General features: G+C 68.8%; 46 protein-coding genes (1 of these 46 cut by a window edge). 22 read left to right on the forward strand and 24 right to left on the reverse strand.

All coding sequences use genetic code 11. The features are described 5' to 3' along the window. Positions 1 to 1297 carry the 3' portion of a molecular chaperone HtpG gene (gene htpG, locus ABZV44_RS37715; RefSeq protein WP_354847507.1) on the forward strand. Its footprint begins 659 nt before the window's first position, so the window shows 1297 of its 1956 coding nt (coding positions 660-1956); its start codon lies beyond the left edge, outside the window; the stop codon is at positions 1295 to 1297. A gap of 314 nt (positions 1298 to 1611) precedes the next feature. Continuing rightward, positions 1612 to 1812 (forward strand): cold shock domain-containing protein, encoded by a 201-nt coding sequence (locus tag ABZV44_RS37720; protein WP_033085228.1) that lies wholly within the window; start codon positions 1612 to 1614, stop codon positions 1810 to 1812. Between the two features lie 197 nt (positions 1813 to 2009). On the opposite strand, the gene ABZV44_RS37725 is transcribed toward ABZV44_RS37720, so the two are convergent. After that, complete coding sequence (locus ABZV44_RS37725; protein WP_354847511.1) at positions 2010 to 2777, reverse strand: SDR family NAD(P)-dependent oxidoreductase; 768 nt, start codon at positions 2775 to 2777, stop codon at positions 2010 to 2012. 143 nt (positions 2778 to 2920) lie between these two features. On the opposite strand from ABZV44_RS37725, the gene ABZV44_RS37730 reads away from it, so the two are divergent. Together ABZV44_RS37730 and ABZV44_RS37735 are read left to right on the forward strand one after the other, a co-directional pair. After that, positions 2921 to 3829 carry an SDR family NAD(P)-dependent oxidoreductase gene (locus tag ABZV44_RS37730; RefSeq protein ID WP_354847514.1) on the forward strand — a complete coding sequence of 303 codons (909 nt, stop codon included), beginning with the start codon at positions 2921 to 2923 and terminating at the stop codon, positions 3827 to 3829. 28 nt (positions 3830 to 3857) lie between these two features. After that, positions 3858 to 4502 carry a TetR/AcrR family transcriptional regulator gene (locus ABZV44_RS37735; RefSeq protein ID WP_354847517.1) on the forward strand — a complete coding sequence of 215 codons (645 nt, stop codon included), beginning with the start codon at positions 3858 to 3860 and terminating at the stop codon, positions 4500 to 4502. Here the strand turns inward: ABZV44_RS37735 and ABZV44_RS37740 are convergent. From ABZV44_RS37740 to ABZV44_RS37750, 3 genes are all read right to left on the reverse strand, one after another. After that, positions 4443 to 5189, reverse strand: a complete 747-nt coding sequence (locus ABZV44_RS37740; RefSeq protein WP_354847520.1) for a TMEM165/GDT1 family protein — start codon at positions 5187 to 5189, stop codon at positions 4443 to 4445. The genes ABZV44_RS37735 and ABZV44_RS37740 overlap by 60 nt on opposite strands. A gap of 295 nt (positions 5190 to 5484) precedes the next feature. After that, positions 5485 to 6006, reverse strand: a complete 522-nt coding sequence (locus ABZV44_RS37745) for a peptidase (RefSeq protein ID WP_354847523.1) — start codon at positions 6004 to 6006, stop codon at positions 5485 to 5487. 192 nt (positions 6007 to 6198) lie between these two features. Next, entirely contained in the window at positions 6199 to 6822 is a 624-nt protein-coding gene (locus tag ABZV44_RS37750) for a superoxide dismutase (protein WP_354847526.1), read from the reverse strand. A gap of 246 nt (positions 6823 to 7068) precedes the next feature. Here ABZV44_RS37750 and msrA point away from each other — a divergent pair, with 246 nt between their 5' ends. Next, complete coding sequence (gene msrA, locus ABZV44_RS37755; RefSeq protein ID WP_354847624.1) at positions 7069 to 7698, forward strand: peptide-methionine (S)-S-oxide reductase MsrA; 630 nt, start codon at positions 7069 to 7071, stop codon at positions 7696 to 7698. Between the two features lie 97 nt (positions 7699 to 7795). On the opposite strand, the gene ABZV44_RS37760 is transcribed toward msrA, so the two are convergent. Beyond that, entirely contained in the window at positions 7796 to 8407 is a 612-nt protein-coding gene (locus ABZV44_RS37760; protein WP_354847529.1) for a hypothetical protein, read from the reverse strand. 311 nt (positions 8408 to 8718) lie between these two features. Here ABZV44_RS37760 and ABZV44_RS37765 point away from each other — a divergent pair, with 311 nt between their 5' ends. The 4 genes from ABZV44_RS37765 (at position 8719) to ABZV44_RS37780 (ending at position 12117) form a co-directional block, all read left to right on the forward strand. Then, positions 8719 to 9096 carry a rhodanese-like domain-containing protein gene (locus ABZV44_RS37765; RefSeq protein ID WP_354847532.1) on the forward strand — a complete coding sequence of 126 codons (378 nt, stop codon included), beginning with the start codon at positions 8719 to 8721 and terminating at the stop codon, positions 9094 to 9096. An 18-nt stretch (positions 9097 to 9114) separates the two neighbouring features. Continuing rightward, on the forward strand, positions 9115 to 10212 hold the full coding sequence (locus ABZV44_RS37770; protein ID WP_354847535.1) for a DUF4328 domain-containing protein: 1098 nt from the start codon (positions 9115 to 9117) through the stop codon (positions 10210 to 10212). Then, complete coding sequence (locus tag ABZV44_RS37775) at positions 10209 to 10976, forward strand: glycerophosphodiester phosphodiesterase (protein WP_354847538.1); 768 nt, start codon at positions 10209 to 10211, stop codon at positions 10974 to 10976. The genes ABZV44_RS37770 and ABZV44_RS37775 overlap by 4 nt, the downstream gene beginning before the upstream one ends. Before the next feature lie 223 nt (positions 10977 to 11199). Then, positions 11200 to 12117: a DUF5926 family protein gene (locus tag ABZV44_RS37780; protein ID WP_354847541.1), complete on the forward strand. Its 918-nt coding sequence runs from the start codon at positions 11200 to 11202 to the stop codon at positions 12115 to 12117. A gap of 419 nt (positions 12118 to 12536) precedes the next feature. Here the strand turns inward: ABZV44_RS37780 and ABZV44_RS37785 are convergent, their stop codons facing one another. The 4 genes from ABZV44_RS37785 to ABZV44_RS37800 form a co-directional block, all read right to left on the reverse strand. Then, positions 12537 to 13085, reverse strand: coding sequence for a ferritin (locus tag ABZV44_RS37785; protein ID WP_354847543.1), 549 nt, complete (start codon positions 13083 to 13085; stop codon positions 12537 to 12539). Positions 13086 to 13178: 93 nt separating this feature from the next. After that, the gene (locus tag ABZV44_RS37790; RefSeq protein ID WP_354847545.1) at positions 13179 to 14642 is read right to left on the reverse strand and encodes an LCP family protein; all 1464 of its coding nucleotides are present in this window, start codon (positions 14640 to 14642) and stop codon (positions 13179 to 13181) included. A 50-nt stretch (positions 14643 to 14692) separates the two neighbouring features. Beyond that, positions 14693 to 15487: a CPBP family intramembrane glutamic endopeptidase gene (locus ABZV44_RS37795; protein WP_354847548.1), complete on the reverse strand. Its 795-nt coding sequence runs from the start codon at positions 15485 to 15487 to the stop codon at positions 14693 to 14695. 34 nt (positions 15488 to 15521) lie between these two features. After that, positions 15522 to 16292, reverse strand: coding sequence for a DUF2470 domain-containing protein (locus tag ABZV44_RS37800; protein WP_354847550.1), 771 nt, complete (start codon positions 16290 to 16292; stop codon positions 15522 to 15524). 115 nt (positions 16293 to 16407) lie between these two features. Between ABZV44_RS37800 and ABZV44_RS37805 the strand changes: the two genes are divergently transcribed. From ABZV44_RS37805 to ABZV44_RS37815, 3 genes are all read left to right on the forward strand, one after another. After that, positions 16408 to 16827: a hypothetical protein gene (locus tag ABZV44_RS37805; RefSeq protein WP_354847552.1), complete on the forward strand. Its 420-nt coding sequence runs from the start codon at positions 16408 to 16410 to the stop codon at positions 16825 to 16827. An 83-nt stretch (positions 16828 to 16910) separates the two neighbouring features. Then, positions 16911 to 17828, forward strand: coding sequence for a prephenate dehydratase (gene pheA / locus ABZV44_RS37810; RefSeq protein WP_354847554.1), 918 nt, complete (start codon positions 16911 to 16913; stop codon positions 17826 to 17828). Then, complete coding sequence (locus ABZV44_RS37815) at positions 17825 to 18487, forward strand: histidine phosphatase family protein (RefSeq protein WP_354847555.1); 663 nt, start codon at positions 17825 to 17827, stop codon at positions 18485 to 18487. Before pheA ends, ABZV44_RS37815 begins: the two co-directional genes overlap by 4 nt. Here the strand turns inward: ABZV44_RS37815 and ABZV44_RS37820 are convergent. The 6 genes from ABZV44_RS37820 to ABZV44_RS37845 form a co-directional block, all read right to left on the reverse strand. Further along, positions 18484 to 19299: an ESX secretion-associated protein EspG gene (locus ABZV44_RS37820; protein WP_354847558.1), complete on the reverse strand. Its 816-nt coding sequence runs from the start codon at positions 19297 to 19299 to the stop codon at positions 18484 to 18486. The genes ABZV44_RS37815 and ABZV44_RS37820 overlap by 4 nt on opposite strands. Next, complete coding sequence (locus ABZV44_RS37825) at positions 19296 to 20480, reverse strand: PPE domain-containing protein (RefSeq protein ID WP_354847560.1); 1185 nt, start codon at positions 20478 to 20480, stop codon at positions 19296 to 19298. The genes ABZV44_RS37820 and ABZV44_RS37825 overlap by 4 nt, the downstream gene beginning before the upstream one ends. A gap of 14 nt (positions 20481 to 20494) precedes the next feature. Further along, positions 20495 to 20806, reverse strand: a complete 312-nt coding sequence (locus tag ABZV44_RS37830) for a PE family protein (protein ID WP_354847563.1) — start codon at positions 20804 to 20806, stop codon at positions 20495 to 20497. 80 nt (positions 20807 to 20886) lie between these two features. Next, positions 20887 to 21240, reverse strand: coding sequence for a metallopeptidase family protein (locus tag ABZV44_RS37835; RefSeq protein WP_354847565.1), 354 nt, complete (start codon positions 21238 to 21240; stop codon positions 20887 to 20889). Between the two features lie 19 nt (positions 21241 to 21259). After that, positions 21260 to 22306, reverse strand: a complete 1047-nt coding sequence (locus tag ABZV44_RS37840) for a septum formation family protein (RefSeq protein WP_354847568.1) — start codon at positions 22304 to 22306, stop codon at positions 21260 to 21262. Between the two features lie 318 nt (positions 22307 to 22624). Further along, positions 22625 to 24214 carry an FAD-dependent oxidoreductase gene (locus ABZV44_RS37845; RefSeq protein ID WP_354847571.1) on the reverse strand — a complete coding sequence of 530 codons (1590 nt, stop codon included), beginning with the start codon at positions 24212 to 24214 and terminating at the stop codon, positions 22625 to 22627. A 289-nt stretch (positions 24215 to 24503) separates the two neighbouring features. Between ABZV44_RS37845 and serS the strand changes: the two genes are divergently transcribed. From serS to ABZV44_RS37870, 5 genes are all read left to right on the forward strand, one after another. Beyond that, positions 24504 to 25763 (forward strand): serine--tRNA ligase, encoded by a 1260-nt coding sequence (serS, locus tag ABZV44_RS37850; RefSeq protein WP_354847573.1) that lies wholly within the window; start codon positions 24504 to 24506, stop codon positions 25761 to 25763. Positions 25764 to 25838: 75 nt separating this feature from the next. After that, on the forward strand, positions 25839 to 27707 hold the full coding sequence (locus ABZV44_RS37855) for a bifunctional diguanylate cyclase/phosphodiesterase (RefSeq protein WP_354847576.1): 1869 nt from the start codon (positions 25839 to 25841) through the stop codon (positions 27705 to 27707). A 148-nt stretch (positions 27708 to 27855) separates the two neighbouring features. Next, positions 27856 to 29226 carry an MFS transporter gene (locus ABZV44_RS37860; RefSeq protein WP_354847579.1) on the forward strand — a complete coding sequence of 457 codons (1371 nt, stop codon included), beginning with the start codon at positions 27856 to 27858 and terminating at the stop codon, positions 29224 to 29226. Positions 29227 to 29410: 184 nt separating this feature from the next. Further along, the gene (locus ABZV44_RS37865) at positions 29411 to 30343 is read left to right on the forward strand and encodes a DMT family transporter (protein WP_354847627.1); all 933 of its coding nucleotides are present in this window, start codon (positions 29411 to 29413) and stop codon (positions 30341 to 30343) included. Between the two features lie 56 nt (positions 30344 to 30399). Beyond that, complete coding sequence (locus ABZV44_RS37870) at positions 30400 to 31053, forward strand: MauE/DoxX family redox-associated membrane protein (protein ID WP_354847581.1); 654 nt, start codon at positions 30400 to 30402, stop codon at positions 31051 to 31053. A 46-nt stretch (positions 31054 to 31099) separates the two neighbouring features. On the opposite strand, the gene ABZV44_RS37875 is transcribed toward ABZV44_RS37870, so the two are convergent. Further along, a complete protein-coding gene (locus tag ABZV44_RS37875) occupies positions 31100 to 32644 on the reverse strand; it encodes a Rieske 2Fe-2S domain-containing protein (RefSeq protein ID WP_354847630.1) in 1545 nt (514 codons plus the stop codon). A 45-nt stretch (positions 32645 to 32689) separates the two neighbouring features. Then, on the reverse strand, positions 32690 to 33532 hold the full coding sequence (locus ABZV44_RS37880; protein WP_354847584.1) for a hypothetical protein: 843 nt from the start codon (positions 33530 to 33532) through the stop codon (positions 32690 to 32692). A gap of 99 nt (positions 33533 to 33631) precedes the next feature. Between ABZV44_RS37880 and ABZV44_RS37885 the strand changes: the two genes are divergently transcribed. After that, complete coding sequence (locus ABZV44_RS37885) at positions 33632 to 34384, forward strand: lysophospholipid acyltransferase family protein (protein ID WP_354847587.1); 753 nt, start codon at positions 33632 to 33634, stop codon at positions 34382 to 34384. A 92-nt stretch (positions 34385 to 34476) separates the two neighbouring features. Here the strand turns inward: ABZV44_RS37885 and ABZV44_RS37890 are convergent, their stop codons facing one another. Genes ABZV44_RS37890 through ABZV44_RS37910 form a run of 5 tightly spaced genes read right to left on the reverse strand, consistent with a single transcriptional unit; the run spans position 34477 to position 40643 of the window. Beyond that, on the reverse strand, positions 34477 to 35133 hold the full coding sequence (locus ABZV44_RS37890; protein WP_354847589.1) for a hypothetical protein: 657 nt from the start codon (positions 35131 to 35133) through the stop codon (positions 34477 to 34479). Next, positions 35130 to 36812 (reverse strand): ABC transporter family substrate-binding protein, encoded by a 1683-nt coding sequence (locus ABZV44_RS37895; RefSeq protein WP_354847592.1) that lies wholly within the window; start codon positions 36810 to 36812, stop codon positions 35130 to 35132. Before ABZV44_RS37895 ends, ABZV44_RS37890 begins: the two co-directional genes overlap by 4 nt. Positions 36813 to 36856: 44 nt before the next feature. Beyond that, the gene (locus tag ABZV44_RS37900; protein WP_354847595.1) at positions 36857 to 38716 is read right to left on the reverse strand and encodes an ABC transporter ATP-binding protein; all 1860 of its coding nucleotides are present in this window, start codon (positions 38714 to 38716) and stop codon (positions 36857 to 36859) included. Then, complete coding sequence (locus ABZV44_RS37905; protein WP_354847597.1) at positions 38713 to 39666, reverse strand: ABC transporter permease; 954 nt, start codon at positions 39664 to 39666, stop codon at positions 38713 to 38715. Before ABZV44_RS37905 ends, ABZV44_RS37900 begins: the two co-directional genes overlap by 4 nt. After that, positions 39666 to 40643: an ABC transporter permease gene (locus ABZV44_RS37910; RefSeq protein WP_354847600.1), complete on the reverse strand. Its 978-nt coding sequence runs from the start codon at positions 40641 to 40643 to the stop codon at positions 39666 to 39668. Before ABZV44_RS37910 ends, ABZV44_RS37905 begins: the two co-directional genes overlap by 1 nt. Before the next feature lie 259 nt (positions 40644 to 40902). Between ABZV44_RS37910 and ABZV44_RS37915 the strand changes: the two genes are divergently transcribed. Continuing rightward, positions 40903 to 41703 carry an HAD family hydrolase gene (locus tag ABZV44_RS37915; RefSeq protein ID WP_354847632.1) on the forward strand — a complete coding sequence of 267 codons (801 nt, stop codon included), beginning with the start codon at positions 40903 to 40905 and terminating at the stop codon, positions 41701 to 41703. A gap of 4 nt (positions 41704 to 41707) precedes the next feature. On the opposite strand, the gene ABZV44_RS37920 is transcribed toward ABZV44_RS37915, so the two are convergent. Beyond that, entirely contained in the window at positions 41708 to 43858 is a 2151-nt protein-coding gene (locus tag ABZV44_RS37920) for an N-acetylmuramoyl-L-alanine amidase (protein ID WP_354847602.1), read from the reverse strand. Between the two features lie 319 nt (positions 43859 to 44177). Between ABZV44_RS37920 and ABZV44_RS37925 the strand changes: the two genes are divergently transcribed. After that, a complete protein-coding gene (locus tag ABZV44_RS37925) occupies positions 44178 to 45602 on the forward strand; it encodes a SpoIID/LytB domain-containing protein (protein ID WP_354847604.1) in 1425 nt (474 codons plus the stop codon). A 17-nt stretch (positions 45603 to 45619) separates the two neighbouring features. Here ABZV44_RS37925 and ABZV44_RS37930 read toward each other — a convergent pair whose 3' ends face one another. Next, positions 45620 to 46120 (reverse strand): MarR family transcriptional regulator, encoded by a 501-nt coding sequence (locus ABZV44_RS37930; RefSeq protein ID WP_354847606.1) that lies wholly within the window; start codon positions 46118 to 46120, stop codon positions 45620 to 45622. Positions 46121 to 46227: 107 nt separating this feature from the next. Between ABZV44_RS37930 and ABZV44_RS37935 the strand changes: the two genes are divergently transcribed. After that, entirely contained in the window at positions 46228 to 47166 is a 939-nt protein-coding gene (locus ABZV44_RS37935) for an EamA family transporter (protein ID WP_354847609.1), read from the forward strand. A gap of 29 nt (positions 47167 to 47195) precedes the next feature. Next, on the forward strand, positions 47196 to 47834 hold the full coding sequence (locus ABZV44_RS37940) for an NAD(P)H-binding protein (RefSeq protein ID WP_354847612.1): 639 nt from the start codon (positions 47196 to 47198) through the stop codon (positions 47832 to 47834). Positions 47835 to 47997: the final 163 nt, after the last annotated feature.

Genomic DNA, 47997 nt, shown 5'->3' on the forward strand with positions numbered 1-47997 from the left:
CGAGCGCACCGTGCTCGACGGCGAGGGCGAGGACAAGACCGAGAAGACCCTGGTCGAGACCCAGACCCTGAACTCCCAGAAGGCGCTGTGGACCCGCCCGCGCAGCGAGGTCTCCGACGAGGAGTACACGGAGTTCTACAAGCACGTCGCGCACGCCTGGGACGATCCGCTCGAGATCATCCCCATGCGGGCCGAGGGCACCTTCGAATACCAAGCGCTGCTGTTCATTCCCTCGCACGCGCCGTTCGATCTGTTCACCCGCGAGCACAAACGCGGCGTGCAGCTCTATGTGCGCCGGGTGTTCATCATGGACAACTGCGAAGAGCTGATGCCGGAGTATCTGCGCTTCGTCAAGGGCGTGGTGGACGCGCAGGACCTGTCGCTCAATGTGTCCCGCGAGATCCTGCAGCAGGACCGGCAGATCCAGATGATCCGCAAGCGCCTGGTGAAGAAGGTGCTGTCCACGGTCAAGGATCTGAAGAACGCCGAGGACCAGGCCAAATACCAGGACTTCTGGCGCGAGTTCGGCCGGGTGCTCAAGGAGGGCCTGCTCTCCGACCACGACAATCGCGAAACCATCCTGGGCGTCTCGTCTTTCGCGTCCACGCATTCGGACAGCGAGCTGACCTCGCTGGCGCAGTACGTCGAGCGCATGCCGGAGACCCAGTCGGCCATCTACTACATGACCGGCGAGACCCGCCAGCAGATCGAGAACTCCCCGCACATGGAGGCCTTCCGGGCCAAGGGCCTCGAGGTGCTGGTGCTGACCGATCCGGTCGACGAGATGTGGGTCGGCTCGGTCACCGAGTTCGAGGGCAAGCCCATCGTCTCCATCGCCAAGGGCGAGGTCGATCTGGAGACCGAGGACGAGAAGAAGGCCTCCGAGCAGCTGCGCGAGCAGCAGGAGAAGGACTTCGCCGGCATTCTCGGCTGGCTGCAGCAGACGCTGGACGCGGACGTGAAGGAGGTGCGCCTGACCAACCGGCTCACCACCTCCCCGGCCTGCATCGTGGGTGATGTGTTCGATTTCACCCCGATGCTGGAGCGCATGTACCGCGCCTCCGGGCAGGAGCTGCCGCACAGCAAGCGCATCCTCGAGCTGAATCCGGCGCATCCACTGGTCACGGGTCTGCGCGAGGCGTACGCGGCGGTGTCCGGCGCGGACGAGAAGCCGGTGGAGCTCACCGAGACCGCCGAATTGCTCTACGGCACCGCGGTTCTCGCCGAGGGCGGCGAGCTGAAGGATCCGGCGCACTTCGCCCGCATCCTCGCCGACCGCCTCACCCGCACCCTCTGAGGGTCGTTCACGGATCGGGCTCCTGCGGTGTTTCCGCAGGAGCCCGACCCATAGCAAGCGGGAATTGGTCATGCCCGGTTTGTGGCAAGTGTGACGATCCGCATCTCCCGGTGATTTCGGGAACCAGCCGCGAACGCGTACGTTGTACGTCTTGGTCGTAAGTTTTCGTGTTCGTGTTCAACATGCTCGCGCGGAACAGTGTGCGGGCGTCGCTTCACCTTGCCAGGCAAGTTGTAAGCCGCCTTCTGATCGACCCCGGGTACCGCGGCCGCGGTACCCACGCACTAAAAGAAACACCTCGTCAGGAGAAGGTAATGGTTCAGGGCACCGTCAAGTGGTTCAACGCGGAGAAGGGCTACGGCTTCATCGCCCGCGAAGACGGCCCCGACGTTTTCGTCCACTACTCGGAGATCGAGGGCAACGGCTACCGCCAGCTCGAGGAGGGCCAGGCGGTCTCCTTCGAGATCACCGAGGGCAAGAAGGGCCCCCAGGCCGCGGCCGTCCGCCCGCACTGATCCGCCTCCCCGCGACTTCAGCGCACGGTTGAATTCCGTCGACCGCCGAGCACGCGTGCCGGCGGTCAGGTGCCGAACCGATTTCGGGGGTACCCGGTGAGTTACCCGGATCCTGACGAGATCAGTTGTCGCGGTTGAGATAACAAACAGCAAGGCCCCGCACCGAATTCGGTGCGGGGCCTTGCCCGTTCACGCGATTAGCGCGGCGCCATGCGCAGCGCGCCATCCATGCGGATGGTTTCGCCGTTGAGGTAGTCGTGCTCGGTGATGTACTGCGCGAGCTGCGCGTACTCGTCCGGGCGGCCCAGGCGGGACGGGAACGGCACGCCCGACTCGAGGCCCTTGCGGTACTCCTCGGTGACGCCGGCCAGCATCGGGGTGTCGATGATGCCGGGGGCGATGGTGTTGACGCGGATGCCGAACTGCGCCAGGTCACGCGCGGCCGGGACGGTCATGCCGGCGACGCCGCCCTTGGAGGCGGAGTAGGCGATCTGGCCGATCTGGCCTTCGAAGGCCGCGACCGAGGCGGTGTTGATGATCACACCGCGCGAGCCGTACTCGTCGACCGGGTCGGTCTTGGCGATGGCGTCGGCGGCCAGGCGCATCACGTTGAAGGAGCCGAGCAGGTTCACGGTGATCACCGTGCGGAACAGCTCCAGGTCGTGCGGGCCGTTCTTGGACAGGATGCGTCCCGCCCAGCCCACACCGGCGCAGTTGACGACAATGCGCAGCGGCACACCGGACTCCACGACCGTGGCGACCGCGGCAGCCACCTCGTCGCCGCTGGTGACGTCGGTCGGGATGAGGGTGACACCGGCGGGGACGCTGTCGCCCGCGCGCTCGATGGACTGAGCCAGATCCAGGCCGAACACGGTCGCGCCCGCGTCGGCGAAGCGCTTGGCGGTGGCGGCGCCCAGCCCGGACGCACCTCCGGTGACAATGGCGGCGGAGCCCGAAATCTCCACGGTGATTGGTCCTCTCGACTGTGGACGGCCCTCTCACTGGCCCTCCGTCAATAGGCACCATAGCCGGGCTGTGCGCACGCTTACGCAAGAGGCTCGCAAGATTTGCGAACACGGGTGTTCGTATAAGTGGTAGTTTCGCAGACATGAACGTCAGCACGGCCGGTCTTCGCCGTGGATTCCGCCGTCCGGCCCCGCGAGTGGCCGGCAAACGCATCCTGATCACCGGCGCGGCCCGTGGCATCGGGGCCGCCCTGGCCCGCCAGCTGCACGTGCACGGGGCGCACGTGGCCCTGCTCGGCATCGAGGAGTCACTGCTGGCCCACGTCGCGGCCGAATGCGGGGACGCGCCCTGGCGCTACTGCGACGTCGGTGACCCGGCGCAGGTGGAGCGGGTCGTCAACTCCCTCACCGCCGAACTGGGCGGCCTGGACGCGGTGGTGTGCAATGCCGGGATCGCCCGGCAACTGTCCCTGCTCGACGGCGACCCCGGCGTGCTCGAGGAGACCCTCACGGTCAATGTGCTCGGCGCCTACTACACGCTGCGCGCCGCCGGCCCCCACCTCGCGCACCCCGGCGGCTACGTCCTGCTCATCTCCTCGCTCGCCGCGGCCATCCACCTGCCCCTGGCCGGCGCCTACAGCGCCTCCAAGGCCGCGGTCGAGGCGCTCGGCGACACCCTGCGGATCGAATTGCGCCACACCGGCGCCCGGGTCGGCATGGCCTACTTCGCCGAACTCGACACCGAGATGACCAGCCGCGGTTTCGGCACCGAGGCCGCGCGCAGCATTCTGGGTCGCTCCACCGTCTCCGGCATCGCCCCCCTGGGCCCGGCCATCGACGCCTGTGAACGCGCCCTGGCCCGCCGCTCCCGTCACATCGTCTCGCCGTACTGGGTGAGCATGGTGCTGTGGTGTCGTCCGCTCGCCCAGCGCCTGGTGGACTATTCACTACGCGGGGGCGTGGCGGGCGGACTCGAGATCGCCCGCACCGAACCGGCGGATTTCACCACCGATCAACCGGCTCGCCCCAGCAGAATGAGAAAGCTCGCCTGAATCGCTCGACGCCAACGGAGTCCTGCACATGCCCGAATCGGCAACCCGCCAACTGCCCCGCGGCCGCCACGGCCTGCCCCGCGAAACCGTGGTGGCCGCCCAGCGCGACCGCATCCTGCTCGCCCTGGCCGAGGCGATGGCCGAGAACGGTTATGTCGGAACGCCGGTGGCCGCGGTGATCAAGCGGGCCGGCGTCTCCCGCGAGACCTTCTACGAGCAATTCCGTTCCAAGGAGGACTGTTTCGAGGCCGCCTACGAGCGCGCCGCCGAACTCATGCTGACCGGCATCCTGACCGCCACCGGCTCGGAATTCGACGGCGAGACCCGCACCGAGCGCATCGAACGCGTACTCGGCGCGTACCTGGATGCGCTCGCGGGCCAACCCGCTTACGCCCGTTTGTTTCTCGTCGAGGTCTACGCCGTCGGCCCCGAGGCCATCGCGCGCCGCACCCAGCTGCAGGAGACCTTCGTGGCCATGGTCGCCGATGTGCTCGGCGCGGACACCGAGGAGCAGCGCTTCGCCTGTCAGACCCTGGTCGCGGCCCTGAGCGCCATGGTCACCGCCCGGATCGCGGTGGGCGACCTGGACGGGCTGCGGGAATTGCGGGAACCGCTACTGGACCTCGTGCGGCGCAGCGGGGACCTGTTCGGCAATACCGTGCTCGGTGACTGAGCTCGCCGGGATGGTCGCGGCCCGGCGGTGCAGCAGCCACAGCGCGCCGCCGGCGAGGGCCGGCAGGGCCAGCGACAGCACCGCGATGGCCGGGGTGCCCAGGCCATGGGCGAAGGCCTCCAGCAGGGTCAGCGCACCGAAGTAGAGGAACAGCAGGCCCGAGCAGCCGGCGATGAACCGCTCCGGAATGTGCCTGCCGACGGTCACGCCGATCAGGATGGCGAGCGCGCCCGCGGCCACCATGCCCGCGACCGACCCGATCCACACCGCGACCCAGCCGTTCTTGGTGGCCAGGGCCATGGTGGCGAACATGGTGCGGTCACCGAGCTCGGCCAGCAGGAAGGCCGACAGCACCACCAGGAACGCCGAACGCGACTTCGGCTGCGGCGCGATCTCTCCCTCGTCCGCGCCGGAGTTCGACGGCAGCGTCTCGCGCAGGGTCCACAGGCCGACCACGATGAGAGTTGCTGCGGCACACAGGGAAATGACTCCGGTCGGCAGCGCCGCGCCCAGGAAGTGGCCGACACCGACGGCGATCAGATTCACCAGCACGCTCGCGACGGTGATGCCCGACAGCACCACCCACCAGTGGTAGCGCAGCGCGAAGGTCAGGGCCATGAGTTGGGATTTATCGCCCAGTTCGGCGAGGAACAGTACGCCGAAACTCAGCAATATCGTGGCGATCATGAAGGTCAGCTCCCAGGTCTCCGGCCTGTCGGCTGAAATGCGGGGACGCTTCAGCCGACACCGCACCGGTCAATCGGTTTGGTTTCTCGTCGGCCGAAGGTCTCGCCCACCGGAGAGAATCCGGTTCACGCGCCGGATCCGGGAGGATCAGTATGTCGACGGCGTGATTGGGGGCTACTCCCCTTCGCTCGGCCGCCATGCTACTCCGGCAAACCGCGGGCGGGCAAATGGCCGTTACCCAAATCGCAATGCGCACAATAAGTTTGGCGATGCTGCCGAAAGGTTTCGGTTACCCTTACGCGGCCAGCAGCATGGCCAGAACCGCGGTGTCGGGATCACTGATCGGATCCACCCCCACCCGCGAGACCATCGAGGTCACCGTGCCGTCGCTGTCGGTCTCCACCCAGGCCGCCCGATGTTCGAGTCCCAGATGCGGCAGCCCCGGCAGCAGCAGGCACCCCGAGGCCGCGCCCGTGCACTCGGGCAGCGAGGGCCGCGTCTCGCGCGGCGGGTGCAACATGATCAGCGCCGGTGGCACATGACCGGCAAACATGCCCGGCTGCAAGCCTTCCGTCCCCAGCACCGTGCCCTCGGCGATCACCAGCCCGACCATCGCGGGATCCGGGTCCTCGGGGAGTTCCTCGCGCGCCCCGAACACCGTCGAGGTCGGCAACAACCCCGGCAGGCCGGCCACCCGCACCGCGAGCACCAGCAATTGCGCCCATTCCTTGGTGGAGTCCGGCCAGCGTCCGGAGATCACGAAACCCTGCAGCGAACCATGCGCATGGAACGGCATGACGCCGACCTGACCATTCATGATGTGCCTCCCGAACCTCCCGGGGGCGACGGTGCCCGGTACTGCTGTTGGGAACACCAGGTTGTACCCGAACAGAACTGGCACACAAGTACCAGAGAGTGCTAGCACCCGGACCCGGCAAATGCGAAAGGCCCGCGAACCGATGCGGTTCGCGGGCCTCAGGCGTACGAGCGGGCCGGAGCCCGACGGGCATCAGCCGAAGATCAGACCCTTGCCCTGGTTGACCGCCTTGGAGTAGCGGTCCTGAATCTCGGCCCAGTTCACGACGTTCCAGAACGCCTTCACGTAGTCGGCCTTGACGTTCTTGTACTGCAGGTAGAAGGCGTGCTCCCACATGTCCAGGCCGAGCAGCGGGATGATGCCGAGCGGCACGTTGCCCTGCTGGTCGGTCAGCTGGAAGGTGAGCAGCTTGTTGCCCAGGGTGTCGTAGCCCAGCCAGGCCCAGCCGGAGCCCTGCAGGCCGTTGGCGGCCGCCGAGAACTGCGCGACGAACTTGTCGAAGGAACCGAACTCCTCGTCGACGGCCGAGGCCAGGTCACCGACCGGCTTGTCGCCGCCTTCCTTGGACAGGCTCTTCCACCAGAGGGTGTGGTTGACGTGGCCGCCGAGGTGGAACGCGAGGTTCTTCTCGTTCAGGAAGATGGCGGCGTGGTCGTCCTTGGCACGCGCCTCCTCCAGCTTCTCGAGGGCCGCGTTGACACCCGCGACGTAGGCCGCGTGGTGCTTGGTGTGGTGGATCTCGTTGATCTGCCCGGAGATGAAGGGCTCCAGGGCGCTGTAGTCGTAATCGAGGTCTGGCAGCGTGTAAACAGCCACGATGTCCCTTTCCGTGTCGGGGCCGTGTGCCCTCGGCAGGTGCCGAGGCGCACCCAACCATCATTCGTACACCCGCTCGTCTCCAACCGGGTTGCGCGCCCCCACATTCCACCCGATGTATATCTTTCCCAACCTTTGGAATTCGCCTGAACGCAACATCGTCGCCGGTCGCGCCGGGTCCCGTAACATCGAGTCATGTCGTGGTACGACGAATTCGTCGGGCGGGTGCGACTACCGGAACCGATCATGGTGACAGCCGGGCAAGCGTTGCCCGGCCGCTCCGAGCCGCTGGTGGTACCGGACAAACACTATGTCAGCGGGCATTCCCTCAAACCTCCGTTTCCGGCGGGCACGCAGCTCGCGGTGCTGGCCATGGGTTGCTTCTGGGGTGCGGAGCAGGGCTTTTGGGAGCTGGACGGCGTGTACAGCACCGCCGTCGGCTACGCGGGCGGATTCACTCCGAACCCCACCTACGAGGAGGCGTGTTCCGGCCGGACCGGGCACACCGAAGCGGTGCTGGTGGTCTTCGACCCGCAGGTGATCGGCTACGCCGCGATTCTGAAGCAGTTCTGGGAGAACCACGATCCGACGCAGGGCATGCGGCAGGGCAACGACCGTGGCACCCAATACCGTTCGGCGATCTACACCCTCGGCGACGAGCAGCGCGCGGTGGCCGAGGCGACCAGGGCCGGCTATCAGGAACGGTTGACGGCGGCCGGATTCGGCGAGATCACCACCGAGATCGCCCCGCTGCCGGACCTTTCCGCCTTCTTCTACGCCGAGGGCTATCACCAGCAGTACCTGGCCAAGAACCCCGGCGGCTACTGCCCGGACCACGGCACCGGCGTGAGCTGCGCGATCGGGCTTGGTGCGTAAGCACTTCGGCGGACCATCGCGGAGGCACGCCGGCAGACCACCTCGACAGGGGTTCCGGGACTTGGTCCCCGAACCCCTCGGGCGTGTCCGCCGCTCGCTACAGCGGCGGGACGACATCCGGCCGCATGGTGCGCGGGTCGCCTGCGTCGTGCGCCTGCCACCAGCGGACGCCGCCGGCGATGAAGTGCGGCAACGGGATCGGGTTGCCCTGCCGGTCGGTGACCTCCACGCCCTCGAACCACACGCGCACGTCGAGTTCGCGCGGGTCGACGCCCTCCTCCTGGGAGAACTCCATCATGTGGGCGCCGGGCGTGTCGCTCAGTGTGGTGTCGAAGCTCAGCAGTTTGCGCCACTGGCTCCAGGAGCTGTCGGCGAGGTCGAGGAAGTCCCAGCCGTGCAGCGCGCCGCCGCCGAAGCTCTGGACGGCGTCGTGCAGGCCGTCGAGGGTGAGCGGGAGCACAATGGGCTCGTTGTCGTCCCAGCGCTGCCGGCGTAGCGAGGCGGCGACCCGGCTGACCCCGGTGAGGGTCAGATAGATATCGCAGTCTGCCGGCGGGGGACCTTCCTCGGGCAGGGTCAGCACGTCGAGTTCCAGCCGTAGTGTGGCGCGCGCCGTGTCGACGTCGATGCCGAGGCATGTCGCCTCCGACAGCGCGCGGTTGAGTCCGTCGATGTCCAGGCCGTCGAGTAGCCCCCTGCTCACAGTCATAGCGCCAGGCTACCGATCTTGCCTGGCCGGACCCAGGATTTCCGTTATTCGGTAGTGTTGTCGTTTTTTTCGAGTGCGAAAGGAACCGCGCGCTCACCCGCGGCGTCAGACTGGATGGGGCCTTCTGGGACAGAGGCCCGAGGTCGGTCGCTCCGGAACGGGGAGGGGACTTCCGGATCGGCCGACCAGGACGAATCGGTCGTCTATCAACCTGTGGATCAGGTTGTGGATTATGTGGATAACTCCCGAAACCAACCCTGCGCAGGTACGGAACTCCACAGCCCTCGCGCGCGCGTGGCAGGATCGGAACCGTGACGAACCCCCACGTGCACGTGCCCACGGTGCCGATCGACGCGGTTCCCGCGGAATTCGACGCCGCGAACGGCTGGGGTTCGGCCGCGCCCGCGCCCGCCCAGCTCCTCGACGTCCGCGAGGAGGACGAATGGCAGCTCGGCCGCGCGCCCGGCGCCATCCACATCCCCATGACCGACGTGCCCGCCCGGCTCGACGAACTCGACATCGACGCCGAGATCTACGTGATCTGCCGGCAGGGCGGCCGGTCGGTACCGGTGGTGGAGTACCTGAACCAGATCGGCTACGAGGCCGTCATGGTCTCGGGTGGCATGGTGGCCTGGCAGCAGATCGGCAGGCCGCTCACCGGTGACGGTCCCGAGGCGAAGATCTACTAGGCGCGGAGAGGTGGAGCGATGAACGGGGGACAGGTGGGCCGATCGCGATCCGCCGTCGTACAGCCGTGCGCCCGCTGCGGCGCGCGCTGGGCGGTACAGGGCAAGCCGCTGCACTGGTGCCCGCGCTGCCACGGTGTCCTGCTCTCCCCCGCACCGGTGGACGCGCCCGCCGACCGCCGCAACTACCGCTGGGTGGCCCGCCCGCCCGGCCGCAGAACCCATGGCGCGCAGCCGGTCCGGCGTCCGGGTCCGCTGCAGACCCCGCGATACCACCGGATTCCGCAGTGGGGCCTGCAGGATCGGCCCCCGGTGGCGGCCGCCGCACCGCATCGCCCGCTGGCCGCGCTGAGTGACCGCATCACCGTGCTGCTGCCGGCCACCGCCGGTGTGTTCGTGTTCTCCGCCCTGGCCGAACTCGGCCGGTACGGCGTCTTGCTGCGCAACCGCACCCGCCTCATCCCGCCCTGGCTGCTGTGGATTTCCGATGCGGCCGTGACGGTTTCCGCGGTGCTGGCCCTGGTGCTGGCGCTGGTGTCGGCGGCGGCGCTGGTCGGCTGGCTCACCGAAACCCGCCGCGCCGCGTACGCGAGTGTGGGAGAGTCGGATCCGCGGTCGCTGCGCGCCCTGGTGCTGGGCTGTCTGGTGCCGATCGTGAATCTGGTGTGGCCGGGCATCTTCCTGACCGAGGCGGCCCGGCTGCGGTCGGCGGGCGGTGCGGATCCGCGGCTGCTGCGGGCGGTCCGGATCTGGTGGGCGGCTTGGCTTCTCGATGCGGTGCTGGTGCTGGTGGCGTTCCTGTACCGGTTCGCGTCCTCGCTGCAGGTGCAGGCCGACGGCGTGCTGGCGAGCATGTGGACCGATCTGGTCGCGGCCGGTGTCGCGGTGGCCTCGCTCGGGCTGGTGCACGCCTTCGCGGGCCTGGATCTGCGGGGCCGCCCGAAGCCGCTGCGGCGCTGGGTGATCGCCACCGGGCCCGCGCGGCCGGTGATCGAACCCGTGCGACGCGCGCCCGCCGCCGTGGTCGGGAATGATGCAGTGGTCGGGGATGACGCAGCTTCCGGGGATGACGCAGAGGCATCCCCGGCCGCGGAGCAACAGGAGGTAGTGGCGAAGTGAGCCGGGCCAGTCGTGCGCCGTTCGTGGTCGCGCACCGGGGGGCGTCGGCGGCGCGACCCGAACACACCCTCGCCGCCTACGATCTCGCCCTGCAGGAGGGCGCCGACGGCGTCGAATGCGATATCCGCCTGACCCGCGACGGGCACCTGGTCTGCGTGCACGACCGCACCGTGGATCGCACCTCGAACGGATCGGGCGCGGTCAGCGAGATGACGCTCGAAGAGCTGAAGGCGCTCAACGTCGGTACCGCGGAGGAACCGGAGGGCGTGCTCACGCTGTCCGAGCTGATCGAGCTGGTGCTGGACTGGAAGAGCCGTCCCACCAAGCTTTTCATCGAGACCAAGCACCCGGTCCGCTACGGGGCGCTGGTGGAGACCACGCTGCTGACCGAGCTCACCCGCTACGGCATCGGCGCACCCGCCTCGGCGGATCACTCACGCGCGGTGGTCATGTCGTTCGCCGCCACCGCGGTGTGGCGGATCCGCCGTGCGGCCCCGCTGCTCCCGACCGTCCTACTGGGCGAGTCCTCCCTGTACCTGTCCGGCGGCGCCGCCCACACCGTCGGCGCGACCGCCATCGGCCCGTCCGTGCGCACCCTGCGCGAACACCCGGACCTGGTCGACAAGGCCGCCGCCGCGGGCCGCGCCACCTACGTCTGGACCTGCGACGATCCGGAGGATGTCCAGCTCTGCGCCGACCTGGGCGTGGATTGGATAGCTACCAACTACCCCGCCCGGACGAAAGCTGTGCTGGCCAACGCCTGAATCCGCCCGGCCCCCTGCGCCCGAGCACGCCATCAACAAGTCACGCCCCCGCACCCACAACCGCTTCAAAGGATTTCCCAATGGTTCGCGGCCGTCTCGATTCTGGACTGACGGAGCGGGGGAGCGAAGCGGAGGAGCGGAGGAGCGAAGAATCGAGACTTCGGGGCCGCGAACCCCGCCCGGAGCGAAGCGTAGGGCCAAAGACCCAGTAGGTTTGCCAGTCATGGGTAAGAGCAAGCGCAACAGTCCCAAGCCGGACTCCAATCGGGCGCAGAAGCTGGCCGCCCGCCGCGCCGAACAGGAGGCGGCGGCGCAGGCCGTGACGCGGCCCTTCCAGGGCTTGGCCGCCGAATGCGATCTGGTGGCGCTACGGGAGTTCGTGCCGTCGGCGACCGCGATCTTGAAGCTGTCGCCGAATGTCGCCGCGGAGCGGGCCGTCACCCTCGCCACCGTGCTGCCGGGCGCGGTCGCCGCGCTGGTGCGGGCCGGTGACGAGCCGATCGGTTTCGTCGGCACGCAGGTGCAGTTCCAGTCCGCCGATCCGGCCGCGGATCTGGCCGCCGCCGTGCTGTGGACCCAGTCCGCCACCCCCGGCGAGTCGCTGAGTGCCGCGACCGTGGATGGCACGCCGCGGCTCACCGAGGTGCTGGATCCGGGTGCGGCCCTGGATCTGACCGTGCACCAGGACTTCAACTGGTGGGTGCCGGCGGGTGTCACCCCGGATCCCCAGGTGGCCGCCACCATCGAGCAGGCCAATCAGGCCATCATGCCGTCGGCCCGCCTGGAGCTGGGCGCGGACGCCGTCGGCGCGGCCTGGTGGGTGGACGCCGGCGAGAAGGCGCACATCCGCTGGGTGCGGCCGGAGGACGAGGACCAGCTGATGCTGGCGCTGGCGCGGCTGCACGCGGCCGGTGATCTGCACCTGGGTGAGGGTTCGCGCTTCGCGGGCTCGTTCCGCACCCACGGCCTGCTGGTGCCGGTCTTCGACCTGGATCCGGAGCGGCACGCGAGCGAGTGGGAGGGCCCGGCCCGCGAGTTCGGTGCGAAGCTGGCGACCGCGCTGCAGTCGGATGCCCCGCTGACCTCCGAGGAGCGCCGCTCCCGCGACGGCCTGCGGTCGCGCCAGGTCACGCTGCGCTGACCCCGTCGGGCTGAGTACCCGCGGAACCGGCACGGTCCGGGCCGTTCTCCGGTGAACTGGATTCACTCGGTGAACGGCCCGGATTTTTTGCGGGATTTTTCTGAAAAATGCCTGTTTCGCTCCGAGTGCTCGGTTAAGTTCTCCTCACCCCGGAAGTTCAGGGGATCCGGTGATCATCACACCGGATATCAGATGAGGAGAAAACCATGGATGCCATTCTGGCCGTGGTCAAGTCGCTGTTCGGTACGTTGTCCGCCAACGCCACCGGCACCGTCACAGTGCCGCAGAAGTAAGGAAAGGGCGGGTACGTATCGCACGAGCGCCGAGCACATGCAACAGGCCCGGTCCAGCGCAAGGGACCGGGCCTGCTGTGTGAATCCACCGGGCGGGAACCGAATTACCTGCGGCCCGCGGAGTAATTACAGCGAGCCGCCCGCGGCGTGCGGCGCGCCGGACGCGTCCTTCGGACCGCTCATTTCCCGCTGCACGAAATTCTCCAGGTCGAAAAGATTCGCGCTGGCCCGCTCGGCGACGGTGAGCAGGGTATTCATGGTCGCGACTTCTTCGACCTGTTCCTTCAGGAACCACTGCATGAACTGCTCGCCCTGGTAATCGCCCTCTTCCCGGGCGGTCTTGGCGAGCTGGATGATCTGCTCGGTGACGGTCTGCTCCTGTGCGAGCGCCAGCGCGATGGGCTCCTTCGCATTCGCGAATTGCGTAGTAGCGGCCTCGGTTCCGGGCATCTCGACGGCGATGTCGTGATCGATCAGGTACTGCGCGATCATCATCGCGTGGTTACGCTCTTCGACGGCCTGCTTGTAGAAATACTTGGCCAGGACCGGCAGATCGGCATTGTCGAACCACATCGCCACCGCGATGTACTGGTGTTCGGCATTGAATTCGTTGCGGATCTGATCCTGGAGCAGGGCCTGGAACTTGCTGCGCTTCGTCTGGGTTCGGGTGGACATGCGGATGACATTAATCCCTGGTCAAACCGCGTGTCATCCAAGTACAGCCTTATTGAGTACAGCCTTATTGAGGCAAGTATTGCCTAATTCGGCCTAGCTGCCGACGGTGGTGATCAAGTCCTGCGGGATCTGCTGGTCCTTGGCCAGAGCGTCGAAGAAAGCACTCGCCTTCGTCTTGTCCCAGAGCAGGACATTGCCACTGCCGGCCACGTCCTCGAATCCACCGACCGGGACCGTCGTGGTGATGGGATCGCTGGTCAGCGCATTGCCCAGGCTCGCCAGATCCCAGATGTGCGCGCCCTTGTCGACCTTCAGCGCCGAGGTCAGATCCCGCACCAGCGGCCAGGACCGGAACGGATTGGCCAGCGTGCCCGGGCTCGCCGCCTTCTTCAGCAGGGCGCTGAGGAATTTCCGCTGGTTGAGCATGCGATCCAGGTCCGCGCGCGGGGTGGCGCGGGAACGCACGAAGCCCAGTGCCTCGGGTCCGTTGAGCGTCTGGCAGCCCGCGGGCAGGTCGATACCGGCCAGCGGATCCTTCATGGGCGTGTCCAGGCACATCTGGATGCCGCCGACCGCGTCCACGACATTGGCGAAGCCGCCGAAGCCGATCTGCACATAGTGGTCGATGTGCACGCCGGTCGCGCCCTCCACCGTCTTGACCAGCAGCGATGCGCCGCCGGCGGCGAAGGAGGCATTGAGCTTGTCCTTGCCGACGCCCGGGATGCTCACATACGAGTCGCGCGGCAGGCTCACCAGCGTCGGCCGCCCCGACTTCGGAATGTGCACCAGGATGACGGTGTCGGTGCGCTCGCCCTCGACATCGGAGGAGTCGCCGGTGGACAGCTGCTGCTCCTGATCCTTGGACAGTCCCGAGCGGCTGTCGGAACCCACCAGAAGCCAATTCGTCCCGGGCGTGTCGCCGATCCGGCCCGAATAGTTCGCGAGGGCGTCGATCCGGGTGAGGTGGGTGTCGACATAGACGGCCGCCGCGATCGGCAGCAGCAGGAGCACCAGCAGCAGCGACAAGATCCAGCGGAACCAGTGCCGCTTCCCGCGGGGCCGGGAGCCGCGCGGCGGCCGGCCTTCGCCGCCGCGGCGCCGGCCGGGCGGTGGTGGCGGGGGAGTGTGCGGCGGCTCTTCCCGGAAGGGGACCGGCCGCTGGGTCGGCGCGTGACCCATGGGCGCGGCGGCACGCTCCCGCGGGGGCGGCACCCGATTGCCCGGCGGCGGCATCCGATTGTCCCCGGGCCCGCGATTGTGCTGCGTCGGAACGCGATTCCCCGGCGGCCGCTGCCGCGGGGTCGGGTTCCCGGGCGGGACCTGCGAATAGGCCAGGTCCGGACCGGATTCATGGCGTCGGATCACCTGAGTTGGTTCTATCCGCGGCCTGCCGTCGTTAACGGGCCGGCCGTCCGCGGGCGGCCGGTGAGACGAAGGTCTCTGCGATTGCCCGGGATTCGCCGCGGGTCGAGGCGGGTACGCCGGGGGCTCGCCCGGGCGTCCCGGCGGCGGCTCCCGGCGTATCCGTGCAAAGTGCTGGGGGTCGTCGCCGTTCATCACTGAAAACAGTACCGACCGCGGCGCCCGCGTGGCTCGTTCCGATCGGATTACGGCAGCCAGGAGACGTGTCCGTGCAGGAAGGTGTACCCGATGTAGGCGATCGAGTCGATGAGCGCGTGCGCCAGCAGCAGCGGCCAGAGCCGGTTGGTGCGCTGCCAGTAGCGTCCGAAGATCAATCCCATCACCAGGTTTCCGAGCCCGCCGCCCAGGCCCTGGTAGAGGTGGTAGCTGCCGCGCAGGATCGCCGACGCCAGCAGCGATCGATTCTCCGTCCACCCCAGCGCCCGTAATCGCGAGATCAGGTAGGCGACGACCAGCACCTCCTCGGCCGCCGAGTTCGCCCACGCGGACAGCACCAGCACCGGCAGCCGCCACCAGTGCGCGAGCGAACTGGGCACGATGGTGACGCTCACACCCAGTGCGTGTGCCGCGAGATACAGTCCCAGCCCGGGGATTCCGATCACGGCCGTGAGCGCGAGTCCCGGGAGCACGTCCGCCCGCCAGCGCAGCCGCCGCGCCAGTCCGATCGCCCGCGGCGCGATCCCGCTGCGCCACAACAGATAGAGGCCCAGCGCCGCCCAGCCGAGCAGACGGGCCACGCTCAGCAGCTGGAAGAGCAGGTCGATGGTCGACCGGGTGGCCCGTGGCGCATTCAGCGCGACGGTCTGCCCGCCCACCCCGCCGGGCGCGAGGGCGCTCTCGAGCAGAGACAGTGCCGCATTGGCCCCGCTCAGCCCGAAGGTGACGACCAGCACCACCGCGATCTCGAGTTTGATCGCCCGCCGGCCCGATTCGGACGATTCGGGTGCGGGCCACACGGGTGCGGGATCAGCCGAAACCATGCCCGCCAATCTAGGCGGGCGCCCTGCGAACTCGTCAGATGCGGTGCAGGCCGCCGTGGAAGGGGTTGCCCGCCAAGGCGTGCACCGCGCGGCTGAGGGATTCGATGTCGTGCGCCGGGGCCTCGAACGGGATGCGGATGTCGTGGTCGGCCTCGATGGCCTCGACGCGCAGGGTGACGCCGTAGCGGTCGATGGCCAGCGGATGGATGAGGGCGCCGCGGCGCAGCGCGTGCGGCAGCCGGCGGGCCAGGCGGTCCACCACATCGGGGTGATCGGCCTGAAGGTGTTGCAGCCAACCGGCTTCCAGCGCGCAGAACGGATCGGGCCGGGCGTCGCGCAGCTGCTCGCGGTCGACCGAGTCGGCGCCGGCGGTGTCGGCCACCACCGCGGAGTCGATGACCAGCCGCAGCAGGACGGCGGTGTGGCCGACGTCGAGCAGGTCCGGATGCGGATGGTCGGCGGCGACCGCGCCGGCCAGCGCGCGCTGGGCGTGCGCGGGCACGGCGTGCGCCCAGCCACGCAGCCAGACCAGAGCGCGGACGCGTTCGCGCAGCGGCAGCGGGGCCTGGTCGGTGAGTTCGAGGACCGCGGGGGACCCGTTCGCGCCGCAGCCGAGCACGAGACCGGCGGCGGTGGAGTTCATCGGGACCGCCAGCACCATGTCCCCGCACTGCCGCAGCAGGTGTACGGAGGTGGGCACCGGGTCGAGGCCGGGCAGGGCCAGGACCGCGTTCTCGGCGTGCGCGCAGGCGGTGTGCACGCGTTCGGCGGTAGTGGGTGCGACGACCTGGGCCGCGGGTGGCATACACACCTCCGGGAGTTGAATTAGGTAAACCTAAGCTAAGTGACGTGGGTCGCGTGCGCAAGAGCTTCCCGGGTGGCCGCGCCGGCGGTGTCGCGCCGATCGCTACCGTGAAGACGTGCCGCACGATTCGTCCCCCGCGCCCGAACCGGTCGCCCTCACCCTGTCCGTCCCGCCCCGCCCGGCCCGCGGACTGGCCGAGGAGCTGGTCCGCCCGGTCTCCGCCGATCCGGGCGTCGAGGTGCTGGACCTGGCGCTCGACGACGAGGCGGTGTCGGAGTTCCTGGTGCGAATCGTGCACGGCGACAGCGGTTTCGTGGCCCGCACCGACTCGGGCGAGCGGGCGCTGGCGGGTGTGGCGGCGACCGTCGCCGCGCTCTGCGGCGAGGACATTCGCGGCGCGCTCGCCGCGCCGGACATCGCGTTCCTCACCGGGCTGAAACCACCCGCGGTCGAGGCGTTCCGTGAGGTGCTGCTGGCCATCGAAACCGGCGAGGTCGCGGCCGTGACCACCGCCCTCGCCATATTGGGCGCCTGAACCCACCGCGCCGGGGGTGCGAAGTTACCCAGGAGTTGACCAAAGCCGGAGGTGACCGGGCGCACGCAAGTAATGTCGTAACCGTGCCGCGTATCGCCTACTTCGGGCCGTCGGGAACCTTCACGGAGATGGCCCTCGCCAAACTGGAGTCCACCGGAGTCTTCGATGGACCGGTCGAGCGTGTCCCGGCCCCGAGCCAGGGCGCGGCCGTCGAGCTGGTGCGGGCCGGTAACGCCGCGGGCGCGGTGGTGCCGATCGAGAGCTCGGTCGAGGGCTCCATCGCGCCGACGCTGGATGCGCTGGCCGTGGGCCCGCGGCTGCAGATCATCGCGGAAACCGACCTGGACGTGGCGTTCACCATCGTGGGCCGCCCCGGTATCGAGCTCGACGAGGTGCGCCGGATCGCGGCCTATCCGGTCGCGGCCGCGCAGGTCCGCATGTGGCTGGCCGTCACCATGCCGCTGGCACAGCTGTACACCTCCGCCTCCAATGCCGCGGCCGCCGAGGACGTCGTCGCCGGGCACGCCGATGCCGCCGTCTCCACCGCGCTGGCCGGCGCCCGCCTCGGGCTCACCACCCTGGCCGACGGCGTCGCCGATGTCGATCGGGCCGTCACCCGCTTCGTGCTGGTCACCGCCCCGCGGCCGGCGCCGCCGCGCACCGGGACCGACCGCACCTCCATCGTGCTGGAGCTGGCCAACGAGCCGGGCTCGCTCATGCGCGCGTTCGCCGAATTCGCCACCCGCGGTATCGATCTCACCCGCATCGAATCCCGGCCCACCCGCACCGGCATGGGCACCTACCGTTTCTACCTGGACTGCGTCGGGCACATCGACGACGCCGCGGTCGCCGAGGCGCTGAAGGCACTGCACCGCACGGCCGCCCGGATCCGATTCCTCGGCTCCTGGCCCGCCACCGCGGCCACCGGCACCCCGCCGCCGCCGGACGCACCCGGCGCGGCCTGGCTGGCCGATCTGAAGAAGGGGGTGGCCGACCTGTGACCGGCAAACTCATCCTGGTCCGGCACGGCGAGACCGAGGGCAATGTCGGCAAGATCCTCGACACCCGGCTGCCGGGCCTGCCGCTCACCGAACGCGGTGTGGCGCAGGCGAAGAGCTACGGCGCGAACCTGGCCGTCCCGCCGCAGCGGCTGTTCTCCTCGGCCGCGCTGCGCGCTCGGCAGACCGGCGGCTACATCGAGGCCGCCACCGGGGTCACCCTGGACGTGCTGGAGGATCTGCAGGAGGTGCAGCTCGGCGACCTCGAGGGGTTGAACACCCCGGCCGCGCACGAGGAATTCCAGAAGGTGTATCACGCTTGGCATTTCGGTGATCTGAGCGTCCGGGTGCCCGGTGGCGAATCCGGGGAGGACGTGCTCGCCCGCTATGTCCCGGCGCTGCAGCGACTACGCGACGACTATCTGAGCCGCCCGGACGCCCACGATGTCATCGTGGTCAGCCACGGCGCGGCCATGCGGCTGGTCTCGCGCGAATTGACCGGGGTACCAAGGCTTTTCGCCGCCAACAATCACCTGGACAATACCGAGACCATCGAGCTGCAGCCGTTCGAGGACGGCACCTGGGAGTGCACCCGCTGGGGCCGCTATCTCGCACCGTTCGGCGACGCCGTCGCGGCCGGCGGCGACGACCCCATGGGTTAGCCCGGGAATTCCGTTCGCAGCGGCAGGGATTCGATGAGATCCCGCAGCGCCGTGCGCAGCCGGGCCGGGGTGCCGCCCGCCAGCGATGTCCACTTCGTCCCGTCCGCGGCGGTGCCGGTGCAGGCGAGAAAACGGCCGTGCCGGGTGTTGTACACCGCGAGGTGGGTGCTCGCCACGTCGCGCGTGCCGTCGCCGTAGTGCACGCCGACGATCTCCGCGTGCGAATTCACCTGCACCAGAGCCGAAGCGAGGATCGGTGCGTCGCGGGCCGGTGTGCCCACCGCGGCCAGTCGGACGGCCGTGGTGGCGGCATCGCCCGCGTCGTCGAACACGGGAGCCAGATCCGCGGTGGGCGCGTTCATTCCGGACAGTTCCAGCGCATCGGCCGGGCCGAGCGCGGCCATCACGGTGCCCGGCAGATCGTGACCGGCCGCGTCGACGACACAGGAGCCGGGGCCGCGCAGCGCCACCACCTCGATGTCGTCGCCCTTGGCCACACAGCACCGGTTGACCTGCCCCGCCACGTACCAGCGCACGGCCAGCACCCAGTGCGGCCGGTAGAGCACGCGCAGCCGTTCGGCCAGTTCCGGATGCACCTCGTCGCCGTCGAGCAGGTCACGCTCGGTCAGGGTGGCGGCCGCCGCGGCCATGGCGGTGTCGTGGTCGGCGGCATTGTCGTAGCGGCCCATGGCATCCAGCACCACGGGCAGCTCGTCGATCCCCAATGTCTCCAGGAGATACTGCATTTCGTCGAGCGACAGCGTGACCGACCGCAGCGTCGACGGCCCGCGGCCCGCGCCGAGCACGGTCACCGGTCGGCCAGTGCGTCGCCGCCGATGACCGCGGGCGCGATGACCCGGCCGTCGGCGAACACCTGCACCGAACGGCCGTAGTGGTGGCCGCGGTGGGACTCTTCCTCGTCGCTGCCCCGGGTGCCGAGCAGCGGGCTGGTTGCGGCCGACCGGACCGGTGCGGTCGCGGCCGGGGTGGTGGTCACGGTCACCGGTTCGGCGATCGGTGCCGCGGGAGGCGGTGCGCCACCGGTGTTTCCGAGACCCGCGCCCCAGCCCTCGGGCAACTTCAGTGTGCCCGCGCCATTTCCGATGTTCACCGACGCGCCGCCGCCGGTGACGGACACCGCCTGCGTGGCCGGCGCCGCGCCACCCGCGCCGGCGGTCGAGACACCCGCGTCCGCCGTGACCGGCGGGCCGGAGGTACCGAGGCCAGGCGTTTGCGTCACCGCATTCGCGACCGCCGTAATCGCTGTACCAGCAACGTTTCCCGCGCTGGTCACACCGCTGGTGACCACCGTTCCCGCCACCTGTGCAACCTGCGACAGGGCGCCGGTGACGGCCGGATTCTGCGCCAGGACGGCGGCCGCGCCGAGCGCCGCCTGCAGCGGATCGCTGCCAAGGGCGAGCGCGTCGCCACCCGCATCGGCCGAGCCCGCGCCCACGGCTATGGGTGGCGGCATCTGGAACTGGCCGGGCGTGGCCACCATCGAACTCGTCGCGGCCTCATAGGTTTCCATCACCAGCGCGGCCCGGATGTCCAGCGCCAGCTTGGCCGCCTCGGCTGCCTCCGCGGTGCCGTTGAGCGCGCCGCCGCTGGAATACGCGGCCATCCGCGCGGTCTCCACGGCCGCGATCTCCGGCAGGCTCGGCATGGCGAGGGAGGCCACGGTGTAGGCGGTGGCATTGGCGGCGGCCTTGCCCGCCATCACGCCGGCCATGACGGCCTGCTGTTCGGCCCATACGGTGAAACCACCGAGCCGGGCCAGCACGGCGAGCCCGTTCACTCCTTCGAGACCGGCCCCGATCTCGGCCATCACCCGCGTCACCGTGGTGGTGGCGTCCACCCAGGAGGCGGTGAGCGCGCCCCAGGCGCTGCCCGCGGCCGCGATCGGAATGGCGTGCGCCCCGGAATCGAGGCAGAGGGAATTGAATTCGGCCATCCGGGGCAGCCAGAACACCCCCGTGATTCCCAGCGTCATGGTGCGTCTCCCCTCTACACCTGAATCGCGGCGATACCGGCCGCGCGGACGGCGTCCTGGGCCAGGTACCGGGCCAGCTGGCTGCGCAGGGTGGCGGCGGCGTGATGCAGTTCGAGAATGCCCTGGGCGACCGAGTGGTCGTGGGTGCGCGCGGCATTGTTGAAATGCGCCGCGGCCAGGAAGGACACCTCTTCGGTGCCGGACGGAAGCACATGGGTGGCCGGAGCCGTCGCGCTCGCGGCCGCGGCGAGGCGTTCGGCGAGCAGATCGAGTTCCAGGGCGGCCGCGAGGATCACCTCGGGCTGCACCAGCACGTGGCCGACCATGATCGAGCTCCCTTCCCCGTTCCACCCCGGCTGTGAGGATTGGACGCGGAGGTTCGCCGATCGGTTCCCGATGCCGCTGGTCAGCCCCAGCCCAGCTGATGCAGGCGCTCGTCGTCGATCCCGAAGTAGTGCGCTATCTCGTGAATCACGGTGATCGCCACCTCCTCGACCACCTCTTCTTCGCTGTGACACATCCCGAGGATGGCCTCGCGATAGATGGTGATGGTGTCCGGCAGCGCGCCCCCGTAGTGGCTGTAGTCCCGGTCGGTGAGGGCGATGCCGTGGTAGAGACCGAGCAGGTGGGGGTCCTCGTCGCTGCGCGGCTCGATGAGCACCACCACATTGTCGATCGCCTGTGACAACTCTCGCGGAATCAGATCGAGGGCGTCGCCGACCAGTTCCTCGAAGCGGTCGTCGGACATGGAGACGGGCATGCCTACAGCTTCCGCCGCATCACCGTGGCTGGGGGATGACCGGCGGGGCCGCGCCGGGCAGCGGCGGCGGGGTGTAGCGGCCGTTGTTGGGCGGCGGCACGGGGGCCTGGCCGTCGATCTGGATGTCGCCCTTGGCCGATCCGGTGATGGTGGCGAAGCCCTCCTGATCGGCGCCCTTGCCGACCATGCAGTTGAGGCTGCGGGAACCGGCCAGCCAGCTGCGCGCGTCGAGCGCGTCCCAGAACAGGGTGAGGGTCTTGTTGCGCAGTGCGTCGGGGGCGCCGAGATAGTCGCCGGCGTCCTTGGCGCACTCGTCCTCCATGAACTTGTCCTGATCGTCCTTCGAGGGCGGGCCGCCGTTGAAGTGGGTGGCCAGGTCCACGGTGGAGACGATCTCGAAGGCGTGCGGCTGGGTGCAGTCGACCGGATCGGTGGGCAGGTTGGACTTGATGCCGATGCAGGTGCCGAGGTCGTAGACCTTCGACTGGTTGATGTCGCGCACGCTGCCGGTGATGGGCTTGGTGGCGAGGCCCTGGCTGCCGGAGACCTGCAGGCCGCAGCGCAGCGTCCGCTCGCCCGCCTTCCAGCCCGCCTCACCCGGATTGATCAGGCCGACAACGAATTTGCCGCGCGGGTCCAGGCGGCCGCCGAGGTATTCCTGGGCGGCGCTGACGCAGTGCTCGTCGCGCAGCTCGGAGAAGCGTAGCGAGTCCGGGAAGCGGGAGCCGGGCCCGAACTCCTTGCCCGGGTACTTGCTCAGGTCGATGTCCGCGGTGACCTCGAACAGGTGCTTGCTGGCGCAGTCGACCTTGGTGAGGTCGCCGGCGTTGGCCTTGGACCAGGTCAGGCAGTCGCCCTCCCGAGCGGTGCCGAAGGCCGCGCCCGCGACCGCGCCGGTGGGCTGGGCGGCCCCCGGCGCGTGCGCCTTCACGCGATTGGAGTCGAAGCCGTTGGAGACGAACATGGTGATGAGTACGGCCAGCGTGACGCCCACCGCCATGGCCAGCAGTCCCCACCGGACCGTCGACGCCGAGAGCGGACCGTTCTGGTCCAGCTTGGATTCCATGGCGCGGAACGGCGTCAGCAAACGATCCAGCGCCGTCGGTTTCCGACGGTTCGGCGGCCCGGGACGCTGCGAGGACGGAGGCACGGGCCACTGCGGAGGCATCTTTTGCTCAGGCATCGCGACTGAGCTTAATTGCCTCCGCTTCGCTCCGGCGGGTTCGCGGCCGAGGCGCAGGTCTATGGAGCCGGAAGCTCGGTTCTTTCCGCCTCCTCCGCTCCTCCGCTGCAAGCGCGGGGCGGCGGAGCGCCGTCCAGAATCGAGCCGGGCCGCGAACCTTCGGGTGCTGTTATTGCGGCGTTCAGCGTGCAGTACGGGTCGTCACGACAGGATCAGGTCCGCCGCCTTCTCACCGATCATGACCGCCGGGGCGTGGGTATGGCCGCGGGTGATCACCGGCATGACCGAGGTGTCGGCCACGCGCAGGCCCTCGATGCCCCGCACCCGCAGTTCCGGATCCACCACGCTGGATTCGTCGCGGCTCATGGCACAGGTGCCGACCGGGTGGTAGAGCGTGTGCGAGTGGTCCTCGAGGCAGTGCCGCAGCATCTCCTCCATCGGGGTGTCGGAGGGCACGGCGGGCTGCATGAGCTCGCCGATGTGCTCCTTCAGCGCCGGCTGGTTCGCCAGTTCGGTACAGATGCGCAGGCCGGCGAGCAGGGCGGCGCGGTCGGCGGGCTCGGCGCAGTAGCGCGGGTTGATGCGCGGCGCGGTGAACGGGTCCGGGGAGGTGAGGGTGACGCTGCCGATGGATTCCGGCTTGAGCAGCACGGCGGCGAAGGTGAGCGCGTGCCCGTCCGGATCACCCAGTCCCTCGGCGATATACGGCGCGGGCGCGAAGATGAGTTCCAGGTCGGGCAGGTCGAGATCCTCGCGGCTGCGCACGAACCCGTAGGCCTCACCGATGTTCGAGGTCAGCTGCCCGCGCCGCAGCACCAGGTAGTTGGCGAGCTCGAGCAGGTTCTTGTCCGCGCCGTAGAGGCTGCCCCCGCTGGTGCGGTAGATGATGGGCGCGGCCAGATGGTCGCGCAGGCCGCGCCCGACCTCGGGCAGGTGCTGCACGACGGGGATTTCCAGCTCCTGCAACCGGTCGCCGTCGCCGATGCCGGAGAGCATGAGCAGTTGCGGGCTGTTGATGGCGCCGCCGGACAGGATGATTTCGCGCTTGGCGGTGATCTGCTTGGTCTCGCCGCCGATCCGGAATTCCACCCCGGTGGCGCGCTTGCCCTCGAACAGCACCCGGGTGACGTGCGCGTCGGTGATGACGGTGATGTTGCGTCCCTGCTGGCGCGCCGGCCGCAGGTAGGCGTCGGCGGTGCTCCAGCGCGCGCCGCGCTTCTGGGTCACCATGGTCTGCGAGAAGCCTTGTGGCCGATCCTGATTCGCGCGTTCCACCGGGTACCCGGCTTCGGTGGCGGCCTGCAGGTAGGTGTGGGTGAGCGGGCGCGGGCTGCGCTGGCGGGAGATGTGCAGCGGTCCCTTGCGGCCTTCACCGGGCTCGCCGGCCTCCTCGACGGCTTCCATTCGCTGGAAGATGGGGAGCACTTGCTCGAAGGACCAGCTCGGTCCGGCGTAGCGGGCCCATTCGTCGTAGTCGGCGGCGAAGCCGCGCACCCACATCATGGCGTTCATCGAGGAGGAGCCGCCGAGCATCTTGCCGCGCGGCCAGTAGACGCGCCGGTTGCTGAGCTCGGGCTGGGGTTCGGTGCGGTAGTTCCAGTCGTTGGGGCCCTGGAACAGCTGGTTGAACGCCGCGGGAATGTGGGCGAATTTGTCGCTGTCCTCGCCGCCGGCCTCCAGGACCACGACGCTGACGCCGGGTCGCTCGCTCAGTTTCGCGGCCACTGCGGCCCCCGCGGATCCGGCTCCGACGACCACGAAATCGGCGGTGTGCGGGGTGTATTGGGGCATGCTCACTCCTCGGAAAGACCACGGCGGAGCCGCTGCCGGACTCCCTGCCGTCCCATGCCGCTAACCCTAGGGTGCAAATCCCCCGGTGGTGGGCCGGATGGGTCGGATCAACTCGAGGTTCGCGGCCCGGCTCGATTCTGGACTGCGCTCCGCCTCCCCGCGCTTGGAGCGGGGGAGCGAAGCGGAGGAGCGGAAAAGGGAAGAATCGAGCTTCCGGCTCCATAGACCTGCGCCTCGGCCGCGAACCCGCCGGAGCGAAGCGGAGGCAATCAAACTAGGCTCAATGGCCATGATCGACCTTCGATTCCTGCGGGAAAACCCGGATGTGGTCCGTGCGTCGCAGCGCGCTCGCGGTGAGGACCCCTCCCTGGTGGATGCCCTGCTCGAGGCGGATGCCGCCCGCCGCGCCGCGGTCGCGACGGCCGACAATCTGCGCGCTGAGCAGAAGGCCCTGGGCAAGAAGGTCGGCAAGGCTTCCCCGGACGAGCGTCCGGCGCTGCTGCAGCTGGGTCAGGAACTGTCGGCGAAGGTGAAGGAGGCCGAGGCCGCCGAGACCGCCGCGGACGCCGACCTCGACGCCGCCCAGCGCGCGCTGTCGAATGTGGTGCAGGAGGGCGCGCCCGCCGGCGGCGAGGACGACTACATCGTGCTCGACACCATCGGCACGCCGCGGGAGTTCGATTTCGAGCCCAAGGATCACCTGGACCTGGGTGAGTCGCTGGGCCTGATCGACATGGAGCGCGGCGCGAAGGTGTCGGGCTCGCGCTTCTATTTCCTCACCGGCAACGGCGCGCTGCTGCAGCTGGGCCTGCTGCAGCTGGCCGCGCAGAAGGCGGTGGCCAACGGGTTCACCATGATGATCCCGCCGGTGCTGGTGCGCCCGGAGATCATGCAGGGCACCGGGTTCCTGGGCCAGCACTCCGCCGAGGTCTACCACCTGGAGGACGACGACCTGTACCTGGTCGGCACCTCGGAGGTGCCGCTGGCGGGCTATCACTCGGGCGAGATCCTGGATCTGAGCGCGGGCGCCAAGCGCTACGCCGGCTGGTCGTCGTGTTTCCGCCGGGAGGCGGGCAGCTACGGCAAGGACACGCGCGGCATCATCCGCGTGCACCAGTTCGACAAGGTGGAGATGTTCGTCTACACCACCCCGGACCAGGCCGACGCCGAGCACCGCCGGCTGCTGGCCTGGGAGCAGGAGATGCTCGCCGCCATCGAGGTGCCCTACCGGGTGATCGATGTGGCCGCCGGCGACCTGGGCAGCTCGGCCGCCCGCAAATTCGATTGCGAGGCTTGGGTTCCCACGCAGCAGACCTACCGCGAGCTCACCTCGACCTCGAATTGCACGACGTTCCAGGCGCGTCGCCTGAATGTCCGGTACCGGGACGAGAACGGCAAGCCGCAGATCGCCGCCACCCTGAACGGCACTTTGGCCACGACTCGGTGGATTGTCGCTTTGCTGGAGAACCATCAGCAAGCCGATGGTTCGGTGCGGGTGCCCGCTGCGCTGGTGCCTTTCGTGGGCACCGACGTGCTGGTACCTCGCTGAATATTCGCTACTCGGCGTGGCTTATTCCGTCGGTTGTGTCTACTGGTGGCAGGGCTTGTGTCTAGGCTAGGCAGCGTGCGAGGAATCGGGTCCCGCGGCGATACCCGGACCCGGGTACGGGCGGCGTCGGCGCTGGCGACGGCAATGGTCATGGCTCGGACCACCGGGGCGTTCTACGTCATGGGCGGGGTCCTGGGCCTGGTTCTGACTGCGGTCGCTCCGGGTGACGAGGGCAATCGGCCGCTGGTGGGTGCGGCGGCGTTCGTGGCGCTGCTGCTGGGTATCAGTCTGCTGATCTGGGGTCCGCGGCTGCCGCATTCGGTGCATCACGCGTATGTGGCGACCGCGACCGTGCTGGTGACCGTTGCGGTGCACTGGTTTCCGAATACGGTCGGCGCGATCAGTCTGGCGGCGTTCTATGTGTTCGTCGCCTGTGATGCCGCCATCTTCTTCTCCTGGCGCTGGCTGGGCGGGCACATAGCGTTCGCCATCGTCTGCTGTCTGTGGGTGGTGCCGTCGCGCGGGTTGCCGTGGTGGTCGGGCATCATTCCGGCGGGTATCACTTTCGGAATCGGCATCGTGGTCGGCATTTTGACGCGCATGGCGTCGGACGCCGATATCGATGTGCTGACCGGGCTGCTGAACCGGCGTGGTTTCGATCGGGCGCTGAGCAATGCCATCGCGCACGCCACCCGCACCGGCCAGGGCCTGGCCCTGGTACTGGTGGACCTGGACCGCTTCCAGAAGATCAACGATCACCTCGGGCACCGGGCCGGTGACGCCGTGCTGCAGCGGGTGGCCGACTCCTGGTCGAAACTGCTTGCGCCGGAGCAGCGGCTGGCCCGCTACGGCGGTGACGCGTTCGCGCTGCTGCTGCCCGGGACCACCGAGCAGGCCGCGATCCTGCTGACCGAGGAGCTGCGCGCGGCCGTCACCACCGGCTGTTCCGCGGGTGTGACGTCCTGGCAGCCGGGCGAATCCGGGTCGCTGCTGGTGTCGCGTGCGGATGTGGGCCTGTACCGGGCCAAGCAGGCGGGCCGCAATCGCACCGTGCTGGAGTCCTCGCGGCAGCTGCCGCTGGCGGTGGAGCTGCGGGAGGCCATCGATCGCGGCACCCTGGACGTGCAGTATCAGCCGATCGTGAGTCTCACCGACGGCGCGACCCGCGCGGTCGGTGTGGAAGCGCTGCTGCGCTGGTCTTCGCACGCGCAGCCCGATGTGACCACCGAGGGGCTGATCCGGGTCGCCGAGGAATACGACCTCATCTCCGATCTGGACGAGCTGGTGCTGCGGCGGGCCTGCGCCGATGCCGCCCGGTTGCAGGAGACCTTCGCCCAGCTGGATCTGACCCTGAACGTCAATGTGAGCGGGCTGGAGCTGGCCGAAACCGAGTATGCCGACCGGGTTTCCGGCATCCTCGCGGAAACCGGCTGGCCCGCCGAGCAACTCGTGCTCGAGGTGACCGAGAGCGAGCTGGCCGCCGAATCCGAGACGGCCATCACGAACCTGCACAAGCTGCGCGAGTTCGGCGTCCGCATCGCCATCGACGATTTCGGCACCGGCTACTCCTCGCTCAGCCGGCTGGCCACGCTGCCGTCGGACATCCTCAAGGTGGATCAGTCCTTCGTGGCGTCCATCCAGTCGGATTCCCCCGCGCCGCCGCTGCTGGGCGTGATCGCGGCGCTGAGCAAGTCGCTGGACCTGCAGGTCATCGCCGAGGGCGTGGAGACCGAATACCAGGCAGCCGTGCTCACCGAGCTCGGTTTCGCGCTGGCCCAGGGCTACCACTACAGCGATTCGCACCCGGTGTCCGAGCTCATCAACGACCTCAACGACCGGCACGGCCTGGTCGGCGCGGCGGTGTCGGAAGGCGAGCCGTCGACCAATGGCTGGGTACCGCTGGACAATCCGCTTGACGGTGGGGCGTCCGGCGCGCAGGGTTGATCCCATGCGGCTGCTCATCTACGCCTGTTGATTCGTATTCCGTAGTGCGCTGCCCCGGGCGCACGCCGAGCGCGTGGGCTCTGCACGCGTACCGCTCCACTCGATACGGGTATCCACCCACTCGATACGTGCGCTGACGCTGCGGGCGATGCTGTTCGCCGTCACGGCGGACCTGATCCCGCTCTACGCGATCTACGCGCTGCTGTTCGCCGACCACGGCCTGAACGCGGCGCAGATCTCGTCGCTGTTCGCCATCTGGTCCGCGACCTCGTTCCTGCTGGAGATTCCCTCCGGCGCCTGGGCCGATACGGTCTCGCGGCGCGGCCTGCTCGTGCTGTCGGGTGCGCTGCTGGCGGCGGGCTTCGCGGTGTGGACGCTGTACCCCTCCTATCCGGGATTCGCCGTCGGCTTCGTGCTGTGGGGTACTTCGGGCGCGCTCCGCTCGGGCACCTTCGAGGCGCTGATCTACGACGACCTGCACGCGCGTGCCGCGACGGCCGGATACCCGCGGCTGATGGGCCATGTCCGCGCCGCCACCGAATCGGCAGCGCTGGCGGGCATTCTGGTCGCGGCCCCGCTCTACGCGTGGGGCGGCTACGCGCTGGTCGCCTGGTCCAGCGTCGCGATCGCCGCCGTGCACACCGCCACCGCGGTCCTGCTGCCGACCGCGCCGAAGTCGGTGTCCGCGGCGGAGGTGGAGGAGCTCGAAGACCCGGACGGTGGTGTCGAGGCCCCGGATACCGATGCTGCGGACTCGGATGGCGGTGTGGCCGAGCAGGAGCCGGACAGCGTGCGACCGGGTGACGGTGACCCCACCTCCGAAACCCGCACGGCCGAACCGGAATCCAGCGGCTACCTGGCCATGCTGCGCGCTGGTATGCGAGAGGCCCTGCGGGTGCGGGTGATTCGGCGCGGGGTCATCCTGGTGGCGCTGCTGAACGGCATCACCGCGTTCGACGAATATTTCGCCCTGCTGGCCGACCACGCCGGCGCCGGGCCGTCGCTGGCCGCGATCCTGGTGGGTGTCACGGTAGCCGGAGCCCTGGCCGGCGCGACGCTGGCGGGCCGCACCGAGGGCATATCCGCCCGCGTGATGGCGTCGGCGCTGGCCGTGGCGGGGGTCCTGTTCATCGGTGGTGCGCTGCTGGCGGGTAGTGCCGCCGGCCACCCGGGGGCCCTGTATGTGCTGACGGCCGTGGGCTTTTCGGCGGTGGGCGTCGCCTACGGCATCGACTACAACGCCGATGTCATCGCCTCGGCCCGGCTGCAGGACGCCATCTCGGGCCCGGCCCGTGCGACCGTGACCTCGGTGTCCGGTTTCGCCACCGAGATGATCGCCCTGCTGGTCTTCGTTTTCGCCGCGGTGGCCACGACCTGGCTGTCCTTGCCGGTCATGGTCGCCTTGCTGGGGGTGCCGCTGTTACTGGCCGCGGCCCTGGTCCCCACCTGGCTCCCCCGGGCGGCACCGGGCTCGGATCTGATGCCGGGGCCTGCTGCACGAGATTCGGAGCAGCTCTGATCCGGCGCGGCAGGGCGGCGGAGGTCATCGAATGCCGGGGGGTATCACCCGACCGTGGTTGCGGGTCGTCCTGTGCCGGAACGGGATCCGAGCGCGGTGCGGCGTGGCGTGTCGGAGCGACGCGCGACATGATCTGGTCGGCAGGCTCTGTACCGGGAAAGGCGGGGACAATCGGGCGGTGGCGATGCGGCAGTGGGCGGGGTTGGGGTTCGGGGGGTCCATCGGCGCGGCCGTGGCCCTGCAAGCGCGGATCAATGGGGAGCTGGGGCAGCGGCTGGGCGATGGGATTGCGGCGGCCACCATCAGTTTCGGAAGTGGATTGCTGATCCTGGCCGTCGTGTTCGCGGGCAGCGGGCGCCTGCGGGCGGGGGTCGGGCGGGTGCGGGCCGCGCTCGGTACCGGGGAGTTGCGATGGTGGCAGCTGCTGGGTGGGCTGTCGGGCGCGTATTTCGTTGCGTGTCAGGGGCTCACGGTGGCGACCATCGGGGTGACGGCGTTCACGGTGGCCGCGGTGGCCGGGCAGTTGGTGAGCAGTCTGGTGGTGGATCGGCTGGGTTGGGGTCCGGGTGGACCGACGCCGGTGACGGCCGGGCGGATCGGTGCGGCGGTGCTGGGGCTGGTCGCCGTGCTGCTCGCGGTGATCGGCCGGAGCGGCACCGGCCCGGCCGCCGGGCATTCGACGGCCTCGATGCTGCTGGTGGCGTTACCGCTGGTCGCCGGCCTGCTGGTGGCTTGGCAGCAGGCGGTGAACGGCCGGGTGGGTGCGGTCGGCGGACCGCTGTCGGCGACGCTGGGCAACTTCGCGACCGGCACGGCGGCGCTGGTGGTCATCGAGGCGGGAGTGCTGGTCCGGCGCGGTGGTCTCGGGCCGCTGCCGAGCGAACCGTGGCTGTATCTCGGTGGCCTGATCGGCATTTCGTTCGTGGCGCTGGCGGTGCTGGTGGTCCGCTGGATCGGGGTGCTGCTGCTGGGCCTGACCTCGGTGGCGGGCCAGCTGCTGGCGTCGCTGGTGCTGGACGTGGTGGCGCCGACCGGGATCGGGCTCTCGGCGTCGGCGATCATCGGCTGCGTGCTGACCTTCGTGGCGGTCGCCGTGGCCGCCCGATCGCGCGGATGAAATCTGTTCCCCGGATTCGTAATTCGCTGTCCACATGAGTGTGCGATGGTGCGGTCATGGCTATCGACTACGTGGTGTGGGTCGCGCGTCTGGTGCTGGCCGTGGTGTTCGGCCTGTCGGCGTGGGGAAAGCTCGCCGATGGGCCCGGCACCCGGAAGGCGGTGGGGGAGTTCGGGATCCCGCTTGCCTGGATACCCGCGGTGGCCTGGGCGCTCCCGGCGGTGGAGGCCGTGGTGGCGGCGGCGCTGCTGCCGCCGTGGACCGCGGCCGGTGCGGCGCTGGTGGCGATACTGCTGCTGGGCATGTTCACCGGTGCGGTGGTGCGCCTGCTGCGCCAGGGAAAACGCCCCGTCTGTTCATGTTTCGGAGCCGCCAGCGCCGCCCCGATCGGGCGAGGCACGGTGGCGCGCAATATCGTGCTGATCGTCCTGGCCGGCGTGACGGCCGTGGCGACGCTGGCGGAGCCGCAGGTGCCCGGCGGTCTGCCGGTGGACCATGTGGTCGCGATGGGGGTGGCGGCCGGATTCGGTGCGGTGCTGGTTTCCCTCTGGGGTGAGCTGCGAGCCCTGCGCCGCCGCCTGGACGAGAAGGGGCTGCCGCCGGGCGTGGTCGCGCCGGAATTCGAGGTGCTGAAGTCCGCGGGCGCCCGGGCCGGAGACCGCGTTGCGGTATCGCGTGCGCGAGACGCCCTGAGGCGTCCGCGGCATTGAGCAGGGCCGGTGGCGGCCGATGCACCGGGCATCGGCCGCCACCGGGTCAGACCAGTTTCTTCGAGCGCAGCTCGTGGCCCTTGGAGGTCTTGCAGCGGCCCGATTCCAGATCCCACTGCCAGCCGTGCAGGTTGCAGGTGAGCGTATTGCCCTCGACCACACCGAATTTCGACAGGTCGGCCTTGAGGTGGGGGCAGCGGCGCTGCACTTCCCAGCCGTCGAGCTCGGTGGAGGCGGAATCGTCGTGCGCCTCGGCGAACCAGCCGTCGGCGTAGGCGATGCGCTCGTCGGTGAGGCACTTGAAGAAGGTGTAGAGGAATTCGTTGTAGCCGCCGATGCGCCAGGTGGTGAAGCGCGTCGACAGGAAGATGGTGTTCACCCAGTCCGGCTCGTCGTCGCGCAGCACGGTGCGCACCAGCTGCGGGTCGATGCGGAATCCGTAGCGGTACTTGCCTTCTCCCTCGATGGGCTCGCGCACCACCCGCTTGGGGAAGTCGAGCACCACGGTCTCCTCGCCCATGACCAGGCCGACCGGGTAGCCGATGCCGTCGCAGATGAGGTCGCTCTGCGCCATGATCGGCTCGAACTTGGCCTTGAGCGCGGGCAGCAGCGGCTCGCCCTCGGCCGGGGCCCAGGTGGCCTTCTCGGCGGCCAGCACCGGCGCCATGCGCTGGGCCATGGCCTCGATGTAGGCGGCCTTGTCGCCGTAGATGGTGTCCGGGTCGACCGGGTGGGTGAGCGAATTCAGTTCCTTGCCACGCAGATCCGCGACCGAGCCGGGGATCATGAGCAGCCCGCCCTCGTTGCCGTGGATCTTCATCTGATCCAGGAAGACGATCTGGTCGGGGAAGATATTGCCCTCGTCGCCGCGGTCGTCGTTGAGGTAGCGCAGCTCGTCGTCGAGGAAGACCGGCGGGCCGGCCGACGGGACGACCCAGGTGGCCCCGACCTGTTCGATGTAGGAGCGGCAGCGGTCCATGCCGCGCTGGCGCTTCTGCTTGCCGAAGTTGGCCTTGGTCTTGGCCGGAATGTCGTACACCATCGGGTACCAGATGGCGCCGGAGTACTGCAGCAGGTGGATGTCCACGTGCCCGAAGGCGTCGTGCAGCACGTCCATGTCGACGGGCCGGGCGTCGTTCATGTTGAAGCACACGGTTTCCCCGTCGGCGACGACCAGGGCGGAGTCGCCGATCGGGCCGTCGGCGGGCGCGCGCAACGCGATGATCATGATGTCCAGGTCGCCGCCCGGACCGGTGACGGTGGTCTTGACCGAGTCCTCGGTCTCCACGAACTTGGTGAAGCCGAGCTTCTCGAGCTCCCGCTTGAGGTCCGGCACCGGGTAGTCGGGCAGCAGGACGGTGGCGTCCTTGTTGACCTTGTCGGCCAGGTGCTCGGCGTCCCAGTGGTCACGGTGCAGGTGCGAGACATAGAGGAAATCGCAGTTGCCGAGCTCGTCCCAGTCCAGCTGGGTGTTGTCGGGGAACGGGAACCACGATCCGAAATAGGCCGGATTGACCCACGGATCGCAGAGGATCGTTCCGGCAGCGGTTCGAATGTGGAATCCGGCGTGTCCGACGCTGGTGATCTGCACGAGCTTCATTCCTCCCTGACCGTTACCAGCCACCCAGAGTACTGGCTAGCCGGAGACGTCGCCGATGCAGTAACCCTCGGAGCCCGACTTCAAGGTGTATATCTGCTTTGTCTGGTCTCCGGCCCCGGTGGTGACCGGTACCGACACGGTGATGTACCCGCCGCGCGGCCACTCCGACTTGATGGACTGGTCCACGAAGGTCCTGACCGCCCCCGGCTTCGACGGGTTCACCGCCAGCGGCGCGGTGGCCGGTTTCCCGGTGCCGTCCGGATCCCAGGTCCGGCCCGCGGCGCAGACCAGTGGATACGCGTCCTCCCGGTCAGTGGGATGCAGCGGCCGGCCCATGGAGCGAGAGAGGAAGCGCCGCACCGTGTGTCGCGCGTCGGCGTCGTTGAAGCCGAGTTCGCCGCCGGTCGGGTAGACGTGCGGGCAGGCATAGCCGGTGGCGATGTCGCGGTCCTGCGCGGTCACGGTGACCTCGGCGTTCTGCCAGGTCACGGCCTGGCCGCTGGACACACCCGGTCCAGCGAGCGCATCGATGATGACCTGCGGCTCGGCGTACATGCTCTGAATATTGGGCGGCGCCATGGTCCAGCAGCGGTCGGCCAGTTCGTCCAGCCCCCTTCCCTGCAGGTCGGCCGCCCAGCGCGCGACGGCCGGCGCCGCATTCGGTTTCCCGGGCGCCGCCCCGACGCCGCCGCTCACCGCCGCGACCGGGCTGGGGATACTGCTGATTTCACTGGACATATCGAGGTCGGCCCCGAAATCCGTGCCCTCGATTCCGGCTTTCGAATCGCAGCCTCCGGCAAGGCAGGCCGCGCCGACTATCAGCGTCCCGAGCAACCACTGGTGGATTTGTGCACGCAACGCTGTCCGGCCGTTTTCCACTCGTGCGAACCTCTTTCAGTGTCGAGAAGTCACATCAACTGAATTGCTGTTACCGGGATCACTGGATGCCGCGCGGGCAGCGACTAGGCTAGCGGAACTGTGGAACCCGTCTATTACCCCGTCATCGGCCTGGCCCGCACGATCTTCGCGCTGCAGGGCCTGAAGTTCACCGTCAAGGGCGACGAAAACATTCCGGCGACCGGTGGCGCGGTGATCGCGATCAACCACACCGGGTACATGGACTTCACCTACGCCGGTCTGCCCGCGCGCACCACCGGGCGGTACATCCGCTTCATGGCCAAGAAGGAAGTCTTCGACAGCTCCGTCTCGGGGCCGATCATGCGTGCCCTCAAGCACATTCCGGTGGATCGTGCGGCGGGAGCGGAGTCCTACCACGAGGCCGTGAAGCGGCTGCGCGCCGGCGAACTCGTCGGCGTCTACCCCGAGGCCACCATCAGCCGCAGCTTCGAACTCAAGGAATTCAAGTCCGGCGCGGCCCGCATGGCCATCGAGGCCGGCGTCCCCATCATCCCCATCGTCATCTGGGGCGCCCAGCGCGTATGGACCAAGGGCTTCCCGAAGCGCCTGGGCCGCACCAACACCCCCATCTCCATCGCGGTCGGCAAGCCCATCCAGCCCTTCGAGCCCGCCGCGGCCCTCACCGACGAGCTCCACGCCACCATGTCCGACATGCTCCTGGACCTGCAAAAGGACTACGTCCACGAGCCCGGCGCGTACTGGGTGCCCGCGCGCCTGGGCGGCAGCGCCCCCACCCTCGAGGAGGCCAACGCCATGGACGCCGCCGAGGCCGAGGAGAAGGCCGCCCGCCGCGCACAGAAGCCGGCCGAATAACACAGCCCTACGTTCAACGGCCTGCTACGGGGAATCGGAGCCCCCGGAGCAGGCCGTTTCCGGTTGGGGCACCGAGCCCGGACGGCTTCGGCTCAGCTCGGGTCGGAGCCGCGAACAGCCGCCAGCCAGGTGGCCGCTGCCGCCGCGACCAGCGTCGCGACCGCGAAGGCAGGCCATCCGCCGCCGGAGGAGTACACCCACAGCAGTCCCGCGAACGGCCCGGCCACCGCGGACTGCGCATCCAGCAGAAGCTCGCGCCCGATCCCCGTCCGCCCCATCGCTTCCGGATCCGGCCGCACCGGATTATCGATCAGTTTCCCCACCGGCTCCGAATCCCGCAGTCGCCCAGCCGGATACATCCGGCGCCCCCCGACATGCACCGCCCGCCCGGACAATTCGGCCGTGTCGGGCGTGAGCATCACCAGCACCGGATCGAAATACACCGGCAGCCAGCGATTCTTCCCCTCGATTGTGAACTCCAGCCAGGACCGGCTGACCAGCCGATGCTGCTGCCGCACCCGCCGCACCGCCACCTCCCGCCGCTCCGGCCCGCCGGGCAACCCCGCGGGCAGCCACCCCAGCGCGACAGCGAACCGAAACCCGCTGTAGCCCAGAATGATCACGGCCACCGTGCCCAGCATTGCCACCTGCTCCGGATCGGCGAACGGGACCCAGGCGAGGGTGATCGCCAGGGTCCCGATCGTCACGAGCGCCGGATAGGCCAGGGGATGGCCCGTCCGGGAATTCACTTCAGGAAGCCGATTTTGGTGTAGTCGAGGCTGGCCAGACCGGCCGCGCCATAGTTGGCGAGATTGGCGCGAACGGCGAGATTGCCGGGCGACTGCATGAGCGGCATCGAATGGCCTTCGGCGAACACCTGTTTGTCGACCTGGTTCGCCAGGTCGATCGCCTTGTCGGGATCGAGTTCGGAGACGGTCTTCTCGATCAGGTCGTTGAGCTCGGGCGAGCCGATCCGGCCGTAGTTGCCCTGGACGTCACCGGGGTGGTAGCCCCAGATCTGGTCGAGGCTGCCGAGCGGGAACAGGTCGCCGACCCAGCTCCAGAAAGCGATATCGAAATCGCCGGGCTGAATGACCTTGGTGAAGTAGTCCTGGCCGGGCTTGGTGTCGATGGTGAGCTTCACGCCGATCGCCGACAGATTCTGCTGCATGATCTGCGCCATCTGCACCCAGGTGTCGGCGTTGTACATGACGTCGCGGATCTCGAGCTTGCGCCCGTCCTTCTCCCGGGTGCCGCCGCCGGCGGGCACCTTCCAGCCGAGATCGTCGAGCTCCTTGGCGGCCTCGGTGGGGTCGAAGGCGGGCGCGTTGTCCTGGTAGCCCTTCTGCCCGGCCATGTAGATGTGGTTGTTCAGCGGCTTCGGGTCGTTCACCAGACCGCTCTGGATCGCGGTCGCGATGCCCTGCCGGTCGACGGCCTTGCTGATGGCCACGCGCAGCTTGGGGTCGGCGAGGATCGATCCGGGCGCGCCGTTGAAGGTGAAGTGCGACCACTGGTTACCGGGTGCGCGGCGAATGGCCACGCCGTCGGTGCTCTGCGCGGTCTTGAGATCGTCGCGGCTGCCGATGCCGACGGCGTCGATCTCGTTGTTCTGCAGGGCCGGAATCAGCGCCTGGTCGTTGAGGACGCTGAACGTGATGGTGTCCAGCTTCGGCGTCGTGCCCCACCACTTCGGGTTGTGGCCCAGGACGATTCGGCCCTGACCGCGGTCGGTGGACTGCACGACGAACGGACCCGCGGTCGTCGTGATGGCGTCGACCAGGCTTTTGTTGAAGGCCTCCGGCGTGCTGGTCACGGACTTGGGGTAGAGGAAGGAGTTGCCCGCGAACTGGCCCTTCCACTCCGCGAAGTGCTTGTCGAAGGTGATGACGGCCTGCCGGTCGTCAACCCCGCGCTCGACCTTCCCGACGCGGTCGAAGCCCTGGCTGTTGGCGATCAGGAAATCCTTGTTCTTGCCGCTGAGCGCATTGGCTTGGGAGGCGATGTCCTCCCAGGTGATCGGCGACCCGTCGGACCAGAATGCCTTCGGATTGATCGTGTACGTGACCTGCTGCGGATTGGTATTCGTCAGCTGGATATCGGTGAAGTAATTGGTGTCGACGGACAGATTGCCGGCCGCGTCGGACACGAAGGCGCGCGGCATCATCGACCGCTCCACGCCGGTGACCTCGATGTCATTGCCGTCGATGTTCAGCGTGTTCCAGTTCGCCGGATACGCCGAGATGGCCAGCCGCAGATTGCCGCCGTCCTTCAGGTCCGCGACATCGTGCGGGTTGATGTCGTTGGTGGTGCCGAGTTCGGCCTTGCCCTGCGGGGAGGTGTTGTCACCGCCACCGCATCCGGTCGCCACCATTGCCACGGCGACCAGTGGGACCGCGAGCCTCGAGCCGATCGAGCGAATCCTCACCGGTTGCTCCTTCCGTCGGAGTATTGCTGGAACACTCTGCGCCCCTATCCCGAAACGACCGGGACCGGGACGGCGTCGATGAGGGCGCGGGTGTACTCGTGCCGAGGATCGCCGAAAACCTGCTCGGCCGCACCGTATTCGACGATCCGGCCGCCATACATGACCGCGATGTCATGCGCGAGATTGCGCACCACCGACAGATCGTGTGACACGAACAGATACGACAGCCCGCGCTCGGCCTGCAGGTCGCGCAACAGGTTCAGCACCCCGGCCTGGATCGAGACATCCAGCGAGGACACCGGCTCGTCGAGCACCAGGATCTCCGGATCCAGGGCGAGCGCCCGCGCGATATTGATGCGCTGCTTCTGCCCGCCGGAGAAGTCGGCGGGATAACGGTCGGCGTGCTCGGGGCGCAGGCCGACCAGATTCAGCAATTCCCGTACCCGGCGCTGGATTTCGTTGTTCGAACGGCCGTCGATGCGCAGCGGCTGGGCGAGCGCGTCGAAGATCGGCAGCCGCGGGTCCAGCGAGGCCGACGGATCCTGGAACACGATCTGGAGCTTGCGCCGGATTTCGCGGCGGCGGGTCTTGGTGAGGGTGGCGACATCGCTGCCGAGCACCTCGATGCGGCCGCTCTCCGGCGCGATGAGCTCCATGATCTGGGTCAGCGTCGTCGATTTCCCGGAACCGGATTCGCCGACCAGCGCGAGCGTGCGGCCCGACTTGATCTCGAAGCTGACGCCGTCGACCGCCTTCACCTCACCTGTCCGGCGTTTGAAAACCACACCGGAGGTGATCGGGAAGGTCTTCTTCAACTCCGAAACCCGCAGGACCACTTGCTCATCGGTGGGGACCGGGACTTCGGCGGGCGGCACCTCGCGGCGATAGGCCGTGAACAGGTCCGCGGATCCGACCTCGGCCACCCGGATGCAGGCGGCGCGGTGGCCGGGTTCGGTGTCCTGCAGGGGTGGCTCGGCCGCCCGGCAGTCCTCGACCGCGACCGGGCACCGCGGTGCGAACGGGCACCCCGGCGGCAGCTCGTGCATGGCCGGCGGCGCACCGGCGATGGGCACCAGCGGCACTCGCGCCGGCCCGTCCAGCCGCGGGATGGAACCCAGCAGGCCGACCGTGTACGGCATCCGAGGTGCGTTGAAAAGTTCTGTGGTACGCGCGGTTTCGACGATCCGTCCCGCGTACATGACCGCGACCCGGTCGGCGAGCGTGGCCGCGATACCCATGTCGTGGGTGATGAAGACGACGCCGGCTCCGGTGATGTCGCGCGCCTTGCGCAGCAGATTCAGGATCTGCTTCTGCACCGTGACATCCAGTGCGGTGGTGGGCTCGTCGCAGATGATGAGCTCGGGATCATTGGCGATGGCCATGGCGATCACCACGCGTTGCCGCATACCGCCGGAGAACTCGTGCGGAAAAGCCTTGGCGCGCACGGCCGCATCGGGGATGCCGACCAGGTCGAGCAGTTCCACCGCCTTCTCGGCGGCCTCGCGCTTGCTCAGCTTCCCGTGTGCCAGCAGCGCTTCGGCGATCTGGTCACCGACCCGGTACACCGGCGTCAATGCCGAGAGCGGGTCCTGGAACACCATGGAGATCTTGCTGCCCCGCAGCGTGGACAGCTGCCGGTCATCCATGCCGAGCAGTTCTTGCCCGCGCAGCCGGATGGACCCCTGCACACGGGCTTGATCCGGCAGCAGGCCCATGATCGCCAGCGACGACACCGATTTGCCGGAACCGGATTCACCGACGATGGCCAGCACCTCGCCGTCCTGCACGGTGTAGCTGACGCCGCGCACGGCGTCGATGCGGCCTTCTTCACCGGGAAAGCTCACGCGCAGATCGGAGACCTCGAGCAGCGGGGCGGTGGTGGTGCGAACCGTCTTATCCGTCATGCCTGGGCCTTTCCGGCGTTCTCGGCCTTGCTCGCGCGATCCTTGCGGCGCGAGCGCGCCCGCTTCGCGGTCGGGTCGAAAGCGTCGCGCAGACCGTCACCGACCAGATTGGCGCACAACACGATCGTGATCAGGAACGCGCCGGGGAACATGAACAGCCATGGATAGGTCAACGCCGACTTGGTGCCCGCGGCGATCAGGGTGCCCAGCGAGACGTCGGGGGGCTGCACGCCGAAGTTCAGGTAGCTGAGCCCGGATTCGCCGAGGATCGCGGCGCCCACGGCGAGGGTGGTGTCGATGATCAGGATGGAGGCGATATTGGGCAGGATGTGCGTGGTGATGATCGTCCGGGTGGACGCGCCCATATACCGTGCGGCTCGGACGAATTCGCGATCCCGCAGGCTCAGTGTGAGCCCGCGTATCAGGCGCGCGCTGATCATCCAGCTGAACACCGACAGCAGCACAATCAGCAGCAGGATGGATCCACTGCCCTTCATGCGCGGCGCGAACAGGGCCACCATGATGAAACTCGGCATCACCAGCATCAGGTCGACCAGCCACATGATGGCGGTGTCGGTCCATCCGCCGAGCAGTCCGGCCACCGATCCCAGCACGGCCGCGATGGTGCTGGAGATCAATGCGACCGAGAAGCCGATGATCAGCGACTTCTGTAGTCCGCGCAACGTCTGCGCGAGGATGTCCTGACCGATTTGATTGGTGCCGAACGGATGTCGCGAACTGGGTGGCTTCAGCAGGGCCGTGTAATCGAGCTGCTGGTAGTCGTATTTGAGCAGTGGCGGTAGCGCGTAGCAGAGGATCAGCATCAGCAGCAGGACCGCCAGAGCGATCACCGACACCTTGCTACGGAGGAAGCGCCGAACCACCAGTTTGCGGCGGCCCGCCGCCATGGGTTCGGGCGTGCCCGCGACGATGATTTCGGTTTCGGTCATCAGGCACGCACCCTGGGGTCGAGAATCGCGTAGACGATGTCGGAGAGCAGGCCCGACAGCAGGATCACCAGGGCAGCGAACGCGGTGATGGTCACCACCGGGTACAGGTCTTGCGCGGTGATCGAATCCACCAGCCATTCACCGACGCCGTGCCAGCCGAAGATCTTCTCGGTGAAGACGGCGCCGGTGACGAGTCCGCCGAATCCGTAGGCGAACAGCGTTGCCATGGGGATGAGCGCGGTTCGCAAGCCGTGCTTGAACAAGGCACGGGTGCGGGTGAGCCCCTTGGCACGGGCGGTTCGGATGAAATCGCTCTGGAGCACGTCCAGCATGGCGTTGCGCTGATAACGGCTGTAGCTGGCGGCCGCGCCGAGGATCAGGCCCAGCGTTGGAATCACCATGTGCTGGAGGCGATCCACGAACTGGTTCCATGCGCCGTGCACGACGTTCGCGGAGGTCTCACCGGTGTAGTAGAAGACCTGCGTCCCGGTCAGCGTGTTGGTCTCCAGCGCACCGTATTTCAAGAGGGTCGCAAGCAGGAATACCGGAGTGCTCAGCAGCAGCAGGGAAAACACGGTGGTGACGTAGTCGCTGAGTTTGTATTGCCGGATCGCGCCCGCCGCGCCGATCAGCACGCCCAGCAGGGTGCCGAGCACGGATCCGATGATCAGCAGCCGCAGGCTCACCCCGATGCGGCGCGGCAGCTCCTCGCTCACAGGCTGTCCGGCCATGGTCTTGCCGAAATCGCCGTGTGCCACGATGCCGCCGACCCACTCCGTGTAGCGCTGCGGGATCGGCACATCCAGTTTCAGCTCATCGCGTTTGGCGTCGATCACCGACTGCGGCGGGCGCGGGTTGCGATGCTCGAGACTGTCGAGTGGGCGAAAGGTGAGGGACGCGAGACTGAAGGTCAGGAACGACGCCAGCACCAGCAGCACGACATAGTTCAGCGCACGTCGCAGCAGAAAACCGGCCATCATTCCCTTTCGGGGTCGAGTTCTGCCCCAGATCATAGGGAGTGAGAACCGTAAACGCGGGGTACGGACCGCGGATGCCACGGCAATCCGTGTGTTATTGCGCGCGTCCTGGTGGGTGTGGGGGTTGCGGGGTGGTGTGGTGCGGAGCGGTGTCCGAAAGGTCTCTTTTGTACGGCGAGGTCCGGAATCCACGGGCGCACCGGTCGTGGCTCGAGGCAGGATGGAGTAGGTGACGCTCTTTCACCTGCCCAAACCCAAGATGGTCGCCTCCGATGTGGACGGCACGCTCATCGACCACCGTGAGCAGGTGAGCGCCCGCACCAAGGCAGCGATCAACGCCCTCCTCGCGGACGGGGTGCCGTTCGTGCTCGCCACCGGAAGGCCGCCGCGCTGGATCGATCCGGTCGTCGATGGGCTCGGCTTCTCGCCGCTGTGCGTGTGCGGCAACGGTGCGGTCATCTACGACAGCGCCGCGGATCGGGTGCTGGACACCCGCACCCTGGATATCGAAACTCTCACCTGGGCCGCCGATCTGGCCGAGCGCCTGCTGCCGGGCTGCGGCCTGGCCGCGGAACGGGTCGGTTCCAGCGCGCACGACGCGGCCACACCGCAGTTCGTCAGTTCGCCCGAGTACGAGCACGCCTGGCTGAATCCGGACGACACCCAGGTCTCGCGCGCCGAGGTCATCTCCGCGCCCGCGATCAAGATGCTGATCCGCCTACCCGGCGCCGCCAGCGCGGACATGCGCGCCGTGCTGGACCCGCACCTGGCCGGCCGCGCCGACCTCACCTACTCCACGGACAACGGCCTGATCGAACTGTCCGCCCCCGGCGTGACGAAGGCCACCGGCCTCGCGACCATCGCACAGCGCCTGGGCGTCCAGCACAGCTCCCTCATCGCCTTCGGCGACATGCCCAACGACGTCCCCATGCTGCTCATGGCCGGTCACGGCGTCGCCATGGCCAATGCCCACCCCGAGGCCATCGCCGCCGCCGACGAGGTGGCCCCCTCCAATATCGAGGACGGCGTCGCCCGCACCCTCGAACGCTGGTGGTCCTGACCGTCTAGCTGGGCGCGGCCGCGGGGATGGGGGCGGCCTGGGCCGGGGTACCGGGGGCGGGGATGGACTTGCCGGGGATGGGGTCCTGGACGGCGCCGTAGTTCTTCAGGACGGTGGTGACGATTCCGGTGATTTTGTTGAAGATCAGGGCGCCGTTCTGGAAGTCGGTGCGAACGCCGTCCTGGACCGGATATTCATTACTGGTGGGCAGACCGAGAAGGCCTGTGCCCGCACCCAATTGCAGGAAGCGCTCCAGAATCTTGCCGACCACCGCGAAGATCTGACCGGTCGGCGAGGCATACACGTAGCCATTGGTGAATTGGCCGTACTGGCCGCCGTCCGCCAAGGCGATCGGTTCCGCTTTCGGTTGTCCCAGTGGGCCGTTCGCCCCACCCTGATCGTTCCAGTAGCGGGCCACCGGGCTGCGATCGAGCATGTCCAGGATCTTCTGGGTGAGATCGGCCAGGGCGGCCAGATCCGCCTGGCCGTCGGCGTCGGGGGCGGGCTGCGGATTGCCCGCGTTCTGGCCGGGACGGACCCGCGTCGGACCGGGATCCTCGGGCGCGTTCGTGCCGGCCGCCACGTCCTCGGCGATCTGCCGGATCTTGTCCATCAGGGCATAGGCGGCGTCACCCGGGCAGGTGGTGTTGCCGACATCGCGGTGCGCGAAGATGTTCGGCAGCTTGACCGCCTGTCCCAGCGCGTATTTCGTGTAGTCGCTGCCCTCGGAGTACATGGTGGTCTGACCCTCGGGCTCGATGCCCGCCACCTTGGCCCGCCAGCCGATGTACTTGCCGATCGCCTGGATGGACACGTCCGTCGGGGTCTCGTCCTCGTAGTCGCCCATCAGCGCGACGCCCGCGGTATTGATATTGAAGCCGCCCGCGTGCGCGCCCTCGACCGGCTTGTCCAGGCCGCCGTAGCGGCCCTCGAAGATCTGCCCGTACTTGTCGACCAGGGCGTTGTAGCCGATGTCGCACCAGCCCAGCGTCTTCGCGTGATACGAGTAGATGGCGCGCACGATGCCCGCGGACTCGGCCTTGGTGTAGTCGTTGCGACCCGCGGTGTGGTGCACGGTGATCGCGTTGACGCCGTCGTCGTAGGTGGGTTCCTCGCAGCGCAGCGATTCGTCCGCGCCCCACTGCGCGCGGGTGATCACCTTGGGCCCGCCGCCGGGCAGCGGCGCCGCCACCGTCTGCAGATTCTCGTCGATGCTGCCGCGGCCCGGATCGATCAGCATCGCGGCCAGCTTCTCCAGATTGATCTGCGCCGGATCGGCCGAACCGTCGTCCAGCGATTTGGGTTCGGCGGGCGCGGCGGCCGGCGTGCGGGTCACCAGCATCTGCACGGTCTTGGTATTGCCGACGTAGATCGGCTCGGTGCCGGTGCGCTTGCCCGGCGCGGGATGGTCCCTGCCGTTCTCGGTTTCGGCGTCGTACCAGGGTCCCCAGGTGCCATCGGGACGTTGGGCGCGGAGCTTGGTGGTGGTGCCGGCCAGGTTCGGCGCGGTGAGCGCGACCATGCTGAACGGGGTGTCCCGGGTCAGCTCCTTGACCTGTGCACCGACCTTGTCGACCAGATCGGCGGGCACCGCGCCCGCGTTCAGCGCGGGGGTCCGCAGGTCACCGGTGAGACCGGGCACGGGATGCGGGCCGGGGGCGGCCGGATTGTCGGCGGTCGGGATCGGCGCCGGCACCCCGGAATCGGCCGGGGCGATCGGTGTTCGACTACCGAGAGCCGGTGTGGCCGCGGGAGCCACTGGCGCGGAAGGGGTTTCGGTGCCGGGCGGCCCGGAGACCTCGGGCCCGGGTTCGGCGATGAAACCGGGCACGCTCGCGGCCGGACCGGTCGGCCGGGCGGAACCGGGGGTGACGATGGTGGCGTTGGGGAGCGAGCCCGGGAGGGTGGGGCGGGTGACGTGCGGCCCGGTGTCGGATGCGGGCCCGACGGGCTGCTGCGGCGAGTCGTTCAGCCGCGGTAGCGGAATCTCGCTGGGTAGTTGGACCCCCGGAATGAGATCCGGCGGGATCGGAATCGATTTGGGCAGCGGCAGCATTCGCAGATCGGACAGCCGCAGGTCGGGCAGGTCCAGCCCGGTGAGCTCACGCAGCGGCAGCACGATATCGGGCGCCGAGTCCAGGGCGACTTCTGCCATTTGTGCAGGTATAGCTGCCCAATTGCTTTCATCGGCGTTCCGGACATCTCGGGAATCGCTCAGCGCCAGAATGCCGACGGGAGCGGACAGCGCGAGGACGGTGATGACCGGGAGCGCATACGTGGGTTTCGGTTTGTGATACGGCACAAGCATCTCCCATTCAGGTAAATCCGTCTAACCGCGCCCGGAGCACAAGCTTGCTACTTGGCGCATCAACGATCACACTAGTCCCTACTGTCACATTCCCTGAACGTATGGTTGAGGCTTAGCTTCGGGGTAACTCGAATGTAGCTTCGGCTCTCGACAGAACGGGTATGACATGCCGAACGGGTACCTAGCCAAGCGCCGTAGACGGCGCGGTCTGCTCACCCTCTCCCTCGCCGTCGCGGCCACCACCGGCGGCATCGCAGTACTGGTCTGGGCCTGGCCCGACAATGCCTTCCTCTTCACCGCCGGCGCCGGTCACGGGCGCGGCCTGAGCCAGAACGGCGCCTTCGACAAGGCCGTGGCGGGTTGGAACGCCGACCGCATCCTGGCCACCTATTACTCCGGAGCCGATCTCGCCGACGTCGGTCGGACCACGGTCCGCGTCCGCCTCATGGAGCAGGACGGCAAGACCCTCGACCTCGCCTCCGACTCCGTCTTCTACGTCGCCGGCCGCCGTGTCATCCCCGGCCAGGCCGCGCATCTGACGCCCACCGCCACCGGCGCCGACGTCGCCATCACCCAGGGCTGCGACGGAAACACCCTCTGGGAGGGCAGCACCGACGACCCGTGGGCCTACCCCGTCGCCGACGGCACCGACCGCCCCGCCAACGAGCAACTCGAGATCTGCGGCGGCAACGCCTACCGCGGCGTCCTCGGCGTCGCCCTCGACAACGGCTCGCCCCGTACCGTCAACGAGGCCGACCTCGACGACTACCTCAAGGGCGTCGTCCCCGCCGAAATGGTCCCCGGCTGGGCCGACCAGGGCGGCGCCGAGGCCCTGCGCGCCCAGGCCATCGCCGCCCGCTCCTACGCCCTCGCCGAAGACCGCTACTCCTACGCCCAGACCTGCGACACCACCGACTGCCAGATGTACCTCGGCACCGACAAGGAGGACTCCCGCACCACCAGCGCCGTCGAGGTCACCTCCGGCCGAGTCCTGGTGCGCGACAACCACATCCTGCGCGCCGAATACTCCGCCGCCCCCGACGGCGGCCTCCCCACCCCCGCCTCCGCCATGGAGGTCGGCCCCGCCCTCACCGACTTCCCCGCCGCCGCAACCCCCGCCGACCCCAACCTCCCCGACCCCCAGTCCCCCCAAACCCAGCCCGCCCCAACGGAATCCGACCCGGCGACCCCCACAACCCCGGACGCCACCACCCCGGACCCCGTCACCCCGGGCGCTGCGACCCCGGACGCGACGGTCCCGACCCACCCCGACCCGACCAATACCGTCCCCGGCACCCGAACTCCCGTCACCCCGGGCAATGTCCCCCCGGCGACCCCGCCGCGCCCCACCCCCGACGACCGCTCACGGATCACCATCCCCCTGCCGTCCCCCGGCAGCGCCGACCCCAACTCCGCGCTCTCCAACCCCCGCACCACCCCGGCACCAGCGAGCCCGGGCCCGGTCAACCTGGTGATCCGGACCGCGACTCCGGCTCCCCGGACCGCCTCCACCCCCAACCCGCCGACCTCCTCGGACCCGGTCCCGGCCGACGCTCCGGCGCAACCGATCCCTCCTGCCTTGGCGCACTAGCGGTTTCGGCCGTTAGTTCAGTCCAGGGTGAGGTCGCCGAGGGATTCGGCGAACTTGCGGAGTAGGGGGATGAGGGTTTCGCGGTCGGTGGGGGAGAGGTCGGCCAGGAGGCGTCGTTCGTTGTCCATGTGCAAGGGGAGGATTCGGTCGATCAGGGCTCGGCCGGAGTCGGTCAGGTGGACTTGGATGGCTCGGCGGTCCCTGGGGTCGGGGATGCGTTCTACCCAGCCTTTGGCGGTCAGGCGGTCGATGCGGTTGGTGATGGCGCCGGAAGTGATCATGGCGGCCTTGTTGAGGGCGCCTGCGCTGAGGCCGGATTCGTTGCCGGAGCGGCGGAGGGTGGCGAGGACGTCGAATTCCCAGCGTTCCAGGCCGTGGGTGCGGAAGAAGTCGGAGAGCTCGCGGTCGACGATGCGGCCCAGGCGGGCGAGGCGGCCGAAGATCTCCATGGGGGATGTGTCGACGTCGGGGCGCTGCTGACGCCAGGCGGCGGTGATCTGGTCGACGGCGTCGGTCACCGGCGGTCTCCTCTCGGGGCGGAATAAATCTCAACATTGAGATACTTGACGGTGAGGTATCTAGATGGTGTTATCTCAACGTTGAGATTATCAATGAGGAGCTATCGATGACCACCACACGCGCCGGAGCCGCCGGACTCGCCGGGACGCTCGCCCTCACCGGGCTCGCGCCACTGGTCTGGGGGTCGACCTACGCCGTCACCACGACGTTCCTGCCGCCCGAGCGGCCCATGTTCACCGCACTCATGCGGGTGCTGCCCGCGGGACTGCTGTTGCTCGCCATCACGCGGAAACTGCCGCACGGGCAATGGATTCCACGCGCGCTCGTGCTGGGCGGGCTGAACATCGGAGTATTCACCGCGCTGTTGTTCGTGGCCGCCTATCGGCTGCCGGGCGGGGTGGCGGCGGTGCTCGCCGCGGCCGCGCCGCTGTTCGCGGTCGGTTTCGCCGCACTCGGGCTCAATGAGCGACTCACCGTACGCAAGGTGGCAGCGGCGCTGATCGGGCTGGCCGGCGTGGCACTCGTAGTACTCAGGGCCACAGCCACTCTCGACACGCTCGGCATCATCGCCGGGCTGGTGGCCGCCATCGCCATGGCGGGGGGCACGGTGCTGACCAAGCGCTGGGGACGGCCCGAGGGCATCGGCCCGCTGGCCATGACGGGCTGGCAGCTCACCGCCGGCGGACTCCTGCTGCTGCCGGTCGCCGCCATCGCCGAGGGCGCGCCGCCCGCGCTGGACGGCCGGGCCATCGGCGGCTACCTCTACCTCGGCCTGATCGGCACCGCCGCCGCGTACGCGCTGTGGTTCCGCGGCATCGCCAAGGCCAATGCCACCTCGGTGGCCTTCCTCGGCCTGCTCAGCCCGCTGTCGGCGGCCGTCATCGGCTGGGCCGCGCTCGGCCAGGCGCTGGCCCCGCTGCAGATCCTGGGCATGGCCATCGCGCTGGGCGGCACCCTGCTCGGCCAGACCGGATCCGCGCCCCGCACAACGGAATCCGCGCCGCAGACCGATGACGACACTCCCAAGAACCGCGTCGCGGCGTGACTCGAATCCTCGATAAGGAGCGAAAGACCATGCAGATCACAGTGTTCGGAGCGAGTGGAGACGCCGGCAGCCGGGTCGTGGCCGAGGCGCTGAGCCGGGGCCACCGGGTGCGGGCGGTCGCTCGCACCGCCGAGCGGCTGCGGGAGCTGCCCGCGCAGGTCGAGGTGTGGACCGGCAATGCCGCCGATCCCGCCGATGTCGAGAAGGCCGCGGCCGGCAGCGATGTCGTGGTCACTGCGACCCGTCCGGCCCCGGGCCGCGAGCACGAACTGGCCGAGGTCGCCGCCGCGCTGCTGGAAGGACTGGCGGACAGCGGGATTCGGCTGCTGGTGATCGGCGGCGCGGGCAGCCTCACCGTCGCGGGGACCGGCAAGACCCTCACCGAGCAGCCGGGCTTCCCGGCCGAGCTGGTGCCCATCGCCGAGGGCGGCAGCCGCCAGCTCGAGGTGTTCCGGACGACCCCGCACGCGGTGAACTGGGCCTATGTCAGCCCGGCCGCACTGTTCGAACCCGGCGAGCGCACCGGCGCCTACCGCGTCGGCCGGGACGACCTGCTCACCGACGACCAGGGCAATTCCTCGATCTCCATGGAGGACATGGCCATCGCCCTGCTCGACGAGATCGAACAGCCCGCGCACCACCGGACCCGGTTCACCGTCGGCTACTGAAGATTCACCGTCGGCTACTGAAAAACCGCACGGCACAACCGAACACCTGTCGAATGCGCCGCGGGGGGGGGGGGGGGGGGGGGGGCCCCCCCCCCCCCCCCGGCGGGGGGTGGGGGGGTGGGGGCGGGGGGTGGACCCCCCCCCCCCCCCCCGCCGGGGGGTT

Source organism: Nocardia sp. NPDC004860, from assembly GCF_040609015.1.
Taxonomy (GTDB): Bacteria; Actinomycetota; Actinomycetes; order Mycobacteriales; family Mycobacteriaceae; genus Nocardia.

Bases quoted from the DNA above. Each gene is read 5' to 3' on its own strand.
- ABZV44_RS37720 (WP_033085228.1), top strand. From the start codon at position 1,612: ATGGTTCAGGGCACCGTCAAGTGGTTCAACGCGGAGAAGGGCTACGGC.
- ABZV44_RS37730 (WP_354847514.1), top strand. From the start codon at position 2,921: ATGAACGTCAGCACGGCCGGTCTTCGCCGTGGATTCCGCCGTCCGGCC.
- ABZV44_RS37735 (WP_354847517.1), top strand. From the start codon at position 3,858: ATGCCCGAATCGGCAACCCGCCAACTGCCCCGCGGCCGCCACGGCCTG.
- ABZV44_RS37740 (WP_354847520.1), bottom strand. From the start codon at position 5,189: ATGATCGCCACGATATTGCTGAGTTTCGGCGTACTGTTCCTCGCCGAA.
- ABZV44_RS37745 (WP_354847523.1), bottom strand. From the start codon at position 6,006: ATGAATGGTCAGGTCGGCGTCATGCCGTTCCATGCGCATGGTTCGCTG.
- msrA (WP_354847624.1), top strand. From the start codon at position 7,069: ATGGTGACAGCCGGGCAAGCGTTGCCCGGCCGCTCCGAGCCGCTGGTG.
- ABZV44_RS37760 (WP_354847529.1), bottom strand. From the start codon at position 8,407: ATGACTGTGAGCAGGGGGCTACTCGACGGCCTGGACATCGACGGACTC.
- ABZV44_RS37770 (WP_354847535.1), top strand. From the start codon at position 9,115: ATGAACGGGGGACAGGTGGGCCGATCGCGATCCGCCGTCGTACAGCCG.
- ABZV44_RS37780 (WP_354847541.1), top strand. From the start codon at position 11,200: ATGGGTAAGAGCAAGCGCAACAGTCCCAAGCCGGACTCCAATCGGGCG.
- ABZV44_RS37785 (WP_354847543.1), bottom strand. From the start codon at position 13,085: ATGTCCACCCGAACCCAGACGAAGCGCAGCAAGTTCCAGGCCCTGCTC.
- ABZV44_RS37790 (WP_354847545.1), bottom strand. From the start codon at position 14,642: ATGAACGGCGACGACCCCCAGCACTTTGCACGGATACGCCGGGAGCCG.
- ABZV44_RS37795 (WP_354847548.1), bottom strand. From the start codon at position 15,487: ATGGTTTCGGCTGATCCCGCACCCGTGTGGCCCGCACCCGAATCGTCC.
- ABZV44_RS37800 (WP_354847550.1), bottom strand. From the start codon at position 16,292: ATGCCACCCGCGGCCCAGGTCGTCGCACCCACTACCGCCGAACGCGTG.
- ABZV44_RS37825 (WP_354847560.1), bottom strand. From the start codon at position 20,480: ATGACGCTGGGAATCACGGGGGTGTTCTGGCTGCCCCGGATGGCCGAA.
- ABZV44_RS37830 (WP_354847563.1), bottom strand. From the start codon at position 20,806: ATGGTCGGCCACGTGCTGGTGCAGCCCGAGGTGATCCTCGCGGCCGCC.
- ABZV44_RS37835 (WP_354847565.1), bottom strand. From the start codon at position 21,240: ATGCCCGTCTCCATGTCCGACGACCGCTTCGAGGAACTGGTCGGCGAC.
- ABZV44_RS37840 (WP_354847568.1), bottom strand. From the start codon at position 22,306: ATGGAATCCAAGCTGGACCAGAACGGTCCGCTCTCGGCGTCGACGGTC.
- ABZV44_RS37845 (WP_354847571.1), bottom strand. From the start codon at position 24,214: ATGCCCCAATACACCCCGCACACCGCCGATTTCGTGGTCGTCGGAGCC.
- serS (WP_354847573.1), top strand. From the start codon at position 24,504: ATGATCGACCTTCGATTCCTGCGGGAAAACCCGGATGTGGTCCGTGCG.
- ABZV44_RS37860 (WP_354847579.1), top strand. From the start codon at position 27,856: ATGCTGTTCGCCGTCACGGCGGACCTGATCCCGCTCTACGCGATCTAC.
- ABZV44_RS37865 (WP_354847627.1), top strand. From the start codon at position 29,411: ATGCGGCAGTGGGCGGGGTTGGGGTTCGGGGGGTCCATCGGCGCGGCC.
- ABZV44_RS37870 (WP_354847581.1), top strand. From the start codon at position 30,400: ATGGCTATCGACTACGTGGTGTGGGTCGCGCGTCTGGTGCTGGCCGTG.
- ABZV44_RS37900 (WP_354847595.1), bottom strand. From the start codon at position 38,716: ATGACGGATAAGACGGTTCGCACCACCACCGCCCCGCTGCTCGAGGTC.
- ABZV44_RS37905 (WP_354847597.1), bottom strand. From the start codon at position 39,666: ATGACCGAAACCGAAATCATCGTCGCGGGCACGCCCGAACCCATGGCG.
- ABZV44_RS37910 (WP_354847600.1), bottom strand. From the start codon at position 40,643: ATGGCCGGTTTTCTGCTGCGACGTGCGCTGAACTATGTCGTGCTGCTG.
- ABZV44_RS37915 (WP_354847632.1), top strand. From the start codon at position 40,903: ATGGTCGCCTCCGATGTGGACGGCACGCTCATCGACCACCGTGAGCAG.
- ABZV44_RS37920 (WP_354847602.1), bottom strand. From the start codon at position 43,858: ATGGCAGAAGTCGCCCTGGACTCGGCGCCCGATATCGTGCTGCCGCTG.
- ABZV44_RS37925 (WP_354847604.1), top strand. From the start codon at position 44,178: ATGCCGAACGGGTACCTAGCCAAGCGCCGTAGACGGCGCGGTCTGCTC.
- ABZV44_RS37935 (WP_354847609.1), top strand. From the start codon at position 46,228: ATGACCACCACACGCGCCGGAGCCGCCGGACTCGCCGGGACGCTCGCC.
- ABZV44_RS37940 (WP_354847612.1), top strand. From the start codon at position 47,196: ATGCAGATCACAGTGTTCGGAGCGAGTGGAGACGCCGGCAGCCGGGTC.